60 protein-coding genes, 1 tRNA gene and 1 other annotated feature (1 of these 62 running past the window's edge) are annotated in these 57671 nt (G+C 45.5%); of the genes, 44 read left to right on the plus strand and 17 right to left on the minus strand.

Translation table 11 applies throughout. The annotated features are described in order from the left end of the window. Window positions 1–206: 206 nt before the first annotated feature. The 5 genes from thiD to ASF99_RS01415 are packed head-to-tail and all read left to right on the plus strand — an operon-like array spanning window position 207 to window position 3266. On the plus strand, window positions 207–1010 hold the full coding sequence (gene thiD, locus ASF99_RS01395) for a bifunctional hydroxymethylpyrimidine kinase/phosphomethylpyrimidine kinase (protein ID WP_023467188.1): 804 nt from the start codon (window positions 207–209) through the stop codon (window positions 1008–1010). Further along, window positions 991–1758, plus strand: coding sequence for a hydroxyethylthiazole kinase (thiM, locus tag ASF99_RS01400; RefSeq protein WP_055966644.1), 768 nt, complete (start codon window positions 991–993; stop codon window positions 1756–1758). Before thiD ends, thiM begins: the two co-directional genes overlap by 20 nt. Then, a complete protein-coding gene (gene thiE, locus ASF99_RS01405) occupies window positions 1748–2386 on the plus strand; it encodes a thiamine phosphate synthase (RefSeq protein ID WP_035398847.1) in 639 nt (212 codons plus the stop codon). Before thiM ends, thiE begins: the two co-directional genes overlap by 11 nt. A 20-nt stretch (window positions 2387–2406) precedes the next feature. Then, window positions 2407–2841 carry a hypothetical protein gene (locus ASF99_RS01410; protein WP_035398846.1) on the plus strand — a complete coding sequence of 145 codons (435 nt, stop codon included), beginning with the start codon at window positions 2407–2409 and terminating at the stop codon, window positions 2839–2841. 56 nt (window positions 2842–2897) lie between these two features. After that, complete coding sequence (locus ASF99_RS01415; protein WP_041254995.1) at window positions 2898–3266, plus strand: ArsR/SmtB family transcription factor; 369 nt, start codon at window positions 2898–2900, stop codon at window positions 3264–3266. Window positions 3267–3636: 370 nt separating this feature from the next. Here ASF99_RS01415 and ASF99_RS01420 read toward each other — a convergent pair whose 3' ends face one another. Further along, a complete protein-coding gene (locus ASF99_RS01420) occupies window positions 3637–4275 on the minus strand; it encodes a CHASE3 domain-containing protein (RefSeq protein ID WP_035398843.1) in 639 nt (212 codons plus the stop codon). A 191-nt stretch (window positions 4276–4466) separates the two neighbouring features. Further along, a complete protein-coding gene (locus ASF99_RS01425; protein ID WP_023467195.1) occupies window positions 4467–5333 on the minus strand; it encodes a YitT family protein in 867 nt (288 codons plus the stop codon). 136 nt (window positions 5334–5469) lie between these two features. On the opposite strand from ASF99_RS01425, the gene ASF99_RS01430 reads away from it, so the two are divergent. Together ASF99_RS01430 and ASF99_RS01435 are read left to right on the plus strand one after the other, a co-directional pair. After that, a complete protein-coding gene (locus ASF99_RS01430) occupies window positions 5470–6072 on the plus strand; it encodes a hypothetical protein (protein ID WP_055966647.1) in 603 nt (200 codons plus the stop codon). Between the two features lie 183 nt (window positions 6073–6255). Next, window positions 6256–7092 carry a formate/nitrite transporter family protein gene (locus ASF99_RS01435; RefSeq protein WP_023467197.1) on the plus strand — a complete coding sequence of 279 codons (837 nt, stop codon included), beginning with the start codon at window positions 6256–6258 and terminating at the stop codon, window positions 7090–7092. A gap of 36 nt (window positions 7093–7128) precedes the next feature. Here ASF99_RS01435 and ASF99_RS01440 read toward each other — a convergent pair whose 3' ends face one another. After that, the gene (locus tag ASF99_RS01440; protein WP_023467198.1) at window positions 7129–7548 is read right to left on the minus strand and encodes a YkvA family protein; all 420 of its coding nucleotides are present in this window, start codon (window positions 7546–7548) and stop codon (window positions 7129–7131) included. A gap of 98 nt (window positions 7549–7646) precedes the next feature. Between ASF99_RS01440 and ASF99_RS01445 the strand changes: the two genes are divergently transcribed. Then, the gene (locus tag ASF99_RS01445) at window positions 7647–8870 is read left to right on the plus strand and encodes an aminopeptidase (RefSeq protein WP_023467199.1); all 1224 of its coding nucleotides are present in this window, start codon (window positions 7647–7649) and stop codon (window positions 8868–8870) included. A 55-nt stretch (window positions 8871–8925) separates the two neighbouring features. Here ASF99_RS01445 and murB read toward each other — a convergent pair whose 3' ends face one another. Further along, window positions 8926–9837: a UDP-N-acetylmuramate dehydrogenase gene (gene murB, locus ASF99_RS01450; RefSeq protein ID WP_035398835.1), complete on the minus strand. Its 912-nt coding sequence runs from the start codon at window positions 9835–9837 to the stop codon at window positions 8926–8928. A gap of 247 nt (window positions 9838–10084) precedes the next feature. Between murB and ASF99_RS01455 the strand changes: the two genes are divergently transcribed. From ASF99_RS01455 to ASF99_RS01470, 4 genes are all read left to right on the plus strand, one after another. Further along, window positions 10085–10600, plus strand: coding sequence for a GNAT family N-acetyltransferase (locus ASF99_RS01455; RefSeq protein ID WP_023467201.1), 516 nt, complete (start codon window positions 10085–10087; stop codon window positions 10598–10600). A 14-nt stretch (window positions 10601–10614) separates the two neighbouring features. Then, complete coding sequence (locus ASF99_RS01460) at window positions 10615–11100, plus strand: GNAT family N-acetyltransferase (RefSeq protein ID WP_055966650.1); 486 nt, start codon at window positions 10615–10617, stop codon at window positions 11098–11100. 28 nt (window positions 11101–11128) lie between these two features. Then, window positions 11129–11488, plus strand: a complete 360-nt coding sequence (locus ASF99_RS01465; RefSeq protein ID WP_050678267.1) for a hypothetical protein — start codon at window positions 11129–11131, stop codon at window positions 11486–11488. A gap of 112 nt (window positions 11489–11600) precedes the next feature. Further along, window positions 11601–12536, plus strand: coding sequence for a hypothetical protein (locus tag ASF99_RS01470; protein WP_055966652.1), 936 nt, complete (start codon window positions 11601–11603; stop codon window positions 12534–12536). Here the strand turns inward: ASF99_RS01470 and ASF99_RS01475 are convergent. Then, the gene (locus ASF99_RS01475; RefSeq protein ID WP_035398871.1) at window positions 12525–13364 is read right to left on the minus strand and encodes a GNAT family N-acetyltransferase; all 840 of its coding nucleotides are present in this window, start codon (window positions 13362–13364) and stop codon (window positions 12525–12527) included. The two genes, ASF99_RS01470 and ASF99_RS01475, sit on opposite strands and share 12 nt — an antisense overlap. 128 nt (window positions 13365–13492) lie before the next feature. Here ASF99_RS01475 and ASF99_RS01480 point away from each other — a divergent pair, with 128 nt between their 5' ends. Beyond that, on the plus strand, window positions 13493–13756 hold the full coding sequence (locus ASF99_RS01480) for a hypothetical protein (protein ID WP_023467206.1): 264 nt from the start codon (window positions 13493–13495) through the stop codon (window positions 13754–13756). A gap of 88 nt (window positions 13757–13844) precedes the next feature. Here the strand turns inward: ASF99_RS01480 and ASF99_RS01485 are convergent, their stop codons facing one another. Further along, the gene (locus ASF99_RS01485) at window positions 13845–14756 is read right to left on the minus strand and encodes a hypothetical protein (RefSeq protein WP_023467207.1); all 912 of its coding nucleotides are present in this window, start codon (window positions 14754–14756) and stop codon (window positions 13845–13847) included. A gap of 144 nt (window positions 14757–14900) precedes the next feature. Here ASF99_RS01485 and nfsA point away from each other — a divergent pair, with 144 nt between their 5' ends. The 5 genes from nfsA to ASF99_RS01510 all read left to right on the plus strand — a co-directional run bounded on the left by nfsA (window position 14901) and on the right by ASF99_RS01510 (window position 18920). Next, window positions 14901–15647 (plus strand): oxygen-insensitive NADPH nitroreductase, encoded by a 747-nt coding sequence (nfsA, locus tag ASF99_RS01490; RefSeq protein ID WP_023467208.1) that lies wholly within the window; start codon window positions 14901–14903, stop codon window positions 15645–15647. A gap of 15 nt (window positions 15648–15662) precedes the next feature. Beyond that, window positions 15663–16904 carry an LCP family protein gene (locus ASF99_RS01495; protein WP_055966653.1) on the plus strand — a complete coding sequence of 414 codons (1242 nt, stop codon included), beginning with the start codon at window positions 15663–15665 and terminating at the stop codon, window positions 16902–16904. Window positions 16905–17060: 156 nt separating this feature from the next. Further along, window positions 17061–17771 carry an NAD(P)H-binding protein gene (locus ASF99_RS01500; RefSeq protein WP_023467211.1) on the plus strand — a complete coding sequence of 237 codons (711 nt, stop codon included), beginning with the start codon at window positions 17061–17063 and terminating at the stop codon, window positions 17769–17771. Between the two features lie 148 nt (window positions 17772–17919). Then, window positions 17920–18465 (plus strand): TlpA family protein disulfide reductase, encoded by a 546-nt coding sequence (locus ASF99_RS01505; protein ID WP_023467212.1) that lies wholly within the window; start codon window positions 17920–17922, stop codon window positions 18463–18465. Between the two features lie 2 nt (window positions 18466–18467). Continuing rightward, entirely contained in the window at window positions 18468–18920 is a 453-nt protein-coding gene (locus ASF99_RS01510) for a hypothetical protein (RefSeq protein ID WP_023467213.1), read from the plus strand. 91 nt (window positions 18921–19011) lie between these two features. Here the strand turns inward: ASF99_RS01510 and ASF99_RS01515 are convergent, their stop codons facing one another. Both ASF99_RS01515 and nhaC read right to left on the minus strand, forming a co-directional pair. Continuing rightward, window positions 19012–19221: a DUF3006 domain-containing protein gene (locus ASF99_RS01515; RefSeq protein WP_023467214.1), complete on the minus strand. Its 210-nt coding sequence runs from the start codon at window positions 19219–19221 to the stop codon at window positions 19012–19014. 259 nt (window positions 19222–19480) lie between these two features. Then, window positions 19481–20857: a Na+/H+ antiporter NhaC gene (gene nhaC, locus ASF99_RS01520; RefSeq protein WP_023467215.1), complete on the minus strand. Its 1377-nt coding sequence runs from the start codon at window positions 20855–20857 to the stop codon at window positions 19481–19483. 507 nt (window positions 20858–21364) lie between these two features. Here nhaC and argC point away from each other — a divergent pair. The 7 genes from argC to argF are packed head-to-tail and all read left to right on the plus strand — an operon-like array spanning window position 21365 to window position 30528. Next, window positions 21365–22396, plus strand: coding sequence for an N-acetyl-gamma-glutamyl-phosphate reductase (gene argC, locus ASF99_RS01525; RefSeq protein ID WP_055966654.1), 1032 nt, complete (start codon window positions 21365–21367; stop codon window positions 22394–22396). Window positions 22397–22426: 30 nt separating this feature from the next. Then, a complete protein-coding gene (gene argJ, locus ASF99_RS01530; RefSeq protein ID WP_035398822.1) occupies window positions 22427–23644 on the plus strand; it encodes a bifunctional glutamate N-acetyltransferase/amino-acid acetyltransferase ArgJ in 1218 nt (405 codons plus the stop codon). After that, entirely contained in the window at window positions 23641–24414 is a 774-nt protein-coding gene (gene argB / locus ASF99_RS01535) for an acetylglutamate kinase (protein WP_023467220.1), read from the plus strand. The genes argJ and argB overlap by 4 nt, the downstream gene beginning before the upstream one ends. Beyond that, window positions 24380–25525: an acetylornithine transaminase gene (locus ASF99_RS01540; RefSeq protein ID WP_023467221.1), complete on the plus strand. Its 1146-nt coding sequence runs from the start codon at window positions 24380–24382 to the stop codon at window positions 25523–25525. The genes argB and ASF99_RS01540 overlap by 35 nt, the downstream gene beginning before the upstream one ends. Further along, window positions 25522–26580 (plus strand): carbamoyl phosphate synthase small subunit, encoded by a 1059-nt coding sequence (locus tag ASF99_RS01545; RefSeq protein ID WP_023467223.1) that lies wholly within the window; start codon window positions 25522–25524, stop codon window positions 26578–26580. The genes ASF99_RS01540 and ASF99_RS01545 overlap by 4 nt, the downstream gene beginning before the upstream one ends. Further along, complete coding sequence (gene carB, locus ASF99_RS01550) at window positions 26570–29602, plus strand: carbamoyl-phosphate synthase (glutamine-hydrolyzing) large subunit (RefSeq protein WP_055966657.1); 3033 nt, start codon at window positions 26570–26572, stop codon at window positions 29600–29602. The genes ASF99_RS01545 and carB overlap by 11 nt, the downstream gene beginning before the upstream one ends. Continuing rightward, entirely contained in the window at window positions 29599–30528 is a 930-nt protein-coding gene (gene argF / locus ASF99_RS01555) for an ornithine carbamoyltransferase (RefSeq protein ID WP_023467226.1), read from the plus strand. Before carB ends, argF begins: the two co-directional genes overlap by 4 nt. Before the next feature lie 53 nt (window positions 30529–30581). Here argF and ASF99_RS01560 read toward each other — a convergent pair whose 3' ends face one another. Both ASF99_RS01560 and ASF99_RS01565 read right to left on the minus strand, forming a co-directional pair. Then, window positions 30582–31391, minus strand: a complete 810-nt coding sequence (locus tag ASF99_RS01560; protein ID WP_023467227.1) for an MBL fold metallo-hydrolase — start codon at window positions 31389–31391, stop codon at window positions 30582–30584. A 152-nt stretch (window positions 31392–31543) separates the two neighbouring features. After that, window positions 31544–31617, minus strand: a tRNA-Gly gene (locus ASF99_RS01565). 169 nt (window positions 31618–31786) lie between these two features. Between ASF99_RS01565 and ASF99_RS01570 the strand changes: the two genes are divergently transcribed. Further along, on the plus strand, window positions 31787–32332 hold the full coding sequence (locus ASF99_RS01570; RefSeq protein ID WP_023467228.1) for an imm11 family protein: 546 nt from the start codon (window positions 31787–31789) through the stop codon (window positions 32330–32332). Beyond that, window positions 32329–32748, plus strand: a complete 420-nt coding sequence (locus tag ASF99_RS01575; RefSeq protein WP_023467229.1) for a hypothetical protein — start codon at window positions 32329–32331, stop codon at window positions 32746–32748. The genes ASF99_RS01570 and ASF99_RS01575 overlap by 4 nt, the downstream gene beginning before the upstream one ends. Window positions 32749–32821: 73 nt before the next feature. Here ASF99_RS01575 and ASF99_RS01580 read toward each other — a convergent pair whose 3' ends face one another. Continuing rightward, the gene (locus ASF99_RS01580; protein ID WP_041254998.1) at window positions 32822–33778 is read right to left on the minus strand and encodes an alpha/beta fold hydrolase; all 957 of its coding nucleotides are present in this window, start codon (window positions 33776–33778) and stop codon (window positions 32822–32824) included. A gap of 16 nt (window positions 33779–33794) precedes the next feature. Further along, window positions 33795–35474 (minus strand): formate--tetrahydrofolate ligase, encoded by a 1680-nt coding sequence (locus tag ASF99_RS01585; RefSeq protein ID WP_023467231.1) that lies wholly within the window; start codon window positions 35472–35474, stop codon window positions 33795–33797. Window positions 35475–35640: 166 nt separating this feature from the next. Here ASF99_RS01585 and ASF99_RS01590 point away from each other — a divergent pair, with 166 nt between their 5' ends. The 5 genes from ASF99_RS01590 to ASF99_RS01610 all read left to right on the plus strand — a co-directional run bounded on the left by ASF99_RS01590 (window position 35641) and on the right by ASF99_RS01610 (window position 39873). Beyond that, window positions 35641–36528, plus strand: coding sequence for a carbohydrate ABC transporter permease (locus ASF99_RS01590; RefSeq protein WP_023467232.1), 888 nt, complete (start codon window positions 35641–35643; stop codon window positions 36526–36528). Beyond that, entirely contained in the window at window positions 36525–37412 is an 888-nt protein-coding gene (locus ASF99_RS01595) for a carbohydrate ABC transporter permease (protein WP_023467233.1), read from the plus strand. The genes ASF99_RS01590 and ASF99_RS01595 overlap by 4 nt, the downstream gene beginning before the upstream one ends. Before the next feature lie 144 nt (window positions 37413–37556). Beyond that, window positions 37557–37804, plus strand: a binding site (T-box leader). Window positions 37805–37870: 66 nt separating this feature from the next. Continuing rightward, window positions 37871–38845, plus strand: a complete 975-nt coding sequence (gene asnA, locus ASF99_RS01600) for an aspartate--ammonia ligase (RefSeq protein WP_035398809.1) — start codon at window positions 37871–37873, stop codon at window positions 38843–38845. Window positions 38846–39011: 166 nt separating this feature from the next. Further along, complete coding sequence (locus tag ASF99_RS01605) at window positions 39012–39233, plus strand: hypothetical protein (protein WP_023467235.1); 222 nt, start codon at window positions 39012–39014, stop codon at window positions 39231–39233. A gap of 16 nt (window positions 39234–39249) precedes the next feature. Beyond that, complete coding sequence (locus tag ASF99_RS01610) at window positions 39250–39873, plus strand: DedA family protein (protein WP_023467236.1); 624 nt, start codon at window positions 39250–39252, stop codon at window positions 39871–39873. A gap of 65 nt (window positions 39874–39938) precedes the next feature. On the opposite strand, the gene ASF99_RS01615 is transcribed toward ASF99_RS01610, so the two are convergent. Continuing rightward, window positions 39939–41399 (minus strand): potassium/proton antiporter, encoded by a 1461-nt coding sequence (locus tag ASF99_RS01615; protein ID WP_023467237.1) that lies wholly within the window; start codon window positions 41397–41399, stop codon window positions 39939–39941. Between the two features lie 188 nt (window positions 41400–41587). On the opposite strand from ASF99_RS01615, the gene ASF99_RS01620 reads away from it, so the two are divergent. Beyond that, window positions 41588–42868 (plus strand): ABC transporter substrate-binding protein, encoded by a 1281-nt coding sequence (locus ASF99_RS01620; protein WP_023467238.1) that lies wholly within the window; start codon window positions 41588–41590, stop codon window positions 42866–42868. A 58-nt stretch (window positions 42869–42926) separates the two neighbouring features. On the opposite strand, the gene ASF99_RS01625 is transcribed toward ASF99_RS01620, so the two are convergent. Continuing rightward, window positions 42927–44216, minus strand: a complete 1290-nt coding sequence (locus tag ASF99_RS01625; protein ID WP_055966659.1) for an NCS2 family permease — start codon at window positions 44214–44216, stop codon at window positions 42927–42929. 197 nt (window positions 44217–44413) lie between these two features. Between ASF99_RS01625 and ASF99_RS01630 the strand changes: the two genes are divergently transcribed. The 11 genes from ASF99_RS01630 to ASF99_RS01675 all read left to right on the plus strand — a co-directional run bounded on the left by ASF99_RS01630 (window position 44414) and on the right by ASF99_RS01675 (window position 55314). Beyond that, on the plus strand, window positions 44414–46177 hold the full coding sequence (locus ASF99_RS01630; protein ID WP_055966660.1) for a sensor histidine kinase: 1764 nt from the start codon (window positions 44414–44416) through the stop codon (window positions 46175–46177). Continuing rightward, window positions 46174–46878 (plus strand): response regulator transcription factor, encoded by a 705-nt coding sequence (locus ASF99_RS01635; RefSeq protein ID WP_023467243.1) that lies wholly within the window; start codon window positions 46174–46176, stop codon window positions 46876–46878. The genes ASF99_RS01630 and ASF99_RS01635 overlap by 4 nt, the downstream gene beginning before the upstream one ends. A 24-nt stretch (window positions 46879–46902) precedes the next feature. Continuing rightward, a complete protein-coding gene (deoD, locus tag ASF99_RS01640; RefSeq protein WP_023467244.1) occupies window positions 46903–47610 on the plus strand; it encodes a purine-nucleoside phosphorylase in 708 nt (235 codons plus the stop codon). A gap of 100 nt (window positions 47611–47710) precedes the next feature. Beyond that, the gene (locus ASF99_RS01645; protein ID WP_035398803.1) at window positions 47711–49093 is read left to right on the plus strand and encodes an aldehyde dehydrogenase; all 1383 of its coding nucleotides are present in this window, start codon (window positions 47711–47713) and stop codon (window positions 49091–49093) included. A gap of 40 nt (window positions 49094–49133) precedes the next feature. After that, window positions 49134–50327, plus strand: a complete 1194-nt coding sequence (locus ASF99_RS01650) for a CDP-glycerol glycerophosphotransferase family protein (RefSeq protein ID WP_023467248.1) — start codon at window positions 49134–49136, stop codon at window positions 50325–50327. A gap of 17 nt (window positions 50328–50344) precedes the next feature. Next, entirely contained in the window at window positions 50345–50734 is a 390-nt protein-coding gene (gene tagD / locus ASF99_RS01655) for a glycerol-3-phosphate cytidylyltransferase (RefSeq protein WP_023467250.1), read from the plus strand. 63 nt (window positions 50735–50797) lie between these two features. Next, complete coding sequence (locus tag ASF99_RS01660) at window positions 50798–51931, plus strand: CDP-glycerol glycerophosphotransferase family protein (RefSeq protein WP_235515859.1); 1134 nt, start codon at window positions 50798–50800, stop codon at window positions 51929–51931. Window positions 51932–52089: 158 nt separating this feature from the next. Next, on the plus strand, window positions 52090–52803 hold the full coding sequence (locus ASF99_RS01665; protein ID WP_023467252.1) for a Crp/Fnr family transcriptional regulator: 714 nt from the start codon (window positions 52090–52092) through the stop codon (window positions 52801–52803). A gap of 221 nt (window positions 52804–53024) precedes the next feature. After that, on the plus strand, window positions 53025–53138 hold the full coding sequence (locus ASF99_RS17190) for a cytochrome C oxidase subunit II (RefSeq protein ID WP_156357177.1): 114 nt from the start codon (window positions 53025–53027) through the stop codon (window positions 53136–53138). A 12-nt stretch (window positions 53139–53150) separates the two neighbouring features. After that, complete coding sequence (locus ASF99_RS01670) at window positions 53151–53621, plus strand: cytochrome c oxidase subunit II (protein ID WP_023467254.1); 471 nt, start codon at window positions 53151–53153, stop codon at window positions 53619–53621. Window position 53622: 1 nt separating this feature from the next. Beyond that, window positions 53623–55314 (plus strand): b(o/a)3-type cytochrome-c oxidase subunit 1, encoded by a 1692-nt coding sequence (locus ASF99_RS01675; RefSeq protein WP_023467255.1) that lies wholly within the window; start codon window positions 53623–53625, stop codon window positions 55312–55314. A 297-nt stretch (window positions 55315–55611) separates the two neighbouring features. Here ASF99_RS01675 and ASF99_RS01680 read toward each other — a convergent pair whose 3' ends face one another. The 3 genes in view from ASF99_RS01680 to liaF are tightly spaced (each overlapping or abutting the next) and all read right to left on the minus strand, a layout consistent with a single transcriptional unit that may run on beyond the window. After that, window positions 55612–56241, minus strand: a complete 630-nt coding sequence (locus ASF99_RS01680; RefSeq protein ID WP_023467256.1) for a response regulator — start codon at window positions 56239–56241, stop codon at window positions 55612–55614. Continuing rightward, window positions 56238–57263: a sensor histidine kinase gene (locus ASF99_RS01685; RefSeq protein ID WP_035398797.1), complete on the minus strand. Its 1026-nt coding sequence runs from the start codon at window positions 57261–57263 to the stop codon at window positions 56238–56240. Before ASF99_RS01685 ends, ASF99_RS01680 begins: the two co-directional genes overlap by 4 nt. Further along, a protein-coding gene (gene liaF, locus ASF99_RS01690) for a cell wall-active antibiotics response protein LiaF (RefSeq protein WP_023467258.1) crosses the window boundary here: on the minus strand, window positions 57260–57671 show its 3' portion. It continues 308 nt past the right edge of the window; 412 of the gene's 720 nt are visible here — the last part of the coding sequence; its start codon lies off the right edge, out of view; it ends in the stop codon at window positions 57260–57262. Before liaF ends, ASF99_RS01685 begins: the two co-directional genes overlap by 4 nt.

Below are 57671 nucleotides of genomic sequence, written 5' to 3' on the forward strand. Positions count from 1 at the left end.
GAGGAATCCGGCTGAGAGGAAAACCAATCTGTTTTCGACCCTATTACCTGAACTGGATAATACCAGCGTAGGAAAGTTGAGCCGAACGGATACCGGAATGCGTGTATAACGCTTTCGTATAGCGTCGACTGCTTTTTTACAGCGGTCGACGCTTTTTTTGTCGGTCACGACTCCCTTACATTGCTCGATGGGAAGGTGAAAAGAACATGAAACATGTACTGACGATTGCAGGATCCGACTCCGGTGGTGGAGCTGGGATTCAAGCAGATTTAAAAACCTTTTCGGCTTTAGGCGTTTATGGAATGAGCGTCCTGACAGCTGTCACGGCGCAAAATACACTGGGTGTTCAAGCGGTGGAAGAGTTATCTCCAGAAATCGTAGATGCCCAGTTAACGTCGATTTTCTCAGACATTCGTGTCGATGCGATCAAAATCGGAATGGTCTCGAATGCGCAGACGATTCGTGTCATTGCTACACATCTCCGCAAACAGACAGTTCCGATCATATTAGATCCCGTCATGGTCGCTAAAGGGGGACATGCCTTATTACGGACGGAAGCCGAACAAGCATTGATTTCGGAGCTTTTACCGCTTGCGACACTCGTCACACCAAATTTACCGGAAGCGGAGCGTTTAACAGGACGATCGGTCACCAATCTAGATGAAATGCGACTGGCGATGCATCAATTAGCTACACAGACAGGGGCAGTATTACTAAAAGGTGGACATCTCTCAGGAGCTGCGACGGATTTGTTGTTTGATGGGGAAGTAGAACACCGCTTCACATCGGAACGGTTAGACAATCAACATACTCATGGAACTGGTTGTACCTTATCTGCGGCGATTGCGGCGCGGATGGCGCTTGGAGAAGATTTGACAGATAGTGTAAGACAAGCAAAGAGCTATGTCACGGAGGCGATTCGTCATGGATTTGCTCTCGGACAAGGTATTGGACCGACACATCATTTTCATTCACTTTGGAGGGATACACATGTTTACGACCATTCTTGAACACAAACCACTCATTCACCATCTGACGAACACGGTAACGATCAACGACTGCGCAAACGTCACACTCGCTGTTGGAGCATCACCCGTCATGGCGGAAGACATTCGCGAAGTAGAAGAGATGGTTAGACTCGCGCAAGCCCTTGTCTTAAACATTGGTACGATCGATGCAGACATGCAAGCAGCTCAACGACTTGCAGCCGGTGAAGCGGGACGTTTGAATGTCCCGATCGTTCTTGATCCAGTTGGAGCAGGGGCAACGACATTACGTACTGCCTTTTCTAAAGAACTCATTAATCTCGGGTGTACGGTCATCAAAGGAAATACTTCTGAAATCAAGACGTTACTTGGGGAAGACGGACGAACTAAGGGAGTCGATGCTGCGGGAGATGCAATGATGGATCGAGAAAGTATTCGTGCATTCGCTCGCAAACACAAATCTGTCCTCGTCGTGACAGGTCCGAACGACTATATCACGGATGGAACGCGCGAAATGGAATTACATGTAGGAACACCTCGTCTAGGAGACATCACGGGTACGGGCTGTATGACGGCTTCCTTGATTGCGAGCTTCCTCGGCGCAGGATATACGGCGTTTGAGGCGGCTGTTCACGGAACATTCGTCATGGGAAAAGCAGGAGAACAAGCAGTCTCTGCGCAAGGTCTTGGTGATTTTAAACGAGAATTGTTCAATGCGATCAGCCTCATGACGGAGCAAGAACTGGTGGAGGTGACAGAACGTGTCAATTGATTACTCCATCTATGCAGTGACGGATCGTCGTTACCATCCTGGCGTCGCGATCGAGACGGTCGTTGAGGAAGCTGTTTTAGGTGGTGCGACGATCGTGCAACTACGAGAAAAAACCGCACAAGGAAAGGAATTCTACGATCAGGCAGTTCGGTTGAAGAGACTGACGGATCGACACGACATTCCTTTGATCATCAATGACCGGATCGATATCGCGTTACTCGTCGGAGCTGGTTTGCATATCGGACAAGAAGACATTCCTTTAACCGCAGCACGTCGCCTTTTACCAGATGCTGTAATTGGTGTGTCGGTAGCCACTGTTGCACAAGCGATTGAAGCAGAACGAGACGGAGCCTCTTATTTAGGCGTGGGATCTCTATTTGCGACGTCATCCAAAGCGGACGCTGATTCCATGTCGCATACGATGCTTCAGGCGATTCGGGAAGCCGTACGATTACCTCTAATCGGTATTGGTGGAATCACAGCAACAAATGTCTCCACCCTTCCCATCCCGCTAGAAGGGTACGCCGTCATTTCAGAAATTTTCGCTAAAGAAGATCGGCAACTCGCTGCGCAGCAAATGACAGATGCTGTGCGAGAATGGCATCAATCACTTCAGAACAGGGTATAATCCGTTCAGAGGTGATTGTATTGAAATGGCAGACGATCCGTTTTCGCGGCTATTGGATTCGATATCGGTTAGAACCACAAATCATTCGAGTCGATAATCAGGGGATCTACCATCTAGGAAAAGTCTTATTTCCGCGTCCTAATCGTATATCTTATGAGATGGCCCTTTTATTGAAAGAAAAGTATGAAAGACGCTACAAACGTCCGTTGTATATTAAAACGAGCTCGATTGCGACGGAAATTTGGGGACATACTCATTTAGACATCTATTACCGGGTACTTCTTCGTCTACCGATTCCGACTCGGCTACGACAGCGCTATTCGAACCGATTAGAGAGTACGAAAATCATTGATATCGGCGTACGCGCTGTCGATCAAAATCGAATCGTCTGGGATATCGGAGATTATGTTGGAGGATGGTTCGTATTTTGGCTCATTCGTAGGCGCATGCGCTAAACTTGCAATGTTCTGTTTTCCCATGGTGCAATATAGGTAAAAACGAGGTGACGGACATGGATATTCCCCGTTGTGAAACGATTGCGATTGACGAACAACGTGCGTCTGAAATCGGACAAGTCGTGGATACGATCCCAACACTTGAAATCGGAAAGCTATTTAAGATTCTTTCGGATGCGACACGACTGCGAATCGTTTATGCGTTGACGATTGAAGAAGAACTATGCGTTTGTGATGTCTCAGCCTCTGTCGACTGTTCGATTGCGACGGCGTCTCACCATCTTCGGTCTTTGTTGAAACAAGGACTCGTCAAGTTCCGAAAAGAAGGCAAAGTCGTCTATTATTCCCTGGATGATCATCATGTCTCATCGCTTGTGCATATGGCTATGGAACATGTGCATGAGGGAAAAGCAGTACGTGAATGATTCTTTAGAATAACGAAAAGCGTAGCTATTGCTGCGCTTTTTTTGTTCATCTCGGATCGTTTTCCTAGGACAAGCATCGACCTCGTCCTGTCAATCAAGATGACGCCTCTATAATCTGAAGAGGCTGACTCGAAAAAAGAATAACTCATCTTTTCAGACCCTTTCCTCAGGCGAGACACAAGCTGGCTTTCTTGCTTCATTCCAGCAGAAAAGCAGGTCTCGTTCGTCTCTGATAGCGCAAAATCGCGCTTGTTCCTGTAGAAGTGGCGTGTGACGCGTCATTCTTTTTGTTACGAGATAAGGGTGGCAGAATGATGATCTGCCACCCTTATCTTTGTAAAGACTGACTTTTGAGTCAGCTCCTTTTTGTTTATTCTTGTGCTGATTTCTCTGATATGGCAGGAACGAAGCGATGGAAGAAAAAAATCGTTGCACTAATCATCAAAAAGGACAGAATTGACAGGCCGAGGCACATCCATTTATATGTAGCAATTAACGCATCCGATTGTTGTAATTTTGCCTGAAGCGTTCGATATAAATCATCTTTTACACGTGATAAGTCTTCAAGGATCGTCTGAGTCGTTTGAGTCGATTGTCTGGCGAGACGTTTTGCTGCTGCTGGACTTTGGCGTTCATATACGACGAAAACCCGTTCGATTTCTGACTCCCAGACATTGTTGCGACGAAGAAGATCTTTAATTGTTCCTGGAGTAGTCGAAGATTGATTCAGACTATTACGTAAGTCATGAATTTTCGAAGTCGAAAAATAATATTGTTCAATATAACGATTATCTTCGTACAATAAGAGGCCGCGGACTGCGTTTGCTCGATCTCGATTATGTTCAACCAACTGATCGACTTGATTAATTAACGGTATATCATGATCCTTCATCTGCGCTGTCATCGCCGCAATTGTCCGATAACCAGATAAGGCATAAATGATTGGTATAGAGGCAAATAAACTGATCAAAAGAATCAGCAGAACACGCTGACGCCATAGTGAGTGCATGCAATCATTCCTTTAAATAAAAAGACATGTCATTAGCTTAACTACTATTACAAGAAAAGTGAAGCCTGTCTATTTTTTGAATAGGGATAGGAAAGTAAGAAGTCAGTATTCTGAATAAAAAAGCAGGAAAGCTAGTGCAATCCGAGAAGCTGTTTTATGTAGAAGAAAAAGCGCAGCTTGGCTGCGCTTGGTTAAAACGAATAGGAATGTTCCTTATAGTTTCCGAAAACCGTATGAATTTCTGAGAATGTAACGAATGCATTTGGCTCAACGGAAGAGACGATCTCTTGCAAACGGACGATTTCATTATTTTGAACGACGACATAGACCATTTTTTTCGTTCGGTTGGAATATCCTCCACGTGCATCGAGAATCGTGACACCACGACCGAGTTCTTTTGTAATGACTTCATTGATTTCATCTGCTTTCTCACAAATGATGATACATTGCTTAGAAGCAGAATAGAAACTGTAAACCGTCTGAAGGGCTTTGGCGCGAACGAAGCTCATGATGAGCGCGTACATAACGTGTTTTAAGTCAAACACCCACCAAACAAGGATGTAGATGACAAGATCTTGCATCAGAAATATGCGAGGAAGTGGCCAGTTATGAAAACGAGCGAAGAAAAATTTTCCAAGAATATCAAGCCCTCCAGTTGAAGCACCACCGAAGAATATCAATGCCATCGCAAGTCCAGAGACTAGACCGGCAAAGATGGAGGCGACGAGCGGATCATTTAAAGATTCCGGAACAATTTGAGTCGGAATCCAGTCGATTAAAAAAGAGGAAGCAACGACGATGATGCCGGATAAGAACATGAACCGTTTACGCAGAAAACGAAAACCTAAAAGGAAGAGTGGGATGTTTAAAAGCAATTGCGTTAAACCGATTGGCGTGTGGAAGAGCTCTTGGATGATGAGTGTGATCCCCATGATACCGCCTGATCCGATATCATTTGGAGATAGTAGTAAACTGATGTAAAGGGAATAAAGCAATGTACCGATGATTAAAAAACTAATTTTTTCAACTCTCTTTTTCTGTGGGTGTGTTGTAGTCATGGCAATATGATGAGTGACCTCATGCTCCTCCTTCTGTGAGTATCTGCCTGCAAGAGTACGCCCATATGCATAAAATTTCAACCCTTCTTATGAAAAAAGATGAAAAAGGGTACGTTTTTTTAGGAAGGTGATGAAAATGAAAAAAACGTTCTTGCTTATTGGTTGTATTTGTTTAGTAATACTAATTGGTATTCGCATTTTTCAACCATCGGATGAAGAAAATCGAACGTCTATTTGGCATGATGGAGATCTCGTAGCGAGACAAGTGGGTGCTTCGATGATGAATACGGTAGCGGTTCGTCAATTAGCCGAACAACTTCCGTTCTCATCAGATTTAAAACAGGTAGATGTCGAAGGGGAATCGTTGCGGCTTGTTTATGAGGTTACAGGAAAAGAGCGACAAGCCTGGATTGGTACCGATACTGGAACACTACAAGTGAATCAGGATTTTTTGAAAGCTCGGTTATCTAAAGTGCTGATGCATCATACACTTGTTTTATTTTCAACGATTCCTGATTTGACCGATCTCGAAATTTACTACACGGATCCGTATTCAGGTGCAGATTTTACGATGGACCGGAAAACATTCGACGCCTACACTCCGACCGATATTGAACGAGCTACTTCCTCTTCTAGACGCTTTAATCGGGTCGTCATTGATGGTTATGTGCTCGATGCATCAAGGCGAAATACTTTCTTTGAACGCTTCGCATCACGACTACGAATTCAAACTAATTAGTTGTATAAAGCAAGAAAAGGCATTTTTCACAATCTCGACACAATGATATCGTTTACATCTCGTTCTTTTATAAAAACGATAAAACAGGTCTATTCAATACTTGAACATCTTTTAAGATGGAAGTATGATAATAAATGAACAAACATTGTGAAGTGTTGAACAAAAGAAAGAGAGGTTTCTACGATGAACGAGGTAGAAGCATTAGAAGGATTACGGAATAAAGCAATCAAGTCGACGCGCATGCTACAAATGCGTCCTCTCGAGTACTTAGTTCGTGCCATGCTAGCAGGGATTTTCATTGGATTTGCAATTATTTTTACCTTAAAAGCAATTAACGGTCTATATATGGCGGAGTCACCTGTTGCGACACTTGTTGGTGGACTGACCTTCGGAGTGGCACTCGTCCTGATCGTTTACGGTGGGGCAGAGCTATTCACAGGAAATACGATGTATTTCACGACGGCGACGATGCGCGGCTATACGACGAAGATGGATACGATGAAGGTCTGGTTGATCTGTCTGATTGGAAATGGACTTGGAGGATTAGCATTTGCGCTACTCTTTTCTCAAACAGGAATCATCCAAGAGCTTGGTATGAACAACTGGTTATTTTCTGTCTCAGAAACGAAGATCCACCATACGACGTGGGAAATCTTCACACGAGCTATCTTCTGTAACTGGATGGTCTGTTTAGCGATTTTCATTCCAAAGAACATGAAGAATGAGTTGGCGCAGATCATGATGATGATGGTACTGGTCGCAGTCTTCTTCGCATCTGGATTTGATCACGTCATCGCCAATATGGCCTTGTTCTCCATTGCGTTAGTCGTACCACATCCGGATACGATCACATTTGCCGGAGCGATGCATAACCTGTTGCCAGCTTTAGCTGGAAACATCATTGGTGGAGCAGTCTTCATGGGAATGATCTATACGTGGCTGAATAAAGAAAAATTAGAAGTAGATGAATCACGTCAATCCACGACACCTGTTCATATTGCTTCGAAACAAAATGCATAATCAAAAAGCAGCTGTCGCGACAGCTGCTTTTTTCATTCATTCCATATGTTGAAAGCGATCGACGTCTGCAGCCAGTTCTTCGTAAATCGTCTCGACGATTTGTGCATCATCGAAGAGCCCGAGGACGTTATCGTCCGGTAAGGCGTCAACAGGAGACGTAAAGTACAGAACGGCCGTCAATAACAATTGTTCCTGCTCCGCATGCATTTCGAATTTTTTCTGATAGAGAGCACGAAGCATTTCAAGCAGTTGTTTTAATTGAAAATAAAGGACGAGTTCTGCCTCGCGTTCGATGTCCGAGCTTTCTGTAGACGCGATATCTTGCGTCAAGTGCGCAAGTCCGATTTCTGCTCGAACTAACAATTCTTGCTGTGCTTTTTCATCACCAACGAGGTCGAGTGCCTGTCGGTGAAAATACGTATAAGCCGATTTAAAATCGCCGGGTGTGAATTCCATGGTGATGCCTCCTTCTCTTCTCTTTCTAGTTTCGCCTTATTTCTTGCAAAATTGCAACTATTTCGTGAAAATAAAGATACAAGAAAGGGGATTACATAATGCCGACACAAGCAGAATTACAACAATACGCGTCTTTAGCCGTGCGTACGGGAATTAATCTACAACCAGGACAACAACTCGAGGTGCGTGCAGGAATCGAAAATTTGCCGCTCGTTCGTGAAATCACGCGTGTCGCCTACGAAGTAGGAGCTACGCAAGTATATGTACAATGGTCAGATGATGAGATGACGAAAATCCGTTATTTCGATGCACCGGAAGAGTCGTTTGATACGTTCCCGGATTGGTTAAAAGCACGTTACGACCAACTGGCAGAAGAAAAGACAGCGTTCTTATCGGTCGTCAGTGAAGATCCAGATTTATTGAATGGCGTGGACTCGAGCCGAATCGCACGTGCGAATAAAGCAGCCGGTGTCGCTCTTGCTAATTGGCGGAAGTTCGTCATGAGTGACAATGTCAGCTGGTGTGTCGTAGCAGCACCTTCTGAAAGCTGGGCGAAGAAAGTATTCCCTGATTCAGAGAATGCTGTTGAAGAGCTCTGGTCAGCTATTTTAAAGGCTACACGTGCCGATCAAGCGGATCCGGTCGCTGCATGGGCGGATCATGATCAGAATCTGCGTTCAAAAGCAAAATTCCTGACAGAGAAGAAATACAAAACATTGCACTACACAGCTCCAGGAACAGAATTATCAATCGAATTACCAGAACGTCATGTTTGGTTAGGTGGCGGTGGTCCGAATGCAGATGGTGTTGATTTCATCGCGAATCTGCCGACAGAAGAAGTGTTCACGTTACCGAAAAAGACAGGAGTCAACGGACACGTCTCGAGCACAAAACCGCTTAGCTATAGTGGGAACTTGATTGATGAGTTCACACTCTGGTTCGAGAACGGAAAAATCGTTAAAGCGGAAGCGAAACAGGGTCAAGAAGCATTAGATGACTTGATTTCACTTGATGAAGGTGCACGTTATCTTGGAGAAGTTGCGCTCGTGCCACACCGTTCGCCGATTTCTGACTCGGGTATCCTATTCTATAATACATTGTTTGATGAAAATGCTTCATGCCACTTAGCGATTGGTCGTGCGTACTCGACGTGTCTCGAAAATGGTCCTAGCCTTTCAGCAGAAGAACTAGAAGCACAAGGCGCGAACGACTCGATGACGCATGTCGACTTCATGATTGGATCAGCGGATCTATCGATTGAAGGAGAACTTGCAGACGGAACGCGTGAATCAGTCATGCGTGACGGAAACTGGTCAATCTAAACGAACAAAAAGGTGAGTCCGAATACGGAGCTCACCTTTTCTTGTAAGATTCTTGTTATGCTTCTTCACCGATAATTTTCACTTCTGTCTCAAGTAAGATACCGAATTTTTCTTGAACCGTTTCTTGGACATGACGAATGAGCGCGATATAGTCGGATGCAGAGGCATTCTCGACGTTGACGATGAAACCAGCGTGTTTCTTGGACACTTCAGCGCCACCGATGCGTGTTCCCTGTAAGTTGCTATCTTGAATCAGCTTCCCTGCAAAATAGCCTTCTGGACGTTTAAAGACGCTACCACAAGAAGGGTACTCGAGTGGTTGTTTCGTTTCTCGCTTATGCGTCAAATCATCCATGACTTCCTTGATTAGTGCTGGGTCACCCTCTGTTAAGGCAAATCGACCTTCGAGGATGATGTATTCTTTCTTCGAGAAGCAACTTGTCCGGTATCCCAGTTCGAGTTCATCATGCGAAATGTTCAACAGTTCTCCTTGTCGTGTCAATACAGTAGCGCTATGGAGGCAATCCTTGACTTCACCACCGTATGCTCCCGCATTCATGATCAATGCGCCACCAATCGTTCCTGGAATCCCACAAGCGAATTCAAGACCGCTGAGCTGATGCGCGTAAGCTACACGAGACGCTTCGATGATTGCTGCACCACTTTGAGCAACGAGTTCATGTCCTTCAACCGAGATATCGGTTAACTTCTCAAAGGAGAGGACAATGCCGCGGATGCCGCCGTCACGTACGACAAGATTCGATCCGTTTCCAAGCAACGTCAAGGGAATACCTTGTTCGTAAGCATATCGGACGACAAAAGCCGTTTCTTCATAAGAGGTTGGAATGATGAATAAATCCGCGATTCCTCCCATTTTTGTATACGTATGATATTTTAAAGGTTCATTGATTAGTACGGACTCTTTTGAAATGCCTTCATACAGTCCCGTCATTACTTGTTCAGTCATTATGGTCTCAGTCCTTTTCATGAATTCCTACCAGCGCTCATGCGCTCAAAATATATTTTAACATTAATCGTGCGGTCGTTGTTCAACATACTGTTCCCAAAATACCGACTTATGCCGGGAATTGCAAGCACTAGGGAGTGAATGTCATCGATTAGTAATGAAAAATGTCACAAGGAAAGCAGAGTCAGGAAGAGGAATGAAGCGAAAAGAACTCGGGAAAAGAGAAGTATAGAAGGAGGCGATGACGATGGAAAGTGAACGTTTATGGATGCGACCGTTCGAAGAAGAGGATTTCAGTTTTTATAAGTCGCTTGTCCAAAATGAGCAAGTCATGCGTTATATCAATGGAGGTACTGCCCTGAGTGAAGATGAAGCACGAGAGTGGTTCGAACGGCAATTGGAGCGATACTCGGATGAGCGACAAACTGGTTTTTTGCTGTTATTCAAAAAAGAAACGAATGAACCGATTGGTTTCGCCGGATTATTGATGCAGGAAGTGGATGGAATTGAAGAATTAGAAGTCGGTTATTGGCTCGAACCGAAGCACTGGAAAGTCGGTTATGGTCGTGAAGCAGCGAAACAACTAATGATGGAGGCGTTCAACCGAGGGCATGATCGAATCATCTCGATCATTCATCCCGATAATCATGCTTCGCAAAATGTCGCTCGCGTAAACGGGCTGAACTGGGAAAAAGATACGGTGTTTAGAGGCATTCCTGTCACGATTTACGCTGGACAACTATCACGACTTTGTCGTAACTAAAGAGGAGAGTTTTTATGTACGAATTTAACTTCGCGTCTTTTCACTCCATGACACCTGATACCTTATATGCACTTTTGAAATTACGGACGGATATCTTCGTCGTCGAGCAGGAGTGCGCGTATCCGGAGCTAGATGATCAAGATCAACAAGCGACACACCTAATCGTCCGGAGTGAGAGTGGTCAAATCGTCGGATGTCTTCGGATGTACGATCACCCGACAAAAGGAGTCGCGATTGGACGGGTAGCCGTTCATCGTGCACACCGGTCGGTTGGGTTAGCGAGACAAATGATGGAGAAAGCGATGGTTCATTTGCAGAAAGAAGCTGCGATCTACTTACAGGCACAAGCACACCTAGAAGGGTTTTACGGATCGTTTGGTTTCGAAACCGTATCCGACCCTTATTTAGAAGATGATATTCCACATGTGGACATGCAGTTTCACGCAAAGGATTCAAAAAAAGACTTCACGTCGACGATCGATGAACCGATGAATAAGTAGAATGAACTTTTTCGGAGGTGGATCAGTCATGAAGAAAGTGCTGGTCATTTTCGCTCTTAGTCTAATTGGTATCCTATCTTTAGGAGTCGGTATTTCGTATGCTCAATTGCAGGGGAACTATCGTGACTCTGAAAAAGAGTTGATGACGATTTTAGAGCGGCAACATGATTTATCAGCTTCCTCCTTTCTTGAAGTGCGCGCATCATTCTCTTTACGACATCGACAAATCATACACGTTCGACTTCGGGGTGAACCTGCCATCACATATGAGTTCATTCAGCCAAAGGATGAAATCGAATACCTGGGGTCTGTCGGAACAAGTGTTGAAAAGACAGGAAAACAAGATGCCGTCTTTCGAAACGCTCATTTAAAAGTCGGTAAAAAATAAAAAATGGAGGATCTTCCTGAAACGACGGAAGATTCTCCATTTTTTGCTTTCAAGACGATAGGATATTGCGTACACTACGAAGAGATACTGGAATGAGGAGGTCGAGGGAATCATGTGGAAACCCTTTATAAAAAATCAATCAATTGCACCGGCGTTACAAGCCTTCCGGGAACTTGACATCGAAATGTTTTGGACACATGTTGCCCAACTGAACGATGCGGAACAACAGGCCTTACAATTCATTAAGCGGGCGCTAGAGCAGGATTCACCTGCTCATTTAAAAATAGCGCTTGAAATGAAACAACCACTCGTCGAAGTCGATCGTCTGTTTCAAACACTCGTCACGTGTCAAAATCGTCAGCAGTTACTCGAAATGCTGCTAGCATACGGTCTAGACGTCAATCAAGTCTATACACTTGAAGGGCATCGATCGATCGTCCGCCAACCCCTTCACTTTCCGGTAGGTCTATATGCGGCGCGCCATTCCGAGTTGTGGGCACTTGTTGCTGAAAAGCTGGACTTTACTTATACGATGCATCTTCAACGCAGTGATCAATTCATGGAGACGCATGAATTGAATCTACTTGATCTCGTCTTATTGCTCGATATCGAAGAGGAGTTGACGGTTCGAGTGCTGGATCAGCTGTGCGAATGCAAGGCGACCGTTGGACTTGCAGAACGATTACAACGTCCCGCTTCACCATTGTTACTAAAGACGATTGAGGCGGATGCCTATCTAGCAACGTTTGTTTATGCTAAACATTATTTCCCGTTTTATGCGCTGATCGGACGACAAACCGTACTGTTCCAATCTTTATTGAACCGTGTGATGCAAGCGTCCATTGCTTCTGAAATGATTGAAGATGCCTTGCTTGCTTTTCATAATCACCAACCTGGACTTGCCTTGACATGGGGAGATGCCTATATCGAACAGTTGTACGAGATGGGGCTAGTGCTTCGTAAAACGGGTCATGTTGATTTTCGGGAAATGGATGCGGAGTATGTGTTACCTGAATACGATGAAGTGATTGAACGATTACGTGGTTAACGATTTATTTTGAACTTGAAACGTATGCCAATGAGAAAAAAGTTGGATATCGCAAAATGTACTTTTTTGGTATAGTCTCAACACATCTAAGTTTGTGGAATGAAAAATGGTTTCGAACGTCTTGATGTTTGCTTTACACAATTTGGCTTGAAAGGTATCTAAAATTCGCCGACCGTAACCTTGATATTTCAACTCGGGCAAACACGTGATTTCAAGGAGACGAATCGTACGACCATATTTTTGATAGAGCAGTGTACCGATCACTAATTGTTGGTCGTATATTAAATAAGGTGATGTGTTTGAATGGCTGAATTGTTCATAATGTTCTTGATGATATGGAAAAAGATGATCACATCCTTTTATAGAGTGATTTCGAAGAGTGAGGTATAATTCTTGATTACGGGCATGTATAGGTTGAAAGCGTAAAGATGATACACGGTCATTTGAAATTCCGATTAAGCGAAATTGTTCAGCAGAAAGTGTATATCCGAGTGTTTTCCAAACCGATGATAGCGCACCATCTTGAGGCGGAACGACCTGTACTTTAATTTGTTGGGCACCTTGACGAACAAGATACTCATGTAAGTGTTTCGCAAGAAGGTGAAATGCGGAGATATTTGAGTAGGCACCGTTCATCAGACAAGTCATTTCATTTGAAATACGATAACCAAGAGTCGCATAGACTAGATCATGTTTGAGATAAACGAATTGATGACCTTCAAGTAATTGAAAAAAAGGAATGTCGTGTGCCCATTGATTATGTTGTAATAGTTGGTGAACATGTCGTTTTTGATTCCGTGACAGTTGATTATAATGTACGATAGACAAAATCATAGTCCTCCTTTAATTATATGAAGTTTATTCACCTATTATTTTACAGTAAATTAAAGGTATTTATATATTGTTTTTGAAACGGAAAGTAGATGGATTATTTAAGAAAATGAGGTTAATTGATTATGAAATATCTTTGGGGCGTGATTGGATTAACACTCTTTTTACTTCTCGCGGATGCGACAGTAGGAGAAGCAAAGGATTATGACGAGCCTGATATCAGTATGTCTACGACATACGGCGATTATGGAGCACAAAGTCATATTATCGTCGATCGAAAAGAACCGATCTATGAAGGATTCGATTCACCGAACGACATGGCATTCCTATTCGCTTGTATTGCATTACTCGCAACAGTTGGACTTGGCATCGTCAATGCCTCCGATTGAAATGAATCTGACTAATAAAAGGCAAGTGACGAATCCATCGTCACTTGCCTTTTATTGTCTACTATGTGTGATCAAGAAGAATCTACTCTTAGAAATGAATTCGTTTTTTTCGACCAACGCGTGCCATTCGTTCGTGTTCTTGTTCGAGTCCGGCTCGTTCGAGGAGATCGAGGTAATAGCGAAACGGAGTCGAGCGATGCGAAAAATATGGGATATATTCAGTGAAAAGCATCGTCTCAGCTCGATCTAACGCGCGTAGGGAAATGAGAGCATGTAGCTCTGCGAAACGAATTTCTTGATAGGTGGATAAAGCGTCTGCATCAATCCGAACATGCGACTGTAGTTTTTTAGCATGCGCATTCAAGCAATGGATATATGCTTCTTGATGTTCGGGTTTCTCGCAATGGGCAAGTACGGCAAGCAAAAGGTCACTGCGCTCGGTATCGACGTCCATCGGAACCTTCAACGCTGTATAGAGGGCGCGTTCCATCCACTCGACACCATGACTATCATTTTTATAATAGCCGACTAATTCTTGAAAAAAATCGACTTGCGAGACTTTCAATAATCGAAACGGATCATTACTTAAAAATAAAGGTTCTTCCCCGGCAGCCGACGAAAGAAGAAAGAAAAATTCCTCAAAGGCAATCCGGGTTCCGTTTTTACGATGAGCGTAATGGCGTAAATGCTTCAACAGGCGTTTTGCGGTGATATACCAATTCTTTTGTTCGCGAAGCGGTACGATCGTATTTGGCTCAAGGTACTGGAGATCGTATGCTAATTGAATAAACCGTTCCGTCTGAGCAATCGTCTGTTCGACGGTCGGTTGTTCCTGTTCTTTTTGCAAGTCCTTATACTTCACGAACTGTGTCAACATGGCGTCGAACTCTTTCTCTTCGATGACTTGTCTCGGGAGTTGACGATAGATTTCGACGATGATATCGCGAAGGGTCGTATCGCCATATTGTTCTAGTAAGAGTCGCAGTTTCCGTATTCTCATGATCGCCCTCCTTCGCAAGAAAAGCACAGTACAACACTATTCAATTCCCGCTTTTTTCATAAACCGAACCTCTTCATTTGCGCTTTTTAGTCAGAGACGACTATCTTAAATAAGAAGACTCATTACAGAAGGGGACGATTACACATGAATGAAACCATTCAACATTTACTCAACCACCGGTCAATCCGGAAATTCAAACAACATCAATTAGACGAAGAGACGATTGAAACACTCATAAAAGCTGCACAAGCTGCCTCGACATCCTCTTATCAGCAAGCCTATGCGATCATCGGTGTCGAAGACGAAGGATTGAAACGACAATTAGTCGACGTTGCAAGTGGTCAACGATATGTGGCAGAAAACAGTTACTTCTTCGTCTTTTGTATGGATTACCACAAACATACGTTAGCGGCAGAACTAGCAGGAGGCGACGTGAGCCGGACGATCGAGACGACGGAAGCGCTTGTCGTAGGGGCTGTCGATGCGGGACTTGCCGCTCAAAATTTAGTCGTAGCTGCCGAGTCGCTCGGCTACGGAACGGTCTACATCGGTTCACTACGAAATGATGCTCGTCGTGTCAGCGAACTCTTACAACTTCCAGATCACGTCGTACCATTATTCGGAGTCGCGGTCGGTCTTCCGGATCAACAACCGGGTAAAAAACCCCGCCTTCCGATGGATGCGGTCTTCCACCGGAATACGTATACTGATGACGATACGATGCGTGAGTTACTGACAGGATACGAAGAGTCAACGTCATCGTATTACGGAGAACGGACCGGTGGTCAACGGACAGAAGGGTGGGTCAAACAGATGGCTGCCTCGATGCACGAACCGAAACGGACGTATCTCCGCGAGTTCTTGAAAGAGAAACAGATCGCAAAAGATTGATACGGAGGTATCTGAATGGCAGAACATCAACCACACCGCTCTCGCTTGGAGCGACGACGTATGCAGTTAGAAGAGCAAGCTAGACAAGAAGAAGAGCAGGCTAGGCAAGAAGAAGCTTTTTCGAAAGCGTACGCGCCGGACGAATCATTTTCTCAACAATCCTTTGAGAAGCAGCAAGAACCGGCTACGTATCATCGATATGTCGAAGAGCAACCGCGAGATCGAAAAAGTACATCGCGTCGTTCCGGGAGCGGCATGCTTAAACAGGTCGCACAGATGATCGGGGGTGCCGGATCACGGTTGTTTGCTAATCGGGAACGCTCGAGACGCCCGAGGAAGGCGGGGCGATCAGAGCAATCGGTACAGCAGAATCCTGACGTCTCTTCACGCGAAGCTCATCCTAAAAAAATCAAGAAAAAACGTCGTTTTAAACGAAAGCTTCTTGGACTATTTTTATTGTTGCTCATCGCATTCGTTCTTTTTGCTTCACAACCATTCACGTTCTTATTGATCGGTAGTGATGCACGACCTGGAGAGTCGTTGCGTGGATCACGTTCAGACTCCCTGTCGGTCATGCAATTCATTCCACTTTCTCGAACGATTCAACTGACGTCGATTCCTCGAGATACGTATACACCGATTTCCTGTGAGAATGGAATGAAGGATAAAATCACACATGCCTTTGCCTTCGGTGGAGAAGAATGTACGCAAGATGCTGTTTCGGGTCTACTCGATGAAGAGATCGATGGAAAGATCGTCATCTCCTTCGATAGTTTCATCGGATTAGTGGATCAAATCGGCGGAATCGACCTTGTCTCGACAGGAACATTCTCCGAGCAGGATGCGAGTGGGAAAGCAAATCAGTATTCATTCCAAAAAGGGAAGGAATATCATATGGATGGCGCGATGGCACTTGCCTATTCGAGACATCGAAAAACGGATAATGACGGAGCGCGCGCGAATCGTCAGTCGGAAGTCATCCAAGCCGTCGCGACACACTTGATGAAGCCGACTGGATGGTCGAAAATTCCAGCAGCGCACACGTATATGAAAGAAGAGATGAACCTTGATTTAAGTGTCCGCGAGATGGCGACGGCAGGGTTATCGATTGCCTTGATGTCAGAACGAAAACATTATGAAATCGAAGCCGTCAGCCAACGACTGAACGGGATTTTCTATGACTTACCGAATGAGAAGGCACTGCAAGAACTACGTGATCAGCTCGATACGACGTTTTATGGCACATTGAAGAACTAATGGGGAGGGGTTTCCTTCCGTTCATTGCGGGTATAAATTGATGTACGTTGCTCCTTTGGTGGATTGTTTTAGGTTATCTCTGAAATCGACGATTTTTGGACATGACATCATGACATTCCACGAAGGTGACTAACTTATCGAGGAGGGACCCCCCATATGAAAGTACTAGTCGTAGGTGCATCCGGTACGATTGGAGCGCGCGTCGTCAAATCGCTTGCCAAGGGTCATCAGGTCACGGTCATCGTTCGTCATGAACATCTGGTGGAACGATTCGAAAAACTCGGTGTCAAGGCGCATTACGTCGATATCGAAACAGAACTCGAAAAAGTCATTGAGCACGGAGTCGCAGGGCAGGATGCAGTCATTTGTGCGGCGACCGCAGGAGTAGACGGCGAAGCAACTGAAATAGAACTGCTGGATCGAACAGTCGCTTTGAAAACAATTGATGCAGCTAAAAAAGCGCGAGTACGTCATTTCGTGCTACTGAGCGCTTATGGTGCAGATCGACCTGAGCAATTCAAGAAAGATGTCTATCCGTTCTACGCTGCTAAGAATGCAGCAGAGGAACAGATTGAACATAGTGGTTTGACGTATACGATCATTTGTCCGGTTGCCATCACAACAGGTGAAGGGCGTGGCTTGATTGAAGCCGATGAAGATTTGAAGGACACGAAGGACGCGACGATTTCGGAAACGGATGTCGCATCGATCCTCGTTGCTTCTGTCGATAATCGATCGGTATTCAATCGACGTCTAGAAGTCAAGGAAGGGAAGACTTCCTTGAATGAGGCCTTAGGGGGAGCGGAAGCTGTCGGTAGCGTTAAAGATAACCGTCAAGTCAAAAAACAATTACCACGTTTTAACTAACTGTTTGTCTCGTTAAAACGTGAATTCTCTAAAATGAAGCGAACTCATTTCCGCGTATAAGACGGAAGAGTTCGCTTTTTTGTTGATAAAAGTAGATAGTCGAAAAGAGGAAGTCTGCTACACTGAACAAAGAAGGAGGGGGTTAGATGTGAAAAAACCGTTGATCTATCTGATCCTAGCGATTGCTATTATCGGCATTGCCTATCAAGGTTATCAAACATATGATGCAAAACAAAAAAAAGTGGAGCAACAACAAAAACAAGTATCACAAGGTGGTCTCGAAGTAGGGATGAAAGCCCCGAACCTATCCTTGCGTCAAGAAGGAAAAACCATTGATCTAGACGAAATCAATCATGATGTCTTTGTCATTAATTTTTGGGCAACGTGGTGTCCACCTTGTAAACAAGAGATTCCAGAACTAAATGCCTTTGCACGACATACAGATGTACCCGTTTACGGGATCAATGTCACGACATCAGAACGACGTGTTTCGGATGTTGCCGATTTTCTGAAGCAGACACCTGTTGAATATCCTGTGTTATATGACCGAATGGGAACGTCAGAAGATGCTTATCGTCTCGTAGCAATGCCAGCGACTTATGTATTAGACCGGAAAGGAAAGATTCTTTCGAAGCACATCGGTCCTGTAACGGAACAGATGTTAAAAGAGATGGTGAAACGAACAGGAGGATGACAATGGAACTCCTATGCCACAACTGCTCCTTTCAACAAACATTCCAACTCGGTCAACTAGATGGTTGGCCGACATTTCCTGCTGTCTTGACGCAAGGGGTCGAAGCGTTCATGACAGGTCTCCCGCTTTGGTTCGTTCCGTCGATGCATGAACCGATTTTACAGCGGACGTATGTAGACGACTGGAATCGATTTCGATTAATTCAGCACTATCAGCTTTATCAGGAGGAATTAGCGGATGGTTGGGTACCGTATCAATTGGATTTATACCACTGTCCGACTTGTCACCGATTTTCGAATCGGTTTTGGTGTGCCCTATTTTTACAACTAGATGTCGTTCAACCACTTTACGAATGCCCACATGATCAGACGATACTAGAGCGAATCGAAATATCCGATATCGATCACTTTTCCTGCCCATCGTGTCATGGTCACTCCCTATATGTGCGTAGATAAAGCGAAAAAGCCATTCATTTCATGAAAGACTGATGAGAGAAACTCCTTCTCTATAGTCAATTCATGGTACTGAATGGCTTTTTATCGATCATCAACCCATTTGCCGAAACGAAAATGTTTGAAAGGAAGAGGGTGATGAATTACTGACATCTAACGTATAGGTTGTACCGTCAAAAATAATCGTATCGCCTAACCTTGCTTCAGGTGGTAAATAACGTCGTGGAATGAAACTTGAACCATTTTCCCATAGCAGGACAGCATATTTGCCGTCAAGTCGCTCCAGCGTACCACGTTTGATCATATTAACTCCTCCCACAAATTACATCGAAGTCATCCCTTGGTCGATCAGGAACGTACTCTCTCTCTATCATTCTTTGTAATTTTTAATCTTATGTTTGGTATATTCCCAGTTCATTTCATCTTTACACATGATTCTTTAAAAAAACGTGATTCCAAGCCGTTTTCGTCTTAAATCTGACGTATTTAACAGGAAATAAAGGAGATACTGGTAAGAAAAAAAGACCCGATAGGACATATCGGATCTTTAATATGAAATAGACTCAAGAAGCGAGAGATTGTTTTGTTTCGATTTTCGTTGGACGAAGAAATGCGAGTAAAAACGTAAACAATGGTGAAAGGAGTAAAAAGAATGCGAACGGGATGTATTCAGTTACCGGGACACCAAGAGTAGAAGCAAAGAATGCTCCAGAAACTCCCCACGGAATGAGTGGGTTGACGAGTGTTCCTCCATCTTCGAGTGAACGAGAAAGGAAACGCGGATCAATCTGACGCTCTTCAAAGATTTTCTTGAATGCTTGACCCGGAAGCAAGATGGACAAGTATTGCTCTCCAGCCATGAAGTTAACACCGATCGATGATAAGGCAACCGATGAAATGATGCTGCCATCGCGCTTCAATCGGGAAACCGTTCGTTCAATGACGACATCGATGACACCGATACCACGCAAGACGCCACCGAAAGCGAGCGCGAGCATGACGAGTGAAACGGACCACATCATCGATTGCAATCCACCTTTACTAATGATGGATGTAACCGTCTCACTAGAAGATTCTAGTTTTAATCCGTTCTGAATGACTGCCATCCAGTTCGAGATATTCCAGTTTCCTTGTACAAGACCTGTTAACAACAATCCACTTAAAACACCAGCAACAAGTGTTGGGATGACCGGCATCTTACGTAATGCTAACACCATGACGAGCAACGGTGAAAGCAACGTCCAAGGTGACAAGTCGAACAAACGAGCTAACTCCTGCTGTGTCGTTTGAACAACGGATGAATCAACATTTCCACTACTACGTCCGAAAATGAAGAATAAGATGAATGTGATCGTGATAGCGGGAATCGTCGTTCCCATCATGAAACGAATATGATCGAACACAGACACATTGACGATTCCGGGCGCGAAATTCGTCGTATCTGATAAAGGTGACATCTTATCTCCGAAACAAGCTCCACTGATGATGGCGCCTGCTGCAAGTGCAGGATTGACGCCCAGTGCGATTGCGATACCCATCAAGGCAACACCGACCGTACCGATCGTTGTAAACGAACTACCTGTAAAGGTCGAGACGACCATCGCAATCAGAAGAGCGCTCGGTGCGAACCAAGTCGCTGAAAGGGTCGATAACCCGAAATGGAGAAGGGTCGGCACTGCGCCACTCATCATCCAGACCGCGATTGTCATACCAACGAGCAACATGATCAAGATCGGTTTAATCGCTTCCCGAATACCTTGAATCATATGGTGTTCGACGTCCTCGAACTTAAAACCGCGGTAAACGGCATATCCTGAGACGAAAATAAGACTAGACAAGATGGCAAGATGCGGTTCGGCTTTAGCACCGAATAACGCGGACAATAAGATGATGATACTGATTCCTAGGATAGCTGCGGATTCACGGAATGACATGCGCATGCTTCCACCTCCTTATATGAATATGAGAGTATGATAACGCTCTGTTGCTAACACGCTTTTATGCACAAAAGCATTGAACAAACGTAATACTAACGAATATTATGGAGGACGTCAACCATAAGAGTGTCGATAAAAAATATAAAAAAATAGAAATGTGACGATTTTTTGTCGTAAACGCTTTCTTTTTTTGTTCAAATCTTGCACAATAAGAAGTATCAAATGACATTTTTGTGAACGATGAGGAGGATACATATGTTTACATTGATTTTTGTAGTAGTCGTCGCGATCATGGGTGCAGGCGTATTTGGGATTGATCATCTCGTAGCGCAACGTGCGGAAAAGCGTTAAGTAGATGCGTGTAAAAGAAGCGTTGAAGGGACTGTCTTATAGAAGACAATCGCTTCAACGCTTCTTTTTTTGTGTAAAAACTAATAAAAATTCAATTGACAGTATAAATATACATATGTTTAAATCGGTATAACATTCTTTGAAGGGGAGCGTACTGATATGAAATGTACCATCATCGGAGCAACAGGATACACCGGAATTGAACTGATTCGCCTACTAGAATCACATCCTTCATTTGAGATCATATGCTTGATGAGTGACTCGATGGCGGGGGAATCCATGCATGACGTATTCCCATTTATGAATAAAAAAACATATTCTTCGTTATCTTCCTTTTCGGTGGATCATTTGATGGAAACCGAGACGGACATGGTGTTCTTAGCGACACCGAGTGGGATTTCAAAGCATTACTTAGAACAACTTCAAAACTGGTCCGGTTACGTCATTGATTTAAGTGGCGATTTGAGACTTCCAGCTGAAGCATATGCAACGTGGTATGACAAGGAACCTATTGATGCCCAGTTACAACAAAGAGCAACTTATGGATTACCAGAATGGAATCGTCAAGCTGTTACTGCGAGCAAATGGATTGCGAATCCAGGCTGTTACGCGACAGCAGTTTTGCTTGGACTAACACCATTCTTAAAAGAGAAAAAAATCGATCCATCTCAAATCATCATTCAGGCTTCTTCTGGTCTGACGGGAGCAGGGAAAACGTTGACGGCACAAACGCATCATGTCCATTCAAGCGAAAACGTTCGCTTGTATAAAGTGAATCAGCATCAGCACATCCCGGAAATTGAGCAGGCGCTTTTCGAATGGACCGGATCATCGCATCCGATTACGTTCTCGACCCAACTACTACCGATCAATCGAGGCATCATGGCGATTATGACGGTTCAGCCGTTGATCGATTTATCGGAAACGGAGTGGCGATCTTGGTTGACGGACCAGTATGCAACGGAACCATTCGTCCGAATCCAACAGGCTGATCCGGAAATCAAATCCGTCGTCGGGAGTAATCACTGTGATTTGACCGTTTATAAGGATGATCGGACAGGGCGAGTGACCATCGTTTCAGTCATCGATAACATGCAAAAAGGAGCTGCCGGACAAGCCGTTCAAAATGCCAACATTCTAGCTGGTTTTGATGAGACATCCGGTTTAACGCAACAGCCGATCTACATTTAATCAAGAGAAAAAGAAAGAGGAGGAACGCCTGTGTGGCAAGTACAAGTAAAGACCCCATTGACGATCACGACACCGAAGGGATTTCAAGCATCGGGAATACATGTGGGTCTGAAACGAAAGCGGAAGGATTTAGGTCTAATCTGGTGTGAAGTAGGAGCAAGCGCTGCAGCTGTCTATACGACGAATCAGGTGCAAGCAGCACCAATCACCGTGACGAAACAAGCGATTCAGGCGTCACAAGGTCGTATTCATGCCGTCCTCGTTAACAGCGGGAACGCGAATGCGTGTACAGGGGAACTAGGGTTATCCCATGCGTATATGTCGCAACAAGCGATGGCGAAAAGTTTAAATGTTGCTCCAGAACAAGTCGCGATTGCTTCAACAGGGATCATCGGTCAACCGTTAGCCATTGATACGTTACTGGCAGGTATTCCACAGCTGATGCCTACAAATGACAAGGATGCCGCGGATGATTTTGCTCACGCGATCCTGACGACCGATACTGGTACGAAAACAGCTGGTCAACAATACATGCAAGGGGATGTCCAAATTTCAGTATGTGGCGTGGCGAAAGGATCAGGGATGATTCATCCGAACATGGCGACGATGCTTGGTTTCTTGACGACCGATGCAACGATTGAACCGGATGTCTTACAGACGGTGTTGCGTCGGACGATTCATCGGACGTTCAACTGCATTACCGTAGATGGAGACAGTTCGACAAATGACATGGTCATGATTTTAGCGAGCGGAGCTGCAGGGGGCGCAACGATCGTTGAAGGAACGGACGAAGCGTTGGCATTCGAACAGGCGATCGAAACGGTTTGCCAAGATTTAGCGAAACAGATTGCGCGGGACGGGGAAGGCGCGACGAAGTTGATTGAGGTGACGGTAGCGGGAACACAAACCGATGAAGTAGCACGAATGATCGCCAAACAAGTCGTCGGATCGTCTCTCGTCAAAACAGCCATCTTTGGGGAAGATGCGAACTGGGGACGAATCATCGCTGCTGTCGGAAGTATTAAGGAGCCACTCGATGTATCAAACGTTGACATCAAAATTGGTTCGCAGTGGGTGTTGCAACAGAGCATGCCTGTCTTATTCGATGAAGCAGTTGCATCGCAGGAACTGGCAAAGCAGGATGTCCATATTCATATCGATTTGCATGATGGAGTAGGACAAGGACACGCTTACGGCTGTGACCTGACGTACGATTACGTCAAAATCAATGCGAGTTACCGGACATGACGAAACGAAAAGTCATCAAACTAGGTGGTAGTGTGTGGGAGCAACTGGATGCGCGGTATTTCGAGGAATGGAAAGCGTGGGTCGAAACCGGTAACGAATTATTGATCGTCCATGGAGGTGGTCCTCTTCTATCGAGTTACTGTGAACAAGAGGGAATCAAACCCGTGTTTCGAAACGGTGTCCGTGTAACGACGGATGGTGTCTTACTCGGGGCGCGACGAATCTTAGCAGGGGAAGTCCAATCCGGTATCGTCCAGCAGTTGAATCAAGCGGGGATTCCTGCCGTCGGGATGAGCGGGTTAGACGGCGCAAGCGTCCATGGTAAAACGATCAAAGGACTCGGGGCAGTCGGTCAGATCACGCACATTCATCCACGATTATTCACGGTGTTGAGTACGAATGGTTATGTGCCTGTCGTCACTTCTCTCGTCACAGGGGAGCAAGGTGTATTGAACAGTAACGGGGACGCGTGTGCGATTGCTGTCGCGAAAGCTTGGTCTGTCGACCGATTTGAATTGTTGACGGATGTTGAGGGTGTAAAAGTAAACGGTGACTATCAATCAGAAATCACGTCTGCAGCCATCGAAGCTGCGATAGCGTCGGGGGAAATCTACGGAGGAATGATTCCGAAGGTCGAAGCGATGATGCAGGCCACTCAGCATGGTATTCCAGAGGTCGTCATTCGGTCTGGGAAAAATGCGTTAGCTGCAGGGACACGAATCAAGGAGGAATTACATGAGTGCACTACTACCCACTTATCAACGTACTGATGTGGAATTGGTCAAAGGACAAGGGTCGATCGTAGAAGATGCGACAGGCAAGACGTATCTTGATTTCATCATGGGAATCGCTGTATGCAACACAGGACACCGTCATCCTTATATTCAGCAACGGCTAGAGGAACAATTGAATCAAATTTGGCATACGTCGAATCTGTTTCAAATCGCGGCACAAGAGCGGGTCGCCGAGCGACTGACGGAAGACAGTCATCTCAGTCATGCCTTCTTTTGTAACAGTGGTGCGGAAGCAAACGAGGCGGCGTACAAACTCGTTCGAAAATGGACAGGGAAAACGGAAGTCGTCACATTTAAACAATCTTTCCACGGACGGACATTTGCGATGATGGGCGCAACAGGACAGGAGAAAATCAAAGCGGGATACGGGGAGATGGTGAATGGCTTCAAACATCTATCGTTTAACGAGATGGAGAGCCTATCAGCGATTACGGAACAAACTGCTGCCGTATGGCTCGAAATCATTCAAGGAGAGGGTGGGGTCGTCGTTGCTGACGATGCGTGGCTCGAAGCGTTGATGAAGAAAGCGCAACAATACGATGTCAAAATCATCGTCGACGAAGTACAGACTGGCATCGGTCGAACAGGCTCTCGTTTTGCGTTTGAGCAGACACCACTCGTACCGGATATCATCACTCTTGCGAAAGGGCTCGGAAGTGGGCTTGCGGTCGGTGCGCTACTCGCGACGGCAGAAGCGGCAGAAGTATTTACACCTGGATCGCATGGTTCGACCTTTGGTGGAAATCCACTCGCGATGACAGCTGCGGAAGCCACACTTGACCTTTTGTTAAATGACACTGTCATGGCAGACGTTCAAGGAAAAGGCGAATTTTTGAGACAGCAATTAGAGCAAAAGCTACCTAAATCCATCGTTCGCTCTGTTCGCGGACGTGGCTTGATGATTGGTATCGAGTGTGTGATGCCTGTTGCACCGCTGATTGACGCTTTGCGTGAGAATGGTCTTCTCGTCGTCTCGGCTGGTCCTCATGTCATTCGCTTGTTGCCATCATTATTCGTGACAGAACAGGAACTCATGCACGCCATCGAAAAAATACAACTTGTTTGTCAACAGGAGGTCATCGTATGAAACAATCCGGAAAATTAACGCTTGCGAACGGAACGACGTTTACCGGTTCGTGGCAAGGAACAGCTCCAGTCAAAGGAGAGGTCGTCTTTTTTACAGGAATGACAGGATATCAGGAAGTCTTGACGGATCCATCTTATCAAGGACAAATTCTTGTCTTCACATACCCGTTGATCGGTCAATACGGTATTCAAGCGGAAGCGTCAGAAAGCAACCAGATTCAAGTCGCTGGTGTCATCGTCCAAACTTTGGCTGAGGACGGGGAAGGAACATCGCTCGCGAGTTGGTTGGGTGAAGCAAATGTGCCGATTTTGTCGGGAGTCGATACGCGTTCTCTTGTGCATCTATTACGGACGGAAGGCGATCAATTCGGTGACATGATGCAAGTGGATATGAGCGTCACTGCGTCAATCGACACAGCATACATCGCTTCCGTATCAACGACTTCAAACATCGAATACGTACCGGAAGTCGAACAGGGGCACATCGTCTGTATCGATTACGGTGTGAAACAATCGATGATCGATGCTTTGCTTGAACGCCATATGCGTGTAACGGTCGTGCCATATGATACGACACCGGAACGGATTCAAGCGCTGGCTCCAGATGGTCTACTGTTTTCCAACGGACCTGGTGATCCAACACAATTAGACCCGTTCCTTTCAGGAATCCGTGAACTGGCGACGAGCTATCCGACACTTGGTATTTGTATGGGACATCAGGTTCTCGCTCATGCCTTCGGCTGTACCTTATTAAAACAACATCACGGACACCGAGGAGCGAATCATCCTGTGCGTCATCTAGCATCCGGACAAGTGTTCATGACGTCTCAAAATCATGGTTATGCCGTTGATGTAAAAAGTATCGAAGCGTCTGAGATGGAACTTGCGTACGAACACATCAATGATGGATCCGTTGAAGGATTGATTCATCCGGTACTACCGATCATGACAGTCCAATTTCACCCGGAAGCGAGTCCAGGACCGACAGAGGCGATGGTCGTCTTCGATCAATTCGTAAATAGCGTATTACATCAGGAGGTAGCATATGTGGGATAAACAGAAAGTACTCGTCATCGGTTCGGGTCCGATCGTCATCGGGCAAGCAGCAGAATTTGATTATTCCGGCACACAAGCCTGTCAGGCGCTTCGAGAAGCGGGATGCGAGGTCATCTTAATGAATTCGAATCCGGCTACTATCATGACGGATCCGAGCACGGCAGATCATGTCTATATTGAGGCGATGACTCTTGAAAAAGCAACAGCCATCATCGAACAAGATCGACCATCCCATCTCCTAGCGACGGTCGGCGGTCAAACGGCACTCAATCTTGCGATGTCACTCGAAGAAGCAGGCGTACTTGAACAATACGGTGTCGAACTTCTAGGGACTTCGCTTGAGACGATCCGAGACGGAGAAGATCGTGAACGATTCAAGCAAAAGATGATCGAACTCGCGCAACCGCTCCCGGAAAGTCAAACGATCGAATCGTTAGCAGAGCTTGAGGAATTCATGGCAGTACACGGGGTACCACTCGTCATCCGACCAGCCTTTACGCTCGGTGGAACGGGCGGCGGAATCGCAGTAACGAAGGACGAGGCACGTCTGTTGGCGCAGAACGGTCTACAAGCAAGTCCGATTTCACAGTGTTTGGTTGAAGTGAGTATCGCTGGCTATAAAGAAGTCGAATATGAAGTCATGCGTGATAGCGCAGATACGACGATCATCGTCTGTAACATGGAAAACATCGATCCTGTCGGTGTCCACACTGGAGACTCGGTCGTCTTTGCACCGATTCAGTCGATTTCGGATCAAATGAATCAACAATTGCGTACGGAAGCGCGTAAAATCGTATCGCATCTCGGTGTCATCGGTGGATGCAACATTCAATTCGCAATCCATCCGACGGAAGAACGCTATTTCGTCATTGAAGTCAATCCGCGTGTCAGTCGTTCTTCGGCACTTGCTTCCAAGGCGACGGGATATCCGATCGCAAAATTAGCGACACGTCTTGCGCTCGGTGAGCGACTCGACGATTGCATCAATCCTGTCACGAAAGAAACGATGGCAAGTTTTGAACCAACGATGGATTATATTACGGCAAAAGTGCCGTGTTTCCCATTCGATCTATTTACTGGCAGTAACCGGACGCTTGGAACACAAATGAAGGCGACGGGTGAGAGCATGGCGATGGGGAAGACGTTAGAAGAAGCGTTACAAAAGGCGTGGCGCGGTGCAGGAGTCGAGCAATCGCCTCTTTATCCGACATGGATGAAAACAGCGGAATCGGATGCGTTGTGGAAGGAAGTGATGGCGCCGACGGATCGTCGCTTGCTTGCGATGCTCGCGCTACTCGATCGCAAGGAGACGACCGTCGAATCACTCGTCGAACAGACGAAAGTACAAGCTTTATTCGTCAAAGTACTTCAACGCCTCGTCGATCAGCAACAAAACATCGATGTATCGAATGAAAGTTCTCTAAAGCAAACCAAAATGATGGGCTTCACGGACGAACAAATTGCGCTTCTGACAGGTGTTAGTGCTGTAGAGATCGAGCACTTACGTAAAGAAAAAGGCATCCTCCCTGTCTATCATATGATTGATACATGTGCAGGAGAGTTCAAGAGTGCGACACCTTATTTCTACGGAAACTGGAGTGGTCAAACGGAAGTCACAGCATCGACGAAAAAGAAAGTTGCTGTCATCGGTGCGGGACCCATTCGAATCGGTCAAGGAATCGAATTTGATTATTGCTCCGTTCACGCGGTACGTGCATTGCAAGCATCCGGTTATGAAACGATCATGATTAACAATAACCCAGAGACCGTCTCGACCGACTTCGAAGTCGCAGATCGCCTGTATGTCGAGCCGTTGACACTTGAAGACGTCATGCATGTGCTAGAAGCAGAGGATTGCCAAGACGTCCTAGTCCAGTTCGGAGGACAAACGGGAATTGCGCTGGCGTCTGGTTTGGAGAACGCCGGTTATCATCTTCTCGGAACGACGGCAGATGTCATTGACCAAATGGAAGACCGTGAGCGGTTCTATCAATTTTTAGATGATATCGGTATCGATCGTATTCCAGGACAAGAAGTGGCGACGCATGAACAAATGACAGAAGTTGCAACAACGATCGGTTATCCGGTTATGATTCGTCCTTCCTATGTCATCGGAGGTAAGGGAATGCATATCATCCACGATCAAGAGCAATTAGAGACGATCGTGTCTGAATTAGCATTCCCTGTCCTCGTGGATGCCTACCTCCAAGGAAAGGAAATCGAAGTCGACTGTATTACGGACGGCACAACGACGTACGTTCCGATTTTGATGGAGCAATTGGAACGGGCAGGGGTTCACTCTGGAGATTCAACGATGATTCTGCCACCTGTATCGCTCAGCGCTACCGTTGAGAGCGAAATCGAGCGATTTGCACAGATGATCGGGCAACGAATGGATTATAAAGGAGCGTACAATATCCAATTCGTCTTGCACGACGATCAAGTCTACGTGCTAGAAATCAATCCACGTGCCTCCCGCACGTTACCAATCGTCGCCAAAGTAACCGGTCAACCGATCTTGCAGTGGGCAGTCCAAGCAGCGGTCGGTCAAGCGGTCGCACTACCAACGGAACAGACGAAACTTGATTTCCATGCCGTCAAGACCCCTGTTTTTTCAACGTTGAAACTACAAGGCGTCGATCCGAAAACAGGTCCCGTCATGCGTTCGACAGGTGAAACGCTGCAATGGACGACAGACGGACTGGCGCTGGAACGTTTCATTTTCGACGAGACGACAAAACGACATTTGACGACGAGAGACATCATCGTTGCTGGAGCAGATACAGAGGCTTTCGGAACGGGTGTAGCATTAGATGAAACGATTGACTGGGCACAATGTGCGATTTTCTATTCGCACGTGATAGAAGAAAAAGCGAGTCGCGAAGCAGCGCTTGCTGCCGGGGTACAAGTCCTGACAGAACCTGAATTAGCGCATTATCATCTACAAGCGATAGAAAAGTCCTCTTATGCTGTGAAGCCACTTCATACATGGACAGAGCCGATCAAGGAGGAAGTAAAATGAAGACGATGCAACAATTAAAGCATTTCTTGACGATGGCGGAACTGACGCCGGAAGCACTGACGGAGCTATTGGCACTCGCGAAAGACATCAAGCATCAGCCGAGTGTCTACCAAAACGCATTAAGCCATAAAAAAGTGGCCTTATTGTTTGAAAAGGCATCGACGCGAACACGTCTATCGTTTGAGGTGGGTGTCGTCGAACTCGGTGGACATCCGATCGTGCTAAGTGGAGCAGATATGCAAATCGGGCGGGGGGAGCCGCTCTCAGATACGATTCAAGTCATGAGCCGTTACGTCGATGCCCTGATGATTCGGACGTTCGGTCATGAGATCGTCGACACACTTGCGGCACACGGTACGATTCCAATCATCAATGGATTGACGGATCTACACCATCCGTGCCAAGTCCTTGCTGACTTGCTGATAATCGAAGAGACATTTGGAACACGATCTGGAAAGATTTTGACATATATCGGGGACGGAAATAACATGGCCCATTCGCTGATGATTGGTGGAGCGCTCAGTGGAATGGAAGTTCGCATCTGTGCGCCGGAGGCGTATGCTCCTGATCCACAAATCGTTCATGAGGCACAAGTCATTGCGAAGGAAACGGGTGGAAACATCATCGTCATGACGGATCCTGAGGAAGCAGCGAGTGGTGCAGACGTCGTATATACGGATGTCTTCGCGAGTATGGGACAAGAAGAAGAAGCGACGATGCGTCTGCAAGCATTTGAAGGATATCAGGTTAATGCCAATATCATGAATCAAGCAAATGATAAAGCTATTTTCTTACATTGCCTTCCGGCGCATCGCGGGGAGGAAGTCACGGCGGACGTCATCGATGGCAAGCAATCGGTCATCTTCGATCAAGCTGAGAATCGCCTCCACGCACAAAAAGCGTTGCTCGTCACATTACTTGGATAACCCTAAAAGACTCGGTCACCAATTTGGCGACCGAGTCTTTTAGTTGAGCGAAGTTAATCATAATGGCGTCGGGCTAATCGTTCTTCTTGTTCTTTTTTGACTTGTCGCTTATTTTTTTCATGCAGACGTTTCATAAAAGGAGTCGTTTGCCAAGATGGAGCCCAGTCGGATTCTTTTCCGGCACGGAGGGCAAGAATATAATCATAGCTCTGATGAAGTCGTTCGATCATCTCTGTTCGGATATCACAAATGTGACCGTGTCCGGGAATCAAGAGTTTGACTTCATATTCATAAATGAACGACTCGAGTAACTCGAGCGTCGTCAAATACTCAGAGGAATCGTGTTCGATCAAGGGGATTTCAACGTCTGAAGCGTAATCGCCGCAGACTAACAAGTGAAGTGGCATGACGATGAAGGAAAGATGAGTCGCTTCATGACCGGGCGTCAAAAAGAAGATTAACTTCGTTTGTCCGATCGTTAAAATCGTCTCAGACTCATGGATGACATGTGTCACGTCTGGGAAAAGGACGGGAGAATCGATATAGAATTCATCATTAAAATCTTGTACGGCTTGGAGCGCTTCTTGTCGGTCGACATCGATGAACGGTTTAGAAGCGATGACGATGGCATCCGTAAAGGCATAGGCTCCTAAAATATGATCGAAATGGGCATGCGTATAGACGACGTATAATGGTCGTTCGCGACGCACGATTTCGACGTCTCGACGAATCGTTGCAATCTCATCGGGAAGCCAGCCAGGGTCGACGACGATCAGACAATCAGGCGTCTCGATTAATGTCGAAGTCGTTTTCATGAGTGTACTTTGATAGATCGTCACGCCGGGCATTTTCATCTGAATCATACGAATCCTCCTTTACGAATCTCTATCTATATCGTTGTATACCCATAAATTCGTTGGAATCATCAGCAGAATCAATAAAAAAGACGACTCGCACGTCGCGAGTCGCCTGCCCTCTAGAGGGAAATGGTCCTAGACCTATGTTATGTCATAATTGGAGCGGGTGAAGAGAATCGAACTCTCGTCATCAGCTTGGAAGGCTGAGGTTTTACCATTAAACTACACCCGCGTATTGGCTACATGAAATATAGTAGCATAGCAAAGAGGGCATTTCCATAACTTTTATGAAAAAAAGCAATTTCTTTTAAGATTCGGTGTACAATAATACTAGTTAATCGTTTCCAATGGTAATCTTGATTTGCAATATGGGTAAAGTTGGGTAGAGGAGAGAGTGTCTGGTGAATGAAGTGCGAGTTTGGAGCGAACAGCCGATGGGAAAAGGATGGAAGGCGATCTGTCACCATCAATTCGATCGTCATCGCTTATTGATAGGAGAGTGGTTCCATAACGTAGGTGTACTTGCTTTTTCCATCAATCAAGATGCGGATTTGCTACCGGATGTCCTTCCAAACACATTCGATCTGCCGCTCGTCTCGGAACGTGTGCAACGCGTCATTGCAGCATACGCGCCTTTTTCTGTACAATGTCTCAAGGTACATCTTGAGACGAAGGACGGAGTGGTTCCGTACTATCTTCTCAATCTCTTATCTGTCAGTCGGATCGAACATCTACATACGACGGATGTATTCCGTCCGGTCCCGAGACGACGCGTCTATTTTTTGACAGAGCGACGAATCAGCGATTCGATTTGTCCGCATCATCTTATGCGAGATGAGCGCACGCATCGCATGTTCGTCTCTGCTCAACTCGCTCGACAATTCGAGCGTATGGCTGTGACGGGTATCCGCTTTGAAGAGATACAACGAATGGAGGAATTCAAATGAAACAGTACACAGTCGATCATTGGATCACGCTAGAATATCCAAAGGTATTCGAATATCAAGAAGAAGAGACATATGTCAGTTTTTATTCGACGGATGAAAATGCAATGGGAACGCTCCAATTATCCATTTATGAGTCCGATTCAGAAGAATTGACACCGTATGAGGCGGCGGAACAAGAAATCAATCTGTTGGTGGAAGAGTTCGGCATCGAACTAACAGGAGCACTTGAAGTCCGTCGTAATTCAACAAAAGAAGCGTTGCTTGCAGTAGATGGGAAAGAAGAAGATATCTTCTTACGGATCTACGCGTATTCGGACGGGGAACGGTTAGTCTTATTGACGTACTCTGCAGAACGCGAGACGCTTGAAATCGAAGAAATCGAAGCTATGATTTCTTCACTGACTTGGATTCAATGAAGGATACGATAGAAGTGCAAAAGGCAACGGATCACAAGGATTCGCTGCCTTTTTTTATATCGATCGATGTAGCTTAAGAAGAACGGGAAGATGACTGTTTAGCTGCAGGATTGACTTGTTTATTCAACCAGCTCGCGATATCGGCAAAAACGCGGATGCGTTCGAACTCATGGAAGAGCTCATGACGTAACCCTCGATAAATCGTCAGCTGTACAGCATCGACACGGACACGATTATACATATCAAACAAATGATGGATACCTTTTCCGTCGAACGCGACCGCGTCATCTCCACCAGCAAGCAATAAGAGAGGTAAATGACGTGGATGCTGATAGATGGAAGCAAGTGCGTTGACGAGTTTCGTTGCATGTAAGAGTTCGTGGAAGAACCCAAGCGTGACTGTTTGACCGGACAATGGATCTGCATCATAGCGCATGACGGATTGAGGATCCGAAGAGAGCCAAGCATTTTTAGAAAGTGCTGGGAAAAAACGTAAGTTATACCGTCCGAACACGAGTTGTCCAAACCGTTCAGCAGGGTGTATTGCTGACAACTGATGGATTTGACGTTCGACGAGTTTTTGGCTGACATCACCGAGTAAACCTGTACTTGTCGGGGGTCCGCTCGCGATGATTCCAGCTACTGTATGACCGAGTGTTTGACCGATTCGGCGAGCAATCAACGAACCAAAACTATGACCGAAGATGAACACCGGTAGCGTCGGATAACGCTCTTTGATGTCAGAGACGAGTTCTTCTGCATCCTGCATCAATTGTTTAAACCCTTGATTCGGCTCGAGGTGTCCAAGTGTTCCGAGCTGTGCTGCTCGGGTTCCGAAACAGCGTAAGTCTGCGATGATCGTGTGGTAATGATGCGCATAGAGGAATTCGGCGAATTCCTCATACCGCGCGCCATGCTCCATCATCCCGTGAAAGACGATCACGACTCCTTTAGGGTCGTGGGCTTCGAGGCTATGCAATGTCGTAGTATAGCCGTCAGAGGCTATCCAATGTGAATGATCAATCGTCATGTAACTCATCCTCTCATTAAGAAAGTCCAAATACCTGTCCGTCTTCCGATACGCCCATGTGGAAGGCGGCAGGAACTGCCGGTAATCCTGGCATCGTTAATACATTCCCAGTCAATGCAACGATGAACCCTGCACCAACCGATGGACGGATTTCGCGGACCGTGATCGTGAAGTCTTCGACACGACCATAACGAGCAGGATCATCCGTTAAAGAAAAGGGTGTTTTTGCCATACAAATCGGTAACTCATTCAATCCCATCTCCGTACACCGTTCGAGTTCGCGGAGCGCTTTGTCTTCAAAATGAACGTCGGCTGCGCCGTAGACACGCTTTGCGATACGCTCGATCTTTTGACGAAGCGGTAAGACGTCAGGATACAGAGGGCGGAACTGGCTCGGTTCCTCAAGAGCTTGCATGACTTCCGTGACGAGTGCTTCGCCGCCAGCTCCCCCTTTACTGAAGACTTCACTTTCCGCGACACGAATATTACGATCCTGACACCATTCCAAGATCATATTCCGTTCTGCTTCCGTGTCGGTGAAGAAACGGTTCAAGGCAACAACGGCAGGGACACCGAACAGATTCATCGTCTCGACGTGTTTTTCAAGTAACGCAAGACCATCTGTTAAGGCGGCGAGATTTTCTTCGCTGAGTTGCGTTTTGTCGACACCTCCGTGCATCTTCAAGGCACGAACCGTAGCGACGATAACGACGGCATCCGGGTGAAGTCCGCCGATCCGTGATTTGATGTTGAAGAATTTTTCGGCACCTAAATCGGCTCCGAATCCTGCTTCTGTGACAACGTAATCACTTAGCTTCAGTGCAGTTTGCGTTGCAATCAAAGAGTTACAGCCATGTGCGATGTTCGCGAACGGTCCACCATGAATCAGTGCTGGTGTTCCTTCGACGGTTTGAACGAGGTTCGGGCGGAACGCATCTTTCAGGAGTAACGTCGCAGCTCCTGATGCCTGAATATCTTTGACTGTAACCGGCTGTTGATCGTACGTATAGGCGACGACGATGCGACTCAACCGCTGTTCAAGATCCGAAATGGAGTCTGCTAGACAGAGGACCGCCATGATTTCGGAAGCGACCGTGATGTCGAATCCATCTTGACGCGGCACACCATGCGCAGGACCACCAAGACCAATCGTAACTTGGCGCAAGGCACGGTCATTCAAATCAAGAACGCGTTTCCAGACGATACGACGCGGATCGATACCAAGGATGTTACCTTGATGCAGGTGATTGTCGAGCAAGGCACTGATTGTATTATGAGCAGATGTGATCGCATGCATATCGCCTGTGAAATGCAGATTGATCTCTTCCATCGGTAGAACTTGGCTATAGCCACCACCACACGCGCCACCTTTTAAGCCCATCGTCGGACCGAGTGAGGGTTCCCGTAAACAAATCATCGTCTTATGGTTTGCCCGATGCAACGCCTGTCCGAGTCCGACAGTGACGGTTGATTTTCCTTCACCGGCAGCTGTCGGATTGATAGCTGTGACAAGGATCAATTTCCCGTCAGATTTCGTTGCCAATCGGTTCAACAGTCCATCTGTCAACTTCGCTTTATACTTTCCGTACGTATCAAAATCCTCTTCTTGCAAACCAATCCGGTCCGCAATTTCTCGAATCGGGCGTAAGACGGTTTGTTGTGCGATTTCTAAGTCTGAACGAATGGTCTTTTCCATGGTATCGACTCCCTCTTTGATTGGATCTCTCTTTTTTCTAATAGTAGCGTATCTAGTGCGAACGCGCCAAAGGAAAACGTTCAATATTTTCCACCCAATGGGTCAAATGGTGACGTGTTCAAGTGTTAGAGAAAGACGTACTGTAGAGTGGAGGAGGGATGAAACAATGACATCTGGACAAAAGAAGTGGAAACGCGGTCTTGATTTTTGGCTCTTCGTCGGACCGGTCTTTCTTGTATTCGCAGTGATCGTGCTTGTACCGTTTTTCAATGGCGTTATGTATTCGTTCACGGATTGGAACGGTGTAACCGGAGAATTGAATTGGATCGGCTTTGATAACTATGTCCGTCTCTTTACGAGTGACGAGCAGTTCCAGCAGTCATTTTGGTTGACGACGAAATATACGGTCGTTGCCGTCATCTTAACGAATGTCGTCGGTTTCATCTTGGCGTTCTTATTGACACAAAATATTCGCACACGTAATTTCTTACGAACGATTTTCTTCATGCCGAACTTGATCGGTGGGTTGATCCTCGGTTTCGTTTGGCAGTTCATCTATGTCAAAGGCTTCGCATCGATCGGTGAATTGACAGGGTGGAGTATATTTGAACTTCCATGGTTAGGAGATGCCCGGACAGGATTCTGGGGTATCGTCATTGTTTCGATTTGGCAAGGTGGCGGTTACATCATGGTCATCTATATCGCGGCTCTGCAAAACGTGCCACAAGAGCTGATTGAAGCGGCAAAAATCGATGGTGCCAATCGTCTATCGACGTTACGGAACATTACGTTGCCACTGATCATGCCGTCGGTCACAATCTGTCTCTTCTTGACGATTTCATGGTCTTTCAAGTTATTCGATACGAACTTATCCCTAACGAATGGCGGACCATTCAAATCGACCGAGATGCTTGCTCTAAACATTTACAAAGAATCGTTTACGAATAATAATCTTGGACTCGGATCAGCGAAGGCAATCATCTTCTTCGTTGTTGTTGCAGCGATTACAGTCACTCAAGTCTATCTGACGAAAAAACGGGAGGTGGAAGCATGAGTACAGCACAACCATTACCCACTCCGCAAGAGGAGAAACCGAAGCGCTCTAAAAAGACGAGAGGTCGTTATTCACTCCGTCTTGGAACAGTCGAACTGGCAGCCTTATTGATGGGGCTACTGTACATGATCCCGTTTTATTACGTTGTCTCGAATTCTTTCAAGACGCAGGGCGATATCTTTACGAACACAACGGGTCTACCAAAGGAATGGATGACGTCCAACTATTCAGAAGCATGGGAAGCCATGAACTTCGGAAAAGTCTTTTTAAACTCCGTCATCATTACAGTCGGTGCTAACGCGGTCATCATCATCTTTTGTTCGATGGCGGCCTGGAAACTCGTCCGGACGAAAACACGCTTGTCGACGATCATCTTTTTCTTATTCGTTGCGGCGATGATCATTCCATTCCAGTCGATCATGATTCCCTTATCGAAATTGTCTGGTGATCTCGGATTGCAGAACAGTTATTGGGGATTGATTCTGATGTATCTTGGTTTTGGATCTGGATTATCAATCTTCTTATACCATGGATTCATGAAGTCGATTCCTGAAGAAATCGAGGAGGCGGCCATCATTGATGGTTGTTCACAATGGGGTGTGTTCTGGCGCATCGTGTTCCCATTACTCAAGCCCATCACGGTCACGATCATCATCTTGAACACGCTGTGGATTTGGAACGATTTCCTACTGCCATCGCTGATGTTACGAGACGTCGATTTACGGACGATTCCACTCGCGACGTTCTATTTCTTCGGTCAATATACGAAGCAGTGGGACTTAGCACTTGCCGGACTCGTCCTCGGGATCATTCCGTTATTGTTGTTCTTCTTTGCCTTGCAAAAACAGATCATTCAAGGAATTACGAGTGGATCGATCAAATAATTTTTGTAAGCGCGTTCTCGCTTCTGCGAGAACGCTTTTTTCATGATTCACACGTCAGATTAATCTGACAACTTTTATTTTTTTTGAAAAAAAGTCTTTTCAAATGCTTGCGACCTGTTGTACGATGTTCTCAATTCAATTGTAACAACGACGTTGAAGGGAAGAGTAACACCTTGTACGACCGTATAGCGAGCTGGGGATGGTGAGAGCCCAGTCGGAAGCAAGATGCGAAGAACCTCCCGGAGTCGCTACCCGAACCCGAATGTCAGTAGGCGTAGCCGGAGTTGCCTGTCCGTTATCATAAGGCCGAAGATGAAGTGATTCGTCTTTTGAGTGAGCAACATCGTTGCTAACATGGGTGGTACCGCGGAACCGAGTCTTTCGTCCCATATTCTTGGGAAAGAAGGGCTCTTTTTTATGGCTTCTTTTTCAAAACACAATTGAGGAGGAACACCACCATGACAACACTCGTATCGATGAAACACACACAGGAAGCGATCACACTCGTAAAGAAACGCTTTGAAGAACGCTTTTCGACAACACTCGGATTGACACGTGTCGAAGCACCATTGTTCGTAGAAAGTACACTCGGTGTCAACGATCATCTCAACGGCGTAGAGCGAATCATTCGTTTCGATGCTTTGGATCACACAGCAGATCTTGAAATCGTACAATCTCTTGCAAAGTGGAAGCGTCAAGCGCTTCATACGTACGGATTTGAAGCGGGAGAAGGATTATACACGTTGATGCATGCGATTCGTCGCGATGAGATGCTGGATGCGACACACTCCATTCACGTCGATCAGTGGGACTGGGAACGGATCATCACGAAAGAACAACGGACGAGTGCTTATTTACAAGAAACGGTACAAGCGATTTATGCAACGATTCGCCAAGTCGAACAAGAAGTAGAAGCGGAGTATGGTATTTCAGCAATCTTACCGGAAACGATTCATTTTATGACAACACAAGAGTTAGAGGATGCGTATCCGACACTTTCGACGAAAGAACGTGAAACAGAAGTCACGAAAGCATATGGTGCCGTTTTCCTCATGCAAATCGGTGGCGCACTGGCTTCAGGTGAGAAGCATGATGGTCGAGCGGCTGACTACGATGACTGGACGCTCAACGGTGACATTTTAGTACACCACCCAGAAATCGGAGCATTCGAATTGTCTTCAATGGGTATTCGCGTTGATCGTGAAGCGTTGTTGAAACAGACAGCGATTGCTCAAGAAGAAGATAAATTGGCATTCCCATTCCATCAAGGTGTACTCGAAGAGCGTCTACCGTTAACGATGGGTGGAGGAATCGGTCAATCTCGTATGGCGATGTTCTTATTGAAGAAGCGTCATATCGGCGAAGTCCAAGCTTCTGTCTGGTCAGAAGAGACGCGTAAAAGTCTTCAAGCGGAAGGCATCCACTTGCTCTGACATATATATAGTAAGAAAGCGTCAAAACAGGAAGTTTTATAAAGCAAAGGGCATGCTCCGATTCGGAAGCGTGCCCTTTTTTAGGTTCGTACGACCTCAGGCGGAGGAAAGACGTGTCGATTCCTGATAGAATGGGGATAACAATAAATAAGAAAGAGGTGAAAGCATGTCTTCTCTATTAATTGTTGGGATACTCATCCCTATTTTGTTCATTGCGTTTCTTTGGTTTAACATTAAGGGCTTACGAACGATGTGGCGGGATTATAAACGGACAGGCTCAATCGTTGCACTCGGTTTCTTCATTGTCGGGATCATCGGAATCTTCACAGGCGTCTGGACGACACTAGTCGTCATCATCTATTATCTCCTCCGTCCAGCGAGAGGATGAACGGAGGGTTACTTGTATGTTGGAATGGTTGTTCTCAGCCGGAGAATCCAATCTCTGGCTGTTTTTAGGAATTATGATCGTTGGTCTTGGTACGGAATTGATCCCAGCAGAAGTCGGCTTACCATTACTTGGTCTATATGTATCGAACGGAACAGTCAGTTGGACAGTTGCTGTTCTTGTCGGTTTTTTAGGAAGTCTAATGGGCGCGACGGTCTTTTATCTTTTAGGTCGTTATGCTGGTCGTCCGATACTTATCCGGTACGGCAAATGGTTACTGATTAAAGAAAAAGAAATTGAGCAAGGGGAGCGCATCGTCGCGAAATACGGCACATGGTCTGCTTTGTTCGGACGCTTCTTCCCAGTCGTGCGCTCGGTCGTCTCGATTCCATGTGGTTTGTTCGGCTTATCATTCAAACGTTATCTACTCGCTTCAAGTATTGGACTTTTCCCAGTTTCCTTCTTCTACATTTGGGTTGGTGAACGGTTTGGAGTAGAACGCGCGGAATCGATGCTAAAAGGATTAGAGCAAGAGTTGTGGTGGATCTTAGGTGGAATCGTCGTGATTCTTGGAGGGTATATCCTTTATCGTCGCTCTAAAGCAAAACAGAAGGAACAGACGCAAGACACAAAGACGAAATAATAGAATAAGTGAACATATAAAAAGGGAGTAGATGGCAAGCATCTACTCCCTTTTTTATATGAAGCTCAAGCGGGTGGGAACAAAAATCGTTTCAGTGTTTTGATGCGATGTTTTGGTGTCAGCAATAACAGTTGATCATTGCCTTCAAGGGCAGTGTCGCCACGCGGTGTGATGATTTGATCATCACGAATGATGGCAGTGATCAAAAATTCTTGTGGCAAATCAATCTCTGAGATCGTCGTTCCAATGAATGGATGGGACATTGGTAACGTTAACTCAATAATTTCGGCGTTCGGTTTACCAATCGACATGAATTCAATGACCGTATGAATAGCAGAAGTCTGTGTTTCGTTCAGTCGTAATCGCTCGGAAAGAAACGTCAACATACTCCCTTGAATTAGCGTAGATAGTAAGACTGTGAAAAACACGATATTGAAGATCATCGATGCATTCTCGATATCCGCAACGAGAGGGTATGTCGCGAGAATGATCGGTACCGCTCCTTTTAGGCCAGCAAAGGAAATGAAGACCTTCTCTTGCCACGAATAACGAAACGGAAGAAGACTCACCCAGACTGACAAAGGACGAGCGATGAAAATTAAGATCAGCGCCAGCGCAATGGAAGATAGGATGACCTGGACATCGAGCAATTGTTTCGGAAAGACAAGCAGACCGAGCACGATGAACATTCCGATTTGAGCAAGATGCGCCATACTCATCGTAAAACGAACGAGTGTCTGTCGATAGACGAGTTCATGATTACTGATGTAGATCGCTGTGACATAAACGGCTAAAAATCCACTTGCATGGAACGTATCAGCTAAACCGAAAGACAGGAAAGCAAACGACATGAGCATGATCGGATAAAAGCTAGAAGAGGACAAATCGATCCGATTGATCAATGTCGAAGCTGCCCATCCGATGAACAAACCAATTAGAAGTCCCATCGCCATTTCCCAAACGAGTGATCCAAGTCCCGATAAGAGCGATGCTTCTTCAGGGTTCGTCACGAACTCAAGGAACAAGACAGTCAAAAAGACGGCCATCGGGTCATTCGTACCGGACTCGACTTCAAGTGTTGATCCGACTTTTCGTCGAATCGGCTGACCACTCAAGACAGAAAAGATGGCAGCGGCATCCGTCGAACCAACGATTGCCCCGAGTAAAAAAGCATTCGCCCAACTAAACCCTAGAATATAATGGGAAGCAACGGCAACGATGGATGTAGCGATGAAGACCCCGAACGTCGCAAGCGAGAGGGAAGGGGCTAATTCATGACGCACTTCCTTCCAAACCGTTTGTAGACCACCTTCGAATAAAATGATGATGAGGGCGACAGTTCCAAGAAGCTGAGCCAGTTCCGCATCGTCAAAACGAATGAACCCGGTAATGTCGCTTCCGGCAATCATACCAAGAGCGATAAAAATCAGTAGAGCAGGAATATTCAGACGACTTGATAACTTCGTCGTCCACACGGCGGCAAACAGCAATATACCAATCAATAAAATCGTGAGTTGCAAGGACATGGCATCAAACTCCTATTCATAAAAGAATCTCTAGTTTCATGATACAACAATTCCGATGAAAAGACTCGGATAACGATTGTTCAATATTTTCCACCACACCGGACAACTTTCTCTCTCTTCATTGCAAGCGTTTTCATTTATTGTGAAGATGTAGCACGAAATGAAACGAAATCAGGGAGGGAATCCGAATGCGTAAAAGAAGATGGGCAGCATTACCTGTCGTCACGACGGCGATGGTCGTCGCTTTGGCAGCATGTGGTGGCGGTACATTGAATAGCGATGACTCGAAAGATAGTGGTTCAAAAGACGGTAAGACGCTCAACGTATTCCAATTCAAGGCTGAAATCGCAAAAGACATGGAAAAGATGGCAAAAGCGTATGAAAAAGAAACTGGGACGAAAGTCGTCGTGCAAACAGTCGGTGGTGGATCGGACTATGGCGCGGCTCTGAAATCACAGTTCGCTTCAGGTAATGAACCAGATGTCTTTAACAATGGTGGCTTTACGGAAGCAAAAACATGGCAGGATAAGTTAGAAGATTTGTCAGATGAAAAGTGGGTCGGTGATTTAACGGATCTATCAAAAGAGCCAATGACGATTGATGGTAAATTGTATGGTATGCCAATGAACCTTGAGGGATATGGCTTTATCTACAATAAAGATATCTTCAAAAAAGCCGGTATCACGGAACTTCCAAAAACATTAACGGAATTGACGGAAGCTTCTAAGAAGCTGAAGGCAGATGGAGTGACACCGTTCTCGATCGGATACGGGGAGTGGTGGGTTCTTGGAAATCACCTTTTAAACATTCCGGTCGCACAACAGGATGATCCAGATCAGTTCATTGCAGATCTCAACTCTGGAAAAGCGAAGTTCGAGGACAATAAACAGTTCAAGGAATTCATGAATCTATTTGATTTGACGATTGAGTATGGAAATAAAAATCCGTTAACGACAGACTATAATACACAAGTCTCTCAGTTTGCTGAAGGTAAGACAGCGATGATCCAACAAGGGAACTGGGCACAACAATTGATCACGGATGTCAATCCGGACATCAACATGGGCTTCATCCCGATGCCGATCAATGATGATAAAGAAAAAATGGATCGTCTGCCTGTCGGCGTACCAAACAACTGGGTCGTCAATAAGAACTCGAAGAACAAAGCAGAAGCGAAGAAATTCCTCGAGTGGATGGCGACGTCTGACACAGGAAAAGACTACATGGTCAATAAATTTAAATTCATCCCTGCCTTCAAATCAATCGAAGCGAAGGATTTAGGACCGCTTGCAGATGATATTCAAGCGTACTCGAAAGATGGAAAAACCATCTCATGGAACTGGTTCAAGTATCCGGATGGTGCTGTAAACGAGTTCGGAGCGATCATGCAAGCATACGTTGGTAAGCAAAAAACAGCTGATGAGATGCTGCAGGACTTCACAAAAACATGGGATAAAATGAAGAAATAAGAAGTGATTTAAAAAACATGCCTGTTCCGACTAACTGACGGAACAGGCATGTTTTTTATTATAAGAAGAATAATTGGATGAAGAAGAGAAGCGCGAACACATAGATGAGTGGGTGGACACGCTCTTTTTGGATAGCTTTCATGATCGGATAGACGATGAAACCGAATGCGATACCGGTTGCGATGCTACCGGATAATGGCATGATCAAGATGACGAGGAAAGCCGTGAAAGCTTCGCTGAAGTCATCCCATGGAATCTGCTTGATGTTTTGAATCATGAAGACACCGACTAAGATCAATGCGGGCGCAGTAATCGCAGGGACGCTCGAAATCGATTGAACGAACGGTCCAAAGACGGCAGATAATGCGAATAGAATCCCGACCGTCACGGATGTGAGTCCAGTCCGTCCACCAGCAGCGACACCCGCTGCAGATTCTACGTAAGCCGTTGTAGGACTTGTTCCGAATAATGAACCAGCGACCATCGCAGTCGAATCAGATAATAGGGCACGTTCGCTGTTTTTCAATGATCCATCTTTTTCAATCAATCCAGCCTGTTCTCCGACAGCGACCATCGTACCTGTCGTATCAAACATCGTCACGAGAACGAAGGAGAGGACACCGCTGAATAGACCGTATTGGAACACGTCTTGAATGGCGTTGAACGGATTCGTGATGATCAATCCTTCTGGTAACGTCGGTAACGCAACGAAGGAATCGGAAAACTTCAATTCACCTGTCAGGAATGCAATCAATCCAGAGAGGATCATGGCATATAAAATAGCACCTGGTACACGTTTGATTGTCAAGATCGCTGCAACTAATAATCCGATGAGTGTGATCAATGCTTCTGGTGACGTCAATGCGCCAATCGTGACGAGTGTATCTTCACTAGCGACTAAAATTCCTGACATCTTGAGACCGAGTGAAGCAATGAAGAGACCGATTCCACCTGTGATCGCAAGCTTTAATGTCATCGGAATGATTTCAATCAGCTTCGTACGAATCGGTGAGAGTGATAACAATAAGAAAATGACACCAGCGACGAAGACAACTGAGAGTGCTGTCTGATATGGAATCTTCTCACCAACGACAAGTGTATAAGTAAAATACGCATTGAGTCCCATTCCAGGTGCGACTGCGATTGGTAGATTCGCATAAAGCCCCATCAGAAGCGTACCGATCAATGTCGCGATGATCGTCGCAGAAAAAGCTTGGGCTTGGGGGATACCGGCATCTGCTAAAATCGTTGGGTTGACGAGCAGAATATAGGCCATCGTAATGAACGTCACGAATCCAGCTTGGATTTCACGTTTTACGGTTGTTTGATGTGCGGCAAGTTTAAACATGGGTAAAAGGACCACCTTCATAACAAATTGATTAAAAAACGAACATTGATGATATTATAGTAAAATTCATTCGGAATCAAGTCGAAACAAAAAAGAATTTTTTATAGGAATCATGAAAGAGAATATCAGGAAATGATGTAAGCGGATTCAAGGTTATGATACGATTGATTACAAGAAAAAGGATGGGGGCGCCTTTCATGAAAAGTATCCGGACGCGTTTGATTCGTCTCGTCGTCCTGGCGATCTTGATTCCGACTGCCCTCGCGACATCGATTTCCTATCTGTATGTGCGGCACCAAAACATTGAACAGGCAGAACGTTCTAGCCTGAACGTATTGACGCGGGGAAATACACAGGTGACCCATTATATAGAGGATATCCGCCGTCTATCGACGAGTCTGTACGCGAATCGTTCGTTGATGAACATCATGCGCGTCGGGGCAGATCAGGAACTAGACGAATCCGATGGAGTCGTTTCGCGGGCGATGTTAGGTCTGTTTTTATCACGTCAGGATATCGAGCAGTTACATTTCGTCATTTTAAATGGTTATTCGGAGTATTCGGTCTATAACATGAAAACAACGAGTCGAGGAAAGTTTGATTGGATGCAAGAAACGGATTATTTTCGATTGATGAAACAAAAAAGCGGCTGGTTGATTGACGAAGCGCACACGATTGAACCATATAATGTGCACACGATGATTCTTGATGAAAAACAAGTCGTTAGTTTTCGTTATCGCATCGATCGTGTCGAAACAGATGAGCCACTCGGCTTCCTTTCGGTGGATATTCCCGTCCGTGTATTTGAACAACAGTTAAAACTGTTCGAGAATGATCCGGAAGAGTCGTTATGGTTGATGACAGAACAGCGTGTGTTGGCACAGACTGGGGCAGAGATGGAACTACCGGTCGATCGATTCACTGGGCAGAGTGGGAGTTTACGTGTCGGAAAATCGTTCATCGTCTACTCAAAGACGATGACGAATGGCGTTCCACTCATACTTGTCAAACGGATTCCGTATGCGTCAGTCATCCAAGGGGCGAATGAAACGGCATTGATTCTTGTTTTGATTGGTCTCGTCTCACTGTTCGTTATGATCATTGCCGCAAGTCTCGTTGCCATGCAGATCACGAAGCCAATCAAACAGTTGACAGCAAACGTCTGGCGAGTCGAACAAGGGGATTTATCAGCACCATTCGTTGCGACGACGAATGACGAGATTGGATTACTCAACCGTCAGTTCCAACGCATGATTCAACGGATTGATCGTTTAATCAAACGGGAGTATCGACTGGCACTCGAAAACCGGACGAATGAGCTACGGGCATTACAATCTCAGCTCAATCCGCACTTCTTATTCAATGCCTTACAATCGATCGGAACGACGACGTTACAAGGAGACCGGAAGATCGCGTACCGCTCCATCACCGGATTATCACAAATGATGCGCTACTCGATGAATAATGAGCAGACGATCGTGACGTTAAAACAAGAAGTCGATCATCTTCAAGCGTATATTCGTTTGCAACAGCAACGTTTTCCGGAACGTTTCCGTTATATCGTTGACGTCCCGTGGCATCTCAATGACATTGAAGTGCCGAAGATGATCTTGCAACCGTTCGCTGAAAATTACTTTAAACACGGCTTTCGACAGCAATTAGCAGCGACGGAGAACTATCTTGCTTACAAAGTCCGGACGGATGGCGGACGCCTCATTATTCAAATCGAGAATAGCGGTGCCGTCCTCGAAACAGGACGACTTGAAGAGATTGATCGTAAAATGCGCATGCATCGTAGCCCAGAGGATCTCGAGACGAGCGGCATTGGTCTCCATAATATTTATGAACGGCTCTTGATTTTTTACGGGGAACAAGCAAATATGACGCTCTCTTCTTCAGCTGTAGAGGGCGGATTCAAAATCGTGATTCGGATTCCATATGAGAAGGGGGACTTGGCATGAACGTGTTGATCGTAGACGATGAACGACATGTACGGGAAGCGGTCAAATTGCTCGGGGAATGGGACAGTTGGCAGGTCTCACATATTTACGAGGCGGAACATGGGGAAGAAGCGAAACGATTACTGGATACTGGAACGATCGATTTAATGCTGACAGATGTCGAAATGCCTGGACTCGACGGATTAACATTACTAGAATGGACAAAAAATCATCATCCAAAGGTCGTCACGATCGTGCTGACAGGGTATGATGATTATACGTATATGCGACGTGCCATTTTGCATCAATCCTTTGATTATTTATTGAAGCCGGTTGATCCAGATGTACTCAATGATGCCTTGTCCCGCGCGATGGAATGTATCCATCCGGTAGTGGAATCAGGGGAAGCGATTGATCAAATCGCCAAATACATCGAAACGCATTATGCGGAAGAATTGACACTGCAATTCATGAGCGAACGGTTTTACTTGAGCCGAGAGTATATATCACGACGCTTCAAACAGCGTTTTTCTGTTAACTTATCTGATTACATCCAAACGATTCGCTTGAATCGGGCGAAGGAATTATTGAGTGAGACGGAAGCACGCATTTACGAAATCGCACTTGAAGTCGGATATCAGGACGATAAGTATTTTCGGAAAGTGTTCAAAAAACAATTCGGTATGACACCGAATGAGTTTCGTGAATTGTTGTCGATTTAAACGACTATCGAGGAGGAATCGTACATGAGTGTACACATTAACGCAGCTGAAGGACAAATCGCCGAAACGGTCTTACTTCCAGGAGATCCGTTACGTGCTAAATACATCGCTGAGACGTTTTTAGAGGATGTTGTTCTTTATAACGAGGTTCGAGGCATGTATGGCTTCACAGGTACTTATAAAGGGAAAAAAGTTTCGGTTCAAGGAACAGGTATGGGTGTACCATCGATGTCGATCTATGCGAACGAACTCGTTCAGTCATACGGTGCGAAGAACTTGATCCGTGTCGGTACTGCCGGTGGGATCACGCCAGACGTTAAAGTTCGTGACGTCGTCATCGCGATGAGTGCTTCGCATGACATGGCACAGAACCGTGTCCGTTTTAATGGACTAGACTACGCACCGACAGCTTCTTTTGATCTGCTGCATAAAGCATATACAGCAGCTAAAGAACAAGGTATCGATGCAAAAGTCGGTCAAATCTTCACGACGGATCAGTTCTATCAAGATGATTTCCATCATTTCAAAAAATGGGCGGATTTCGGATGTCTCGCAATCGAGATGGAAGCGGCAGGTCTTTACACACTTGCAGCAAAACATAAAGTAAACGCACTGACGATCCTGACGATTTCAGATCATCTGTTGACAGGTGAAGAAACGACATCGGAAGAGCGCCAGACGACATTCAACGATATGATGAAAGTCGCGCTTGAAACAGCGATTCAATTATAAGAAGTAAGACGGAGAAGCCTCTCCGTCTTTTTTCATAGTCGAAAAGAGATATGGTAAGATAAAGGCAGTGTTATAGATCAGTTAAAGGGGAGATTCTCGGATGGAGACAACGATGACAGAGACAGTGCTTTCAGAGCGCCTTGAGACACAGCGTCACTTTTTCCAAACAGGTGCAACACGTAGTCTAGCTTTTCGCTTAAGCATGCTGACATTCTTACGCCAAGCGATTGAAACGCATGAAGCGGAGATCTATGAGGCATTAAAACAAGATCTCAATAAAGGACAGCATGATGCTTTTACGACGGAAATCGGTTTCGTTTATGGGGAGATTCAACGGATGGAGCGACAACTCCGTCGACTGGCACGCCCGAAGCGTGTCGCAACACCGCTTCTGCATATCGGCTCAAAAAGTGAAATCCAGTATGAACCCTATGGCAACGTTCTTGTCATCGCGCCATGGAACTATCCTTTCCAGCTGGCACTTGCTCCGGTCATTGGTGCGATTGCAGCGGGGAATACGGTCGTCCTTAAACCATCCGAGCTGACACCGAACGTCTCTCGTGTATTACGAGAAGTTTTTGAAACGGCATTCCATGAACGATTCGGAATCGTCATAGAAGGAGATGCTGAAGTCAGTAGCGCTTTATTAAACGAACGCTTTGATTATATCTTCTTTACGGGTTCCACACGCGTCGGAAAAATCGTGCATCAAGCTGCAGCGAAGCATTTGACACCGGTCACACTTGAACTGGGTGGTAAATCACCGACAATCGTTCACAAGGATGCGGATCTTCGTCTAGCAGCGAAGCGGATCGCATGGGGAAAATGGCTGAATGCCGGACAGACATGTATCGCCCCGGATTACGTATTGATTCATGAGGACGTTAAAGAACGTTTCTTGCAGTTGATTGAAGAAGAAGCCTTCAAACAGTATGGGAATGGCGTCGGCGTCTCATCCTACGTCAAAATCGTATCGGACGATCATCTGAATCGCCTCAGCAGTTACTTGTCGCAAGGGACGATCGAATTCGGTGGACAAGTCGATCCGGAAACGCGTAAGATGGCGCCGACCGTCATGACGAATGTAGCGGTGGATGCTCCAGTGATGCAAGACGAAATCTTCGGACCGATCCTGCCGGTGTTGACCTACCGTGAAATCGAAGAGGTCATCGCGTTCGTCAATAATCGTGACAAACCGCTTGCACTTTATCTGTTCACAGAGAACAAAGCCGTCGAACATCGTATCCTTGAACGGATTTCATTCGGTGGTGGATGTGTCAATGACACATTGATGCACGTCGCACAACATCACTTACCATTTGGTGGAGTCGGGGCGAGTGGCATGGGTGGATATCATGGCAAGTATAGTTTCGAGACGTTCAGCCATCGTAAAGGAATCGTCAAAAACACGACGACTTTCGATTTACCTTTCCGCTACATGCGAACAAATAGCAATTCCAAATGGATGCGCTTTTTGTTATGATGAGCTGTATTGAATACGTGGTATGAGAGGGATTTTGATTGTGAAGAAGAAATTAATTCGACTCATGAAAAAAACAGGTATGGTGGAGCGAAGTCTTCGGGTCATGATGCGAATCTTCACCTTATTTCCGGTACGGAAAAATCGTGTCATGTTTGAAAGCTTTTTGGGCAAACAGTACAATGATAGTCCTAAAGCCATCTACGATGAGTTGAAAAAGATGAACGTTGACTTAGAATTGATCATCAGCAAACAACGCGGTGTTTCTATGACGGATGAACAGGTGACATCTGTGAATAGGATGACGATCAAATGGATTTTTTTATTAGCTACTTCTCGCGTTTGGGTGTCCAATAGTCGCCTTCCTTCATGGCTAGTAAAACGAAAAGGTACTCTATATTATCAAACATGGCACGGAACGCCACTCAAAAAATTAGCGCTTGATATGGTGGATGTCCGAATGGCGAACACATCAACTGATCAATATAAAAAAGATTTTGTAAAAGAATCAGCAAAATGGGATGTCCTTCTCTCTCCGAACGCATACTCGAGTGAAATTTTTAAAAGAGCGTTTGGATACGAAGGAAAAATGTTAGAAATCGGATATCCTAGAAACGATGTGCTGTACCAAAATGAAAAACATGAAAGTATTATTGAGCGGGTAAAGGCACATTATCAAATAGAAACCGATAAAAAGATTATTTTATATGCTCCAACATGGAGAGATGATGATTACGTTGAGCAAGGAAACTACTCATTTACGTTACCTTTCTCCATTGAACGATTTGAGGAAGAATTTGGAGATGAGTATACAATGCTTGTACGACTCCATTATCTTGTTGGCGATCAATTGGATTTGAGTGCTGTCTCAGCGATTAAGAATGCCTCTAGATATCCGGAAATTTCTGAGCTATACTTAGCGGCAGATATCTTGATAACGGATTATTCCTCAGTGATGTTCGATTATGCGCACTTAAAACGTCCGATGCTATTCTACACCTATGATCTCAAACATTATCGTGATCATCTAAGAGGATTCTATTTTTCTTTTGAGGAAGAAGCACCGGGTCCGTTGATTCAAGAAGAGCAAATTCTTTTTGAAGAAATCAGACAGATCGAGTCGTGGGAGCGACGATTCGATTTGAAAAGTGAAGCATTTCGTCGTCATTATTGCGAATGGGATGACGGTCACGCAGCACAAAGAGCTGCGCTGGATATCTTAGAGAATATTAAATAAACGGGGAGTGTTTTTAGATGAAGAAGGTCATTACGTACGGTACATTTGATTTGTTACATTGGGGACATATCAATATTTTACGTCGCGCTAAAGAAATGGGAGATTACCTCATCGTGGCAATTTCGACAGATGAATTCAATCGTCTTAAGCATAAACAAGCGTACCATAACTATGAGAATCGTAAATTAATCTTAGAAGCAATTCGTTATGTGGATGAAGTCATTCCAGAGAACAACTGGGAACAAAAAGTAGAAGACGTTCAAAAACATAATGTTGATGTATTCGTTATGGGTGACGACTGGAAAGGTGAATTCGACTTCTTAAAAGACCATTGTGAAGTCGTTTACTTGGAGCGCACTGAAGGAATTTCAACTAGCCAAATTAAGAATGAGCTAGGCTCGAATTAATGGATGAAGAGACCTCGCGGGAGTGAGGTCTCTTTTTTAAGGGAGTCACTAAATATGCGTTCAATGATTATTTCGATCTATTTATTTATCTTTCGAATAGTCTATCAACTATTTTGTTTTTTACCCATTCAAGAAAAGACGTTATTTTGGATGAGCTATGGTGAAAATGCTATGCCAATACATCTTCGCTTAAATCAACGAAACAACCAACAAAAGCAAGTTCTTATCTTCGACGAACGCTATATGCGGGCGACAGATTGTTGGAATGTCAGTCGCAAAATTGCTTATCATCCAATGCGATTGATTACGATTTCTTATCATTTAGCTACTTCTCGTCATGTTTTTTTAGATAATTATATTGGAGAATTCAGCGTTTCCTCTACTCGAAAAAATACAAGGCGGATTCAATTGTGGCATGCCGCTGGAACGTTAAAACAGTTTGGGCTGACCTCATCGAAAACTCGTTCGATGTCCACGTCGACACAGAAACGATTTCGACGTGTCTATCAAGAATACGGAGATTTTATTGTTCCAGGAATGCGGTGTGCTGAACAATTCATGATGCCGCACGATTTAGAACGATCCCACTTTAAAGCGTTCGGCATGCCACGAACGGACTATTGGTTTGATGAGGAGCAACGAAAACAGAAAACAGTGGAATTAAGAAAACAATACGCAAAGACTGATCGTCGGATCTTATTGTATGCACCGACATACCGGGAATACAAAGAAACAGAAGATCATACGATTCAACAGTTTGAAAAACTTGCTCAAGCGGGATGGACGATTCTCGTTAAATTGCATCCGACGATTCAAGCGCTTTCGACCTATCGTTCTAGCCATATCCATCTTGTGGACGATACGTATTCAATCAATGATTACTTGCTGATCACAGATGTGCTCGTAACTGATTATTCCTCCATTCCATTTGAAAGCTGTCTCCTCAACATTCCGGCGTTCCTGTACACACCGGATATCGATACATATCGACAACTACCAGGTCTCGTCGATCAGTATCCGAAACCATTGCCTGTGCGACAGACGGAGCGAATGGAACAATTGATGGATTGGATCATGTCTGAGACGATACTAGAAGAGTGCCGTCAGCACATGGAGGAATTTCAAACGAGTTGGTATGATCATCCCCCTGGTCAAGCAGTGGAACGCATCGTTGATCATTATTACGGAGATATATGATACTCAATCTGACGATTGCTTTAGTTTTAGAAAGCGGTCGTCAGATAAATTTTCGAAAACAAATGTGAAACATTGAACAAAGTTTGACAATCTTTTGAAAATCCATTCTTTTCGACTGTGATGTTCTATACTAAAAGCAGAAGAAGAGGAGAGGAGAAATGGATATGCTAACTTGTGGAACGACTGAAGCCAATACGTTCGTCTTATCACCCGAAACGCGAACGTTGCTTGAGAGCTTCATGACAGAAACGACGTTCAAAAAGGATTCCATTGTCTGTTGGGAAGGGGAAATGAACGATAAGTTGTTTTATGTGAAACAAGGAGGCGTCAAACTATCGAAGTTGACGAAAAAAGGCAGTCCATTACTCATGTTTTTATATTTCAAAGGAGATTTGTTTGGCGAATTTGATGTAGGAGAAGCTTTTCCGAGTTCCTACAGTATTGAAACGATGGAAGATAGCATCATCGGATTCTTATCGAAAAACCAATTAGAAGAGCTTATGAAAAAAGACGGTGCCTTTGCGCTTGAGATCATGCGATGGCAAGCATTAATGCGGAAGCAAACGGAAACGAAATTACGTGACTTACTACTGTTTGGAAAACCAGGGGCATTAGCTTCGACGTTACTTCGCTTGATTGCGATGGAAGGGGAACAAGTGGGAGAAACGTATCGTCTTGCGAAGCGACCATCCGACGGTGAGTTTGGTCAATTGATTGGTGCACCACGTGAGACCGTTAATCGTATGTTTTCTCAGTGGAAAAAAGAAGGGGTCGTTTCGATGACAGCAAAAGAAATCACCATTCACGATCCGCAATATCTACGGGATCTGTGTCATTGTGAAGGGTGTCCAGCAGGTGTTTGTCGAATTTAATAAGATGTACGAATCATCCCGACGCGAAACAGGACTTTCCTGTCTCGCGTTATTTTTGTGTATAAAATTTTTTTCTACGCTCGTTTAGATGTGAACTTTCTGTGTGTTTTCGAAATGAAAAGTGCGGAATTTTCATATTTAAAGTGATATTTATCACAGTTTCCAGACTTGCTGAATTCTTACAATAAAGACAAGTTCAGAGTAGGAAAGGAGTAATCACGATGAGTCAAAAGACAGAAACGAACCTAAAAGGAACATTCGTTGCCGTCCTGATCGTAGCAGGTGTCATCATCGGGATGTGGAGTTCAATCTTTCTATTGTTCATATCACGTTAAGGAGGAATCACGATGCACATTCATCGTTTAGAAAAAATCTGGCTGATCTTCGGAGTAGCGATGCTCGCGATCTTCTTGACGATCATCGGTATATCCGCTTTTGCATCCGGAAATCAACCGCCATCCGATGCGACATTGATTGATCCGACGAAAGTCGATCAGACGAAACCGTTTGATAAGCCAGGACTAAAGAAAATTGATGACAACCGATATGAAGCGGTCATCGTTTCACAAGCTTTTCAGTTTACACCCAAAGATATGGTCATACCTAAAGGGGCGACAGTCGATTTTCTCGTGACATCGAAGGACGTCGTTCATGGATTTGAAATCGTTAAGACGAACGTCAATATGATGGTCGTTCCCGGACATATTAATTCGATTGAGTATACGTTCAAGGAAGCAGGCGAATATCTCATCGTCTGTAATGAATATTGTGGTAATGCCCATCATATGATGGCAACGAAAATCAAGGTGGTGGAATAAGATGAATGCTATATCAAATAAACTAAGACAGTTCGAGATGGAGCGTGGTCTACCCGCTACCGTCATCGGAGTCAAGGAAGCGAAACTGGCCTTTGCACATGTTAGTTTTTCACTTGTCGCCTTATTGATCGGTGGTCTATGTGGATTACTACAAACGATGGTACGGACAGGTGCCATTCCAGAAATCGCTGGAATCGGATACTATGAGCTTCTGACTGCCCACGGATTGATGCTTGCAATCGTCTTTACGACGTTATTCATTTTCGGATTATTGTTCTCATTTTTAGGTCAATCGTTCGGACGCTTCGAAGAGTTTCCGCGACGTCTCGGATGGGTCGGGTTCTGGTTCATGATTCTTGGTGTCGTCCTCGTCACGTGGATGGTGCTTGCAGGTGAAGCTTCCGTCCTCTATACGTTCTATGCACCACTCAAGGCACATCCTGTTTTTTATATCGGACTCGTCATCTTCGTCGTCGGAACGTGGATCGCGTCTGGTGCCATGTTCCGAATGTATGCTGATTATAAGCGGGAACACCCTGGTGTTCATCCACCGCTTCAAGCCTACATGAGCATTATGACTGCCTTGTTATGGGTGGTTGCGACACTCGGCGTAGCGGCAACGATTCTCTTTCAACTTCTTCCTTTATCTCTTGGTTGGACGGATAAGGTCGGGATCGAGCTATCTCGGACGCTATTTTGGTACTTTGGTCATCCGCTCGTCTATTTCTGGTTGTTACCTGCCTACATCGTCTGGTATACGGTCATTCCGAAAATCGTTGGTGGGAAGATTTTTTCTGACGCGTTAGCACGCATGTCGTTCTTGTTATTCCTACTCTTTTCATTCCCTGTAGGTTTTCACCATCAATTGTTAGAGCCAGGGATTTCTGCATTTTGGAAGTATGTCCAAGTCGTCTTGACATTCCTCGTCATCATTCCATCATTGATGACTGCCTTCTCGATGTTTGCGACATTTGAGCTAGCAGGTCGCCGTAAGGGAGCAACTGGCATATTTGGTTGGGTGAAGAAAATGCCATATCGGGATGTCCGGTTCCTTGCACCGTTCATCGGGATGTTGTTCTTCATTCCAGCAGGTGCAGGTGGTGTCATTAATGCATCGCATCAGCTGAACATCATCGTTCATAACACATTATGGGTTACGGGACACTTTCATATCACGGTCGGTGCTGCTGTCGCACTAACGTTCTTCGGAACAGCCTACTGGCTTGTCCCGCTCTTACGTGGTCGGACGTTAACAGCGGCAATGAATCGTCTTGGACTTATTCAAACGGCTGCCTGGACGATCGGAATGCTCTTCATGTCGACTGCGATGCACATCTCAGGATTACTCGGTAATCCACGACGGACGGGACCAGCCACCTACTTCAAGGATTCAATCGTCGCTGACTGGATTCCATATCATGTCGCAATGGCGATCGGCGGAACGATTTTATTCATCTCGATTCTGCTATTCCTCTATGCGATGTTCCAACTGGCCTTCCGAGCGCCAAAAGGAACGGAAGAATTTCCGATTGCTGAAACGGAAGAAGAGGCGATGGCAACGCCACTCTTCTTTGAAAATTGGAAGCTATGGATTTTCGTGACGTTCGCTTTGATTGCGTTTGCGTACACGGTACCGATTTGGCATATGATTGAAAATGCCCCTCCAGGAGCTCCCGGATGGAGACTCTGGTAAGACAGTGAAGAGGGGACTGACTCAAAAAAAGAATGACGCGTCATTTCACGCCCTTTCCTCAGGCGAGACAAAGCCCCCCTTTCCTACTTCATTTAAGCAAGAAAGGGGGGCTTGTTTGTCTCTGACAACGCATAAATGCGCTTTTCCTGTAGGAGTTGCGTGTGACGCGTCATTCTTTTTATTACGAGATAAGGGAGGCAGATCATCAATCTGCCTCCCTTATCTTTGTAGAGACTGACTTTTGAGTCAGCCCCTTATTTGCGTGAGCTTAAGGAATAAGTAATGAAGGGCTAAATCTTATTTGACGAGATTATGCTTGAAGGCATAGACGACAGCTTGTGTACGGTCTACGACATCGAGTTTCGATAAGATGTTCGAGACGTGTGTCTTAACGGTTTTTAAGGAAATGAATAATTCGTCTGCGATTTCTTGGTTCGCCATACCACGAGCCATCAATTGAAGAACTTCCTGCTCACGTTCCGTCAAATCGTCATGCAAGTGTGTCGTAGGACGACGAAGACGTTCCATCATTTTACCGGTCACTTGTGCTGCCATGACAGATTGACCGTTTGCCGTCTTGCGAATCGCTTCTGCGATGTCAAAGGCGCTAGCCGTTTTTAAGACATAACTCATCGCACCGGCTTCAATGACAGGATAAACTTTCTCATCATCAAGAAAACTCGTCACGACGAGAATTTTTGCTTCCGGCCAGTCTTTGCGAATCAGTCGCGTTCCTTCGACGCCATCGACTGGCTCCATCACTAAATCCATCAAGATGACATCCGGTCGGTGTTCAAGCGCAAGCAAGGCTCCTGCTTGACCATCCGACGCTTCGGCGACGACCTCGATGTCTGGTTGTGTGGAAAGGAAAGCAGACACACCGGCCCGGACCATCTCGTGATCATCTACTAATAATACGCGTATCATACTTGCACCATCCGATCTTTTCTAAGTTTGACTTCGATTTGGGTTCCTTGTCCTGGAACACTGACGAGACGAATCGTTCCGCCCATCTCAGCCGTTCGTTCCCGCATCGAATTAATGCCATAAGAGGCAAGTTTTTTTTCATCAACGACGAATCCAACACCATCATCATTCATGCTCAGAATGATCGTTTCGTTGAATTGTCGGAGCTCGATATCCATATGAGACGCTTTCGCGTGACGTAATGCATTCGTCAATCCTTCTTGGACGATCCGGAACAACTCGTTTTCGATTTGTCGTGGAAGTGTCATCTCTTCTAACTTCCAACTCAACTGTGTGGACTGCTTTCTAGATAATTCTTCGAGCAGTTGCGAAAGTCCTTGTTGTAACGTCATCCCTTCTAGTTCGACAGGGCGAAGCTGAAGTAAGAGGGAGCGCATTTCAGACTGCGCCGTTTGCGCCATCGTCTCGACCATCTCGATCTGTTTGGCTGCAGCTTCAGGTTGAGACAGAATCGTCTGTTTAGCTGCTGTCGTCATCATGGAGATGGCATAGAGCTGTTGCGAAACGGAGTCGTGTAAATCACGTGCGAGTCGCTTTCGTTCCTCCGTGACGGCTTGAACTCTTACTTGTTCAACGTGTTGCGGACGTGTACTGATTTTTTGGACGGTCTCGACTTGTTCGTCGATACGTTTTCCAATCCGCGACAAGCGCGTCAACGTATGAAAGTAGGGACCCGGAACGATCGTCACATCTTTTCCTTGTTCCAGTTCAATGATGGCAGTCGTGACACGTTTGAAGTCACGTCGCAAGAAAAAGTAATGCATGCTACCGATGGCAAGCGGTAGTAATAACGAGAGTCCGATGACGAGTAGAAGGACAGGGAAATCTTGTTGACGGACGAATAGGACATGCCAATCGACTTGTCGTGTACTTAAGAATAACAACGTCGTCATGACGGCAGTCAAAAAGCCCGTCATGACTTGGAGTGCAATGACACCAAGCGGGAATTGATCACGCTTCATATCGAAGACACCTCCACGTTGCCAATACCGAGCATGACATGAATGCGAACCTTCCGCGTCGCTTCGCCGTATTCCGGTGCCCGGAATTGAATGCGTCGATTAAAGAAGGTCGGAATCCGGCGGATATCTGTCTTGACGCTTCCGAAGCCGATTGACGTGTCGAGTGTATAGTCGTAGCCGGACGGTAAAAGAATTCGGACGTCCCCGACGACACCACTGACGACGATCAAGGTCTCGCCTTCTGGAACATAGGCGTGCGTCAAATCGATTTCTAAATCCTTGACGATGAACTGTTCGCTCAAATCCTGTAAGACGTACGGTACATCGGCTTGAGTCGAGAAGGAATAAGCGGGTTGAATCTTGATCCCTTCCTCTTCATATTGATGCGGAGCAATCCGTGAAAATAAA

The sequence above is a fragment of the Exiguobacterium sp. Leaf187 genome (genome assembly GCF_001423925.1).
Lineage (GTDB): Bacteria > Bacillota > Bacilli > Exiguobacteriales > Exiguobacteriaceae > Exiguobacterium_A > Exiguobacterium_A indicum.

Excerpts from the sequence above, each read along its gene's own strand:
- ASF99_RS01620 (WP_023467238.1), top strand. The coding sequence starts at position 41,588 with ATGCGTAAAAGAAGATGGGCAGCATTACCTGTCGTCACGACGGCGATG.
- carB (WP_055966657.1), top strand. The coding sequence starts at position 26,570 with ATGTGGGATAAACAGAAAGTACTCGTCATCGGTTCGGGTCCGATCGTC.
- ASF99_RS01425 (WP_023467195.1), bottom strand. The coding sequence starts at position 5,333 with ATGACTACAACACACCCACAGAAAAAGAGAGTTGAAAAAATTAGTTTT.
- ASF99_RS01590 (WP_023467232.1), top strand. The coding sequence starts at position 35,641 with ATGACATCTGGACAAAAGAAGTGGAAACGCGGTCTTGATTTTTGGCTC.
- argF (WP_023467226.1), top strand. The coding sequence starts at position 29,599 with ATGAAGACGATGCAACAATTAAAGCATTTCTTGACGATGGCGGAACTG.
- tagD (WP_023467250.1), top strand. The coding sequence starts at position 50,345 with ATGAAGAAGGTCATTACGTACGGTACATTTGATTTGTTACATTGGGGA.
- ASF99_RS01660 (WP_235515859.1), top strand. The coding sequence starts at position 50,798 with ATGATTATTTCGATCTATTTATTTATCTTTCGAATAGTCTATCAACTA.
- thiM (WP_055966644.1), top strand. The coding sequence starts at position 991 with ATGTTTACGACCATTCTTGAACACAAACCACTCATTCACCATCTGACG.
- ASF99_RS01580 (WP_041254998.1), bottom strand. The coding sequence starts at position 33,778 with ATGACGATTGATCATTCACATTGGATAGCCTCTGACGGCTATACTACG.
- ASF99_RS01680 (WP_023467256.1), bottom strand. The coding sequence starts at position 56,241 with ATGATACGCGTATTATTAGTAGATGATCACGAGATGGTCCGGGCCGGT.
- ASF99_RS01625 (WP_055966659.1), bottom strand. The coding sequence starts at position 44,216 with ATGTTTAAACTTGCCGCACATCAAACAACCGTAAAACGTGAAATCCAA.
- ASF99_RS01615 (WP_023467237.1), bottom strand. The coding sequence starts at position 41,399 with ATGTCCTTGCAACTCACGATTTTATTGATTGGTATATTGCTGTTTGCC.
- argC (WP_055966654.1), top strand. The coding sequence starts at position 21,365 with ATGAAATGTACCATCATCGGAGCAACAGGATACACCGGAATTGAACTG.
- ASF99_RS01445 (WP_023467199.1), top strand. The coding sequence starts at position 7,647 with ATGCCGACACAAGCAGAATTACAACAATACGCGTCTTTAGCCGTGCGT.
- ASF99_RS01645 (WP_035398803.1), top strand. The coding sequence starts at position 47,711 with ATGGAGACAACGATGACAGAGACAGTGCTTTCAGAGCGCCTTGAGACA.
- ASF99_RS01500 (WP_023467211.1), top strand. The coding sequence starts at position 17,061 with ATGAAAGTACTAGTCGTAGGTGCATCCGGTACGATTGGAGCGCGCGTC.
- ASF99_RS01435 (WP_023467197.1), top strand. The coding sequence starts at position 6,256 with ATGAACGAGGTAGAAGCATTAGAAGGATTACGGAATAAAGCAATCAAG.
- ASF99_RS01440 (WP_023467198.1), bottom strand. The coding sequence starts at position 7,548 with ATGGAATTCACACCCGGCGATTTTAAATCGGCTTATACGTATTTTCAC.
- thiD (WP_023467188.1), top strand. The coding sequence starts at position 207 with ATGAAACATGTACTGACGATTGCAGGATCCGACTCCGGTGGTGGAGCT.
- ASF99_RS01675 (WP_023467255.1), top strand. The coding sequence starts at position 53,623 with ATGAATGCTATATCAAATAAACTAAGACAGTTCGAGATGGAGCGTGGT.
- ASF99_RS01495 (WP_055966653.1), top strand. The coding sequence starts at position 15,663 with ATGGCAGAACATCAACCACACCGCTCTCGCTTGGAGCGACGACGTATG.
- ASF99_RS01610 (WP_023467236.1), top strand. The coding sequence starts at position 39,250 with ATGTTGGAATGGTTGTTCTCAGCCGGAGAATCCAATCTCTGGCTGTTT.
- ASF99_RS01605 (WP_023467235.1), top strand. The coding sequence starts at position 39,012 with ATGTCTTCTCTATTAATTGTTGGGATACTCATCCCTATTTTGTTCATT.
- argB (WP_023467220.1), top strand. The coding sequence starts at position 23,641 with ATGACGAAACGAAAAGTCATCAAACTAGGTGGTAGTGTGTGGGAGCAA.
- ASF99_RS01635 (WP_023467243.1), top strand. The coding sequence starts at position 46,174 with ATGAACGTGTTGATCGTAGACGATGAACGACATGTACGGGAAGCGGTC.
- ASF99_RS01420 (WP_035398843.1), bottom strand. The coding sequence starts at position 4,275 with ATGCACTCACTATGGCGTCAGCGTGTTCTGCTGATTCTTTTGATCAGT.
- ASF99_RS01560 (WP_023467227.1), bottom strand. The coding sequence starts at position 31,391 with ATGATTCAGATGAAAATGCCCGGCGTGACGATCTATCAAAGTACACTC.
- ASF99_RS01465 (WP_050678267.1), top strand. The coding sequence starts at position 11,129 with ATGAAGAAAGTGCTGGTCATTTTCGCTCTTAGTCTAATTGGTATCCTA.
- ASF99_RS01685 (WP_035398797.1), bottom strand. The coding sequence starts at position 57,263 with ATGAAGCGTGATCAATTCCCGCTTGGTGTCATTGCACTCCAAGTCATG.
- ASF99_RS01485 (WP_023467207.1), bottom strand. The coding sequence starts at position 14,756 with ATGAGAATACGGAAACTGCGACTCTTACTAGAACAATATGGCGATACG.
- ASF99_RS01630 (WP_055966660.1), top strand. The coding sequence starts at position 44,414 with ATGAAAAGTATCCGGACGCGTTTGATTCGTCTCGTCGTCCTGGCGATC.
- ASF99_RS01430 (WP_055966647.1), top strand. The coding sequence starts at position 5,470 with ATGAAAAAAACGTTCTTGCTTATTGGTTGTATTTGTTTAGTAATACTA.
- ASF99_RS17190 (WP_156357177.1), top strand. The coding sequence starts at position 53,025 with ATGAGTCAAAAGACAGAAACGAACCTAAAAGGAACATTCGTTGCCGTC.
- ASF99_RS01415 (WP_041254995.1), top strand. The coding sequence starts at position 2,898 with ATGGATATTCCCCGTTGTGAAACGATTGCGATTGACGAACAACGTGCG.
- ASF99_RS01515 (WP_023467214.1), bottom strand. The coding sequence starts at position 19,221 with ATGATCAAACGTGGTACGCTGGAGCGACTTGACGGCAAATATGCTGTC.
- asnA (WP_035398809.1), top strand. The coding sequence starts at position 37,871 with ATGACAACACTCGTATCGATGAAACACACACAGGAAGCGATCACACTC.
- murB (WP_035398835.1), bottom strand. The coding sequence starts at position 9,837 with ATGACTGAACAAGTAATGACGGGACTGTATGAAGGCATTTCAAAAGAG.
- ASF99_RS01585 (WP_023467231.1), bottom strand. The coding sequence starts at position 35,474 with ATGGAAAAGACCATTCGTTCAGACTTAGAAATCGCACAACAAACCGTC.
- ASF99_RS01540 (WP_023467221.1), top strand. The coding sequence starts at position 24,380 with ATGAGTGCACTACTACCCACTTATCAACGTACTGATGTGGAATTGGTC.
- nfsA (WP_023467208.1), top strand. The coding sequence starts at position 14,901 with ATGAATGAAACCATTCAACATTTACTCAACCACCGGTCAATCCGGAAA.
- ASF99_RS01665 (WP_023467252.1), top strand. The coding sequence starts at position 52,090 with ATGGATATGCTAACTTGTGGAACGACTGAAGCCAATACGTTCGTCTTA.
- ASF99_RS01455 (WP_023467201.1), top strand. The coding sequence starts at position 10,085 with ATGGAAAGTGAACGTTTATGGATGCGACCGTTCGAAGAAGAGGATTTC.
- deoD (WP_023467244.1), top strand. The coding sequence starts at position 46,903 with ATGAGTGTACACATTAACGCAGCTGAAGGACAAATCGCCGAAACGGTC.
- nhaC (WP_023467215.1), bottom strand. The coding sequence starts at position 20,857 with ATGCGCATGTCATTCCGTGAATCCGCAGCTATCCTAGGAATCAGTATC.
- ASF99_RS01595 (WP_023467233.1), top strand. The coding sequence starts at position 36,525 with ATGAGTACAGCACAACCATTACCCACTCCGCAAGAGGAGAAACCGAAG.
- ASF99_RS01510 (WP_023467213.1), top strand. The coding sequence starts at position 18,468 with ATGGAACTCCTATGCCACAACTGCTCCTTTCAACAAACATTCCAACTC.
- ASF99_RS01480 (WP_023467206.1), top strand. The coding sequence starts at position 13,493 with ATGAAATATCTTTGGGGCGTGATTGGATTAACACTCTTTTTACTTCTC.
- ASF99_RS01470 (WP_055966652.1), top strand. The coding sequence starts at position 11,601 with ATGTGGAAACCCTTTATAAAAAATCAATCAATTGCACCGGCGTTACAA.
- ASF99_RS01575 (WP_023467229.1), top strand. The coding sequence starts at position 32,329 with ATGAAACAGTACACAGTCGATCATTGGATCACGCTAGAATATCCAAAG.
- ASF99_RS01545 (WP_023467223.1), top strand. The coding sequence starts at position 25,522 with ATGAAACAATCCGGAAAATTAACGCTTGCGAACGGAACGACGTTTACC.
- ASF99_RS01460 (WP_055966650.1), top strand. The coding sequence starts at position 10,615 with ATGTACGAATTTAACTTCGCGTCTTTTCACTCCATGACACCTGATACC.
- ASF99_RS01670 (WP_023467254.1), top strand. The coding sequence starts at position 53,151 with ATGCACATTCATCGTTTAGAAAAAATCTGGCTGATCTTCGGAGTAGCG.